59 protein-coding genes and 3 pseudogenes (1 of these 62 only partly in view) are annotated in these 54006 nt (G+C 71.4%); 27 read left to right on the forward strand and 35 right to left on the reverse strand.

The window, feature by feature from the left end; genetic code table 11:
- Positions 1-144, forward strand: a pseudogene (locus D0D28_RS08190) (IS630 family transposase); the annotation flags it as partial.
- A 167-nt stretch (positions 145-311) separates the two neighbouring features.
- Here the strand turns inward: D0D28_RS08190 and D0D28_RS08195 are convergent.
- On the reverse strand, positions 312-1145 hold the full coding sequence (locus tag D0D28_RS08195; protein WP_094003150.1) for an SAM-dependent methyltransferase: 834 nt from the start codon (positions 1143-1145) through the stop codon (positions 312-314).
- Positions 1146-1298: 153 nt separating this feature from the next.
- On the opposite strand from D0D28_RS08195, the gene D0D28_RS08200 reads away from it, so the two are divergent.
- The 6 genes from D0D28_RS08200 to arfB all read left to right on the forward strand — a co-directional run bounded on the left by D0D28_RS08200 (position 1299) and on the right by arfB (position 6171).
- The gene (locus D0D28_RS08200; protein WP_094003151.1) at positions 1299-2177 is read left to right on the forward strand and encodes a helix-turn-helix domain-containing protein; all 879 of its coding nucleotides are present in this window, start codon (positions 1299-1301) and stop codon (positions 2175-2177) included.
- A gap of 226 nt (positions 2178-2403) precedes the next feature.
- Positions 2404-2643: a DUF397 domain-containing protein gene (locus D0D28_RS08205; protein WP_094003152.1), complete on the forward strand. Its 240-nt coding sequence runs from the start codon at positions 2404-2406 to the stop codon at positions 2641-2643.
- A complete protein-coding gene (locus D0D28_RS08210; protein WP_116110245.1) occupies positions 2630-3007 on the forward strand; it encodes a hypothetical protein in 378 nt (125 codons plus the stop codon). Before D0D28_RS08205 ends, D0D28_RS08210 begins: the two co-directional genes overlap by 14 nt.
- A 131-nt stretch (positions 3008-3138) precedes the next feature.
- Positions 3139-4653 (forward strand): amidophosphoribosyltransferase, encoded by a 1515-nt coding sequence (purF, locus tag D0D28_RS08215; RefSeq protein WP_094003154.1) that lies wholly within the window; start codon positions 3139-3141, stop codon positions 4651-4653.
- Between the two features lie 29 nt (positions 4654-4682).
- Positions 4683-5753, forward strand: coding sequence for a phosphoribosylformylglycinamidine cyclo-ligase (purM, locus tag D0D28_RS08220; protein ID WP_116110246.1), 1071 nt, complete (start codon positions 4683-4685; stop codon positions 5751-5753).
- Positions 5734-6171: an alternative ribosome rescue aminoacyl-tRNA hydrolase ArfB gene (arfB, locus tag D0D28_RS08225; RefSeq protein WP_116110247.1), complete on the forward strand. Its 438-nt coding sequence runs from the start codon at positions 5734-5736 to the stop codon at positions 6169-6171. The genes purM and arfB overlap by 20 nt, the downstream gene beginning before the upstream one ends.
- Positions 6172-6193: 22 nt before the next feature.
- On the opposite strand, the gene D0D28_RS08230 is transcribed toward arfB, so the two are convergent.
- Together D0D28_RS08230 and D0D28_RS08235 are read right to left on the reverse strand one after the other, a co-directional pair.
- Positions 6194-6631, reverse strand: a complete 438-nt coding sequence (locus tag D0D28_RS08230; RefSeq protein ID WP_116110248.1) for a VOC family protein — start codon at positions 6629-6631, stop codon at positions 6194-6196.
- 1 nt (position 6632) lies between these two features.
- Positions 6633-7202: a DinB family protein gene (locus tag D0D28_RS08235; RefSeq protein WP_094003158.1), complete on the reverse strand. Its 570-nt coding sequence runs from the start codon at positions 7200-7202 to the stop codon at positions 6633-6635.
- Positions 7203-7264: 62 nt separating this feature from the next.
- Here D0D28_RS08235 and D0D28_RS08240 point away from each other — a divergent pair.
- Positions 7265-8241: pseudogene (locus tag D0D28_RS08240) on the forward strand (helix-turn-helix transcriptional regulator).
- On the opposite strand, the gene D0D28_RS08245 reads toward D0D28_RS08240, so the two are convergent.
- From D0D28_RS08245 to D0D28_RS08255, 3 genes are all read right to left on the reverse strand, one after another.
- Complete coding sequence (locus tag D0D28_RS08245) at positions 8227-9117, reverse strand: Gfo/Idh/MocA family protein (protein ID WP_094003160.1); 891 nt, start codon at positions 9115-9117, stop codon at positions 8227-8229. The pseudogene D0D28_RS08240 and the gene D0D28_RS08245 sit on opposite strands and share 15 nt — an antisense overlap.
- 2 nt (positions 9118-9119) lie before the next feature.
- A complete protein-coding gene (locus tag D0D28_RS08250; protein ID WP_094003161.1) occupies positions 9120-9980 on the reverse strand; it encodes a 3-hydroxybutyryl-CoA dehydrogenase in 861 nt (286 codons plus the stop codon).
- A gap of 97 nt (positions 9981-10077) precedes the next feature.
- Positions 10078-10275 carry a DUF3073 domain-containing protein gene (locus tag D0D28_RS08255; protein WP_017985773.1) on the reverse strand — a complete coding sequence of 66 codons (198 nt, stop codon included), beginning with the start codon at positions 10273-10275 and terminating at the stop codon, positions 10078-10080.
- A gap of 198 nt (positions 10276-10473) precedes the next feature.
- Between D0D28_RS08255 and D0D28_RS08260 the strand changes: the two genes are divergently transcribed.
- Positions 10474-11373: a hypothetical protein gene (locus D0D28_RS08260; RefSeq protein WP_116110249.1), complete on the forward strand. Its 900-nt coding sequence runs from the start codon at positions 10474-10476 to the stop codon at positions 11371-11373.
- Here D0D28_RS08260 and D0D28_RS08265 read toward each other — a convergent pair whose 3' ends face one another.
- From D0D28_RS08265 to D0D28_RS08275, 3 genes are read right to left on the reverse strand one after another with little or no spacing between them, the layout of a single operon-like run.
- Positions 11374-12108, reverse strand: coding sequence for an SDR family NAD(P)-dependent oxidoreductase (locus D0D28_RS08265; protein WP_116110250.1), 735 nt, complete (start codon positions 12106-12108; stop codon positions 11374-11376).
- The gene (locus D0D28_RS08270; RefSeq protein ID WP_094003164.1) at positions 12098-12661 is read right to left on the reverse strand and encodes an aerial mycelium formation protein; all 564 of its coding nucleotides are present in this window, start codon (positions 12659-12661) and stop codon (positions 12098-12100) included. The genes D0D28_RS08265 and D0D28_RS08270 overlap by 11 nt, the downstream gene beginning before the upstream one ends.
- A gap of 48 nt (positions 12662-12709) precedes the next feature.
- Positions 12710-13837, reverse strand: coding sequence for a YgfZ/GcvT domain-containing protein (locus D0D28_RS08275; RefSeq protein ID WP_116110251.1), 1128 nt, complete (start codon positions 13835-13837; stop codon positions 12710-12712).
- 30 nt (positions 13838-13867) lie between these two features.
- On the opposite strand from D0D28_RS08275, the gene D0D28_RS08280 reads away from it, so the two are divergent.
- On the forward strand, positions 13868-14713 hold the full coding sequence (locus D0D28_RS08280) for an aminodeoxychorismate lyase (RefSeq protein ID WP_094003166.1): 846 nt from the start codon (positions 13868-13870) through the stop codon (positions 14711-14713).
- Here the strand turns inward: D0D28_RS08280 and D0D28_RS08285 are convergent.
- From D0D28_RS08285 to D0D28_RS08320, 8 genes are all read right to left on the reverse strand, one after another.
- Positions 14704-15567, reverse strand: coding sequence for a biotin-dependent carboxyltransferase family protein (locus D0D28_RS08285; protein WP_116110252.1), 864 nt, complete (start codon positions 15565-15567; stop codon positions 14704-14706). The genes D0D28_RS08280 and D0D28_RS08285 overlap by 10 nt on opposite strands.
- The gene (gene pxpB, locus D0D28_RS08290) at positions 15564-16175 is read right to left on the reverse strand and encodes a 5-oxoprolinase subunit PxpB (protein ID WP_094003168.1); all 612 of its coding nucleotides are present in this window, start codon (positions 16173-16175) and stop codon (positions 15564-15566) included. Before pxpB ends, D0D28_RS08285 begins: the two co-directional genes overlap by 4 nt.
- Before the next feature lie 5 nt (positions 16176-16180).
- Positions 16181-16795, reverse strand: coding sequence for an FABP family protein (locus tag D0D28_RS08295; RefSeq protein WP_094003169.1), 615 nt, complete (start codon positions 16793-16795; stop codon positions 16181-16183).
- Positions 16796-17390: 595 nt separating this feature from the next.
- Complete coding sequence (locus D0D28_RS08300; protein ID WP_094003170.1) at positions 17391-17699, reverse strand: DUF1416 domain-containing protein; 309 nt, start codon at positions 17697-17699, stop codon at positions 17391-17393.
- 2 nt (positions 17700-17701) lie between these two features.
- On the reverse strand, positions 17702-18541 hold the full coding sequence (locus D0D28_RS08305) for a sulfurtransferase (RefSeq protein WP_094003171.1): 840 nt from the start codon (positions 18539-18541) through the stop codon (positions 17702-17704).
- Positions 18542-18581: 40 nt separating this feature from the next.
- On the reverse strand, positions 18582-19013 hold the full coding sequence (locus D0D28_RS08310; RefSeq protein ID WP_094003172.1) for a DUF4395 domain-containing protein: 432 nt from the start codon (positions 19011-19013) through the stop codon (positions 18582-18584).
- Between the two features lie 359 nt (positions 19014-19372).
- Positions 19373-19807 carry a TlpA family protein disulfide reductase gene (locus D0D28_RS08315; RefSeq protein WP_094003173.1) on the reverse strand — a complete coding sequence of 145 codons (435 nt, stop codon included), beginning with the start codon at positions 19805-19807 and terminating at the stop codon, positions 19373-19375.
- Between the two features lie 7 nt (positions 19808-19814).
- Complete coding sequence (locus tag D0D28_RS08320; protein ID WP_162830662.1) at positions 19815-20693, reverse strand: LmeA family phospholipid-binding protein; 879 nt, start codon at positions 20691-20693, stop codon at positions 19815-19817.
- 210 nt (positions 20694-20903) lie between these two features.
- On the opposite strand from D0D28_RS08320, the gene D0D28_RS08325 reads away from it, so the two are divergent.
- The 6 genes from D0D28_RS08325 to pstB all read left to right on the forward strand — a co-directional run bounded on the left by D0D28_RS08325 (position 20904) and on the right by pstB (position 26754).
- Positions 20904-21656 carry a winged helix-turn-helix transcriptional regulator gene (locus D0D28_RS08325; RefSeq protein WP_116110253.1) on the forward strand — a complete coding sequence of 251 codons (753 nt, stop codon included), beginning with the start codon at positions 20904-20906 and terminating at the stop codon, positions 21654-21656.
- A gap of 19 nt (positions 21657-21675) precedes the next feature.
- Entirely contained in the window at positions 21676-22581 is a 906-nt protein-coding gene (mshD, locus tag D0D28_RS08330) for a mycothiol synthase (RefSeq protein WP_094003176.1), read from the forward strand.
- A 215-nt stretch (positions 22582-22796) separates the two neighbouring features.
- On the forward strand, positions 22797-23924 hold the full coding sequence (pstS, locus tag D0D28_RS08335; RefSeq protein ID WP_094003177.1) for a phosphate ABC transporter substrate-binding protein PstS: 1128 nt from the start codon (positions 22797-22799) through the stop codon (positions 23922-23924).
- A gap of 193 nt (positions 23925-24117) precedes the next feature.
- The gene (pstC, locus tag D0D28_RS08340) at positions 24118-25041 is read left to right on the forward strand and encodes a phosphate ABC transporter permease subunit PstC (protein ID WP_094003178.1); all 924 of its coding nucleotides are present in this window, start codon (positions 24118-24120) and stop codon (positions 25039-25041) included.
- Complete coding sequence (gene pstA, locus D0D28_RS08345) at positions 25041-25967, forward strand: phosphate ABC transporter permease PstA (protein WP_094003179.1); 927 nt, start codon at positions 25041-25043, stop codon at positions 25965-25967. Before pstC ends, pstA begins: the two co-directional genes overlap by 1 nt.
- Before the next feature lie 10 nt (positions 25968-25977).
- Positions 25978-26754, forward strand: a complete 777-nt coding sequence (pstB, locus tag D0D28_RS08350) for a phosphate ABC transporter ATP-binding protein PstB (RefSeq protein ID WP_094003180.1) — start codon at positions 25978-25980, stop codon at positions 26752-26754.
- A 51-nt stretch (positions 26755-26805) separates the two neighbouring features.
- Here pstB and D0D28_RS08355 read toward each other — a convergent pair whose 3' ends face one another.
- Complete coding sequence (locus D0D28_RS08355) at positions 26806-27672, reverse strand: helix-turn-helix domain-containing protein (RefSeq protein WP_094003181.1); 867 nt, start codon at positions 27670-27672, stop codon at positions 26806-26808.
- A gap of 149 nt (positions 27673-27821) precedes the next feature.
- Here D0D28_RS08355 and D0D28_RS08360 point away from each other — a divergent pair, with 149 nt between their 5' ends.
- The 3 genes from D0D28_RS08360 (at position 27822) to D0D28_RS08370 (ending at position 30200) form a co-directional block, all read left to right on the forward strand.
- The gene (locus D0D28_RS08360) at positions 27822-28127 is read left to right on the forward strand and encodes a putative quinol monooxygenase (protein WP_116110254.1); all 306 of its coding nucleotides are present in this window, start codon (positions 27822-27824) and stop codon (positions 28125-28127) included.
- 500 nt (positions 28128-28627) lie between these two features.
- Positions 28628-29536, forward strand: coding sequence for an EamA family transporter (locus D0D28_RS08365; RefSeq protein ID WP_430732357.1), 909 nt, complete (start codon positions 28628-28630; stop codon positions 29534-29536).
- Positions 29537-29558: 22 nt separating this feature from the next.
- Positions 29559-30200, forward strand: a complete 642-nt coding sequence (locus D0D28_RS08370) for a GTP pyrophosphokinase (protein WP_094003183.1) — start codon at positions 29559-29561, stop codon at positions 30198-30200.
- Positions 30201-30205: 5 nt separating this feature from the next.
- Here the strand turns inward: D0D28_RS08370 and phoU are convergent, their stop codons facing one another.
- The 3 genes from phoU to D0D28_RS08390 all read right to left on the reverse strand — a co-directional run bounded on the left by phoU (position 30206) and on the right by D0D28_RS08390 (position 34973).
- On the reverse strand, positions 30206-30871 hold the full coding sequence (gene phoU / locus D0D28_RS08375) for a phosphate signaling complex protein PhoU (protein WP_116110256.1): 666 nt from the start codon (positions 30869-30871) through the stop codon (positions 30206-30208).
- Positions 30872-30948: 77 nt separating this feature from the next.
- Entirely contained in the window at positions 30949-32700 is a 1752-nt protein-coding gene (locus D0D28_RS08380; RefSeq protein WP_275895890.1) for an LCP family protein, read from the reverse strand.
- A gap of 1532 nt (positions 32701-34232) precedes the next feature.
- Positions 34233-34973 (reverse strand): GGDEF domain-containing protein, encoded by a 741-nt coding sequence (locus D0D28_RS08390; RefSeq protein ID WP_094003186.1) that lies wholly within the window; start codon positions 34971-34973, stop codon positions 34233-34235.
- A gap of 176 nt (positions 34974-35149) precedes the next feature.
- Between D0D28_RS08390 and D0D28_RS08395 the strand changes: the two genes are divergently transcribed.
- Positions 35150-35827, forward strand: coding sequence for a flavin reductase family protein (locus D0D28_RS08395; protein WP_240323133.1), 678 nt, complete (start codon positions 35150-35152; stop codon positions 35825-35827).
- A 40-nt stretch (positions 35828-35867) separates the two neighbouring features.
- On the opposite strand, the gene D0D28_RS08400 is transcribed toward D0D28_RS08395, so the two are convergent.
- From D0D28_RS08400 to D0D28_RS08425, 5 genes are all read right to left on the reverse strand, one after another.
- Positions 35868-37568, reverse strand: coding sequence for a bifunctional metallophosphatase/5'-nucleotidase (locus D0D28_RS08400; RefSeq protein WP_116110258.1), 1701 nt, complete (start codon positions 37566-37568; stop codon positions 35868-35870).
- Between the two features lie 330 nt (positions 37569-37898).
- On the reverse strand, positions 37899-38081 hold the full coding sequence (locus tag D0D28_RS08410; RefSeq protein ID WP_020422222.1) for a hypothetical protein: 183 nt from the start codon (positions 38079-38081) through the stop codon (positions 37899-37901).
- A gap of 34 nt (positions 38082-38115) precedes the next feature.
- Complete coding sequence (locus D0D28_RS08415; RefSeq protein ID WP_116110259.1) at positions 38116-38787, reverse strand: class I SAM-dependent methyltransferase; 672 nt, start codon at positions 38785-38787, stop codon at positions 38116-38118.
- 18 nt (positions 38788-38805) lie between these two features.
- Entirely contained in the window at positions 38806-39795 is a 990-nt protein-coding gene (locus D0D28_RS08420; protein WP_116110260.1) for a methyltransferase, read from the reverse strand.
- A 135-nt stretch (positions 39796-39930) separates the two neighbouring features.
- Positions 39931-40299, reverse strand: a complete 369-nt coding sequence (locus D0D28_RS08425; protein ID WP_116110261.1) for a VOC family protein — start codon at positions 40297-40299, stop codon at positions 39931-39933.
- On the opposite strand from D0D28_RS08425, the gene mug reads away from it, so the two are divergent.
- From mug to D0D28_RS08440, 3 genes are all read left to right on the forward strand, one after another.
- Positions 40298-40852, forward strand: coding sequence for a G/U mismatch-specific DNA glycosylase (mug, locus tag D0D28_RS08430; RefSeq protein WP_094003192.1), 555 nt, complete (start codon positions 40298-40300; stop codon positions 40850-40852). The two genes, D0D28_RS08425 and mug, sit on opposite strands and share 2 nt — an antisense overlap.
- A gap of 198 nt (positions 40853-41050) precedes the next feature.
- Entirely contained in the window at positions 41051-41824 is a 774-nt protein-coding gene (locus D0D28_RS08435) for a response regulator transcription factor (protein WP_094003193.1), read from the forward strand.
- 130 nt (positions 41825-41954) lie between these two features.
- On the forward strand, positions 41955-43796 hold the full coding sequence (locus tag D0D28_RS08440; RefSeq protein WP_094003194.1) for an acyl-CoA dehydrogenase: 1842 nt from the start codon (positions 41955-41957) through the stop codon (positions 43794-43796).
- A 405-nt stretch (positions 43797-44201) separates the two neighbouring features.
- Here the strand turns inward: D0D28_RS08440 and D0D28_RS37595 are convergent.
- Positions 44202-44357 (reverse strand): annotated as a pseudogene (locus D0D28_RS37595) (ArsR family transcriptional regulator); the annotation flags it as partial.
- Between the two features lie 104 nt (positions 44358-44461).
- On the opposite strand from D0D28_RS37595, the gene D0D28_RS08450 reads away from it, so the two are divergent.
- On the forward strand, positions 44462-44737 hold the full coding sequence (locus tag D0D28_RS08450) for a GlsB/YeaQ/YmgE family stress response membrane protein (RefSeq protein ID WP_094003195.1): 276 nt from the start codon (positions 44462-44464) through the stop codon (positions 44735-44737).
- Positions 44738-44790: 53 nt separating this feature from the next.
- Here the strand turns inward: D0D28_RS08450 and D0D28_RS08455 are convergent, their stop codons facing one another.
- Positions 44791-45156 (reverse strand): hypothetical protein, encoded by a 366-nt coding sequence (locus D0D28_RS08455; RefSeq protein WP_094003196.1) that lies wholly within the window; start codon positions 45154-45156, stop codon positions 44791-44793.
- Between the two features lie 79 nt (positions 45157-45235).
- On the opposite strand from D0D28_RS08455, the gene D0D28_RS08460 reads away from it, so the two are divergent.
- Entirely contained in the window at positions 45236-45925 is a 690-nt protein-coding gene (locus tag D0D28_RS08460; RefSeq protein WP_116110262.1) for a leucine-rich repeat domain-containing protein, read from the forward strand.
- 1 nt (position 45926) lies between these two features.
- On the opposite strand, the gene D0D28_RS08465 is transcribed toward D0D28_RS08460, so the two are convergent.
- The 4 genes from D0D28_RS08465 to D0D28_RS08480 all read right to left on the reverse strand — a co-directional run bounded on the left by D0D28_RS08465 (position 45927) and on the right by D0D28_RS08480 (position 50432).
- Positions 45927-46745: a maleylpyruvate isomerase family mycothiol-dependent enzyme gene (locus D0D28_RS08465; protein WP_116110263.1), complete on the reverse strand. Its 819-nt coding sequence runs from the start codon at positions 46743-46745 to the stop codon at positions 45927-45929.
- A gap of 35 nt (positions 46746-46780) precedes the next feature.
- Positions 46781-48703, reverse strand: coding sequence for a VanW family protein (locus D0D28_RS08470; RefSeq protein ID WP_116110264.1), 1923 nt, complete (start codon positions 48701-48703; stop codon positions 46781-46783).
- A gap of 17 nt (positions 48704-48720) precedes the next feature.
- Entirely contained in the window at positions 48721-49014 is a 294-nt protein-coding gene (locus D0D28_RS08475; RefSeq protein WP_094003291.1) for a GroES family chaperonin, read from the reverse strand.
- A 71-nt stretch (positions 49015-49085) separates the two neighbouring features.
- A complete protein-coding gene (locus tag D0D28_RS08480; RefSeq protein WP_116110265.1) occupies positions 49086-50432 on the reverse strand; it encodes a carboxypeptidase regulatory-like domain-containing protein in 1347 nt (448 codons plus the stop codon).
- A gap of 55 nt (positions 50433-50487) precedes the next feature.
- On the opposite strand from D0D28_RS08480, the gene D0D28_RS08485 reads away from it, so the two are divergent.
- Positions 50488-51111 carry a TetR/AcrR family transcriptional regulator gene (locus tag D0D28_RS08485; RefSeq protein ID WP_094003201.1) on the forward strand — a complete coding sequence of 208 codons (624 nt, stop codon included), beginning with the start codon at positions 50488-50490 and terminating at the stop codon, positions 51109-51111.
- On the opposite strand, the gene D0D28_RS08490 is transcribed toward D0D28_RS08485, so the two are convergent.
- From D0D28_RS08490 to D0D28_RS08500, 3 genes are all read right to left on the reverse strand, one after another.
- Entirely contained in the window at positions 51062-52855 is a 1794-nt protein-coding gene (locus D0D28_RS08490) for an NHL domain-containing thioredoxin family protein (protein ID WP_116110266.1), read from the reverse strand. The genes D0D28_RS08485 and D0D28_RS08490 overlap by 50 nt on opposite strands.
- 85 nt (positions 52856-52940) lie before the next feature.
- A complete protein-coding gene (locus D0D28_RS08495) occupies positions 52941-53231 on the reverse strand; it encodes a YiaA/YiaB family inner membrane protein (protein WP_094003203.1) in 291 nt (96 codons plus the stop codon).
- A 43-nt stretch (positions 53232-53274) separates the two neighbouring features.
- On the reverse strand, positions 53275-53919 hold the full coding sequence (locus D0D28_RS08500; RefSeq protein ID WP_116110267.1) for an alpha/beta hydrolase: 645 nt from the start codon (positions 53917-53919) through the stop codon (positions 53275-53277).
- 66 nt (positions 53920-53985) lie between these two features.
- Here D0D28_RS08500 and D0D28_RS08505 point away from each other — a divergent pair, with 66 nt between their 5' ends.
- On the forward strand, positions 53986-54006 hold the beginning of the coding sequence (locus D0D28_RS08505; RefSeq protein ID WP_116110268.1) for an SAM-dependent methyltransferase. The gene runs 813 nt beyond the window's last position; only the first 21 of its 834 coding nucleotides appear in the window; its start codon is at positions 53986-53988; its stop codon lies beyond the right edge, outside the window.

Here is a 54006-nt window from a genome sequence, read left to right on the forward strand (position 1 = left end):
GTCCACGCGCTCAATCGCGACATCCGCGCATGGATCGAGACCTGGAACAACGAACCACGGCCCTACGTCTGGACCAAGACCGCCGACCAGATCCTTGACTCCATCGCACGCTACTGCACGCGAATTAATAACTCAGGACACTAGAACCCCGCACGCAGCTCGCACCGCCGCGGGTTCTCAGCCGTCTCCTCGCGAGGACAGCGCCGACGTGGTGAATTGGCATTCATGAGGAGGCGATCCCACAGCGAGGGGGCGGCTGAGGTTCCGCCACCCGCACCGCCAAGCAAGCCGCAGTCGTAGTTTTACGGGTTTTACGGTTTGCGGCCCACGCCGCCGGCGATGCACTGGCGGACGAGGTTGAGCGGCTGGAGCCGCGGACCGTCCGGCCACCAGTCGTCGCACAGGACCAGGCCCGGCTCGACCATCTCCAGGCCCGGGAACAGCGCCTGGATCTCCTCCCTGGAGCGGAACCGGCCGCTGCCCATCGGGCTGTGGATGAACTTCTCCTCCATCTTGACGGCCAGCTCCGCGTGCTCCGGCGTGCCCGGGTTGTAGAAGTGCGCGATGGACACGTACGAGCCGGACGCGAGGGCGTCGATGTAGGTGGCCATCTTCTCGCCGCCGTCGTCGCCCAGGTAGTGGTGCCACGTGCCGACGTGCAGCAGCGCGATGGGCCGCTCGAAGTCGAGGAAGTCGCGGATCTCCGGGTGCTCGATGATCTGCTCGGGCTGGAAGATGTCCGCCGCGACGAAGTGGGTGTTCTCGTTCTCCTCGAGCAGCGCCCGGCCGTGCGCGAGCACCACCGGGTCGTTGTCGACGTAGAGCACCTTGGCCTCGGGGTTGACCCGCTGCACCACCTGGTGGGTGTTCTCCGCCGTGGGCAGCCCGGAGCCGAGGTCGAGGAACTGGTCGATGCGGGCCTGCATGGCCAGGAAGCGGCAGGAGCGGATCAGGAAGTCGCGGTTGGCCCAGGCGAGGTCGTTCACCTGGGGCGCCACGGTGCGGACCTGCGCCAGCACCTGGCGGTCGATCTCGTAGTTGTCCTTGCCGTTGAGCGCGGCGTCGTACACGCGCGCGATGCTCGCCCTGGTCGGGTCCACACCTACGGGGACTGCACTCGGATAGGGAGCGGTGGCACCGGACATCGCGGTCTCCCGGGCATATCGAATACGAATGAAATTTTCGGACCCCCGTAGGGTAAGGGGCGTACCGCGGCCCGTAAATGCACACCGCACTTGACTGCGGCACACCGCGCTGTAAGTTGGATGGCTGGTGATTTCTGCGAGGAAGGGTCCTTGATGGCTCCCATCGACCTCCCCGGCTCCGAACAGCCCACCGGCCCGACGGCCCGCCGGATGATCCTCGGTACCCAGCTCCGCCGCCTGCGCGAGAAGTCGGGCATCACCCGCGCCAAGGCGGCGTGGGAGATCCGCGCGTCCGAGTCGAAGATCAGCCGCATGGAGCTGGGCCGCGTCGGCTTCAAGGAACGCGACGTCACCGACCTGCTGACCATGTACGGCGTGCACGACCCGGCCGAGCGGGAGTGGGCCGTCAAGATGGTCAAGGAGTCCAACCAGCCCGGCTGGTGGCACCCCTACAACGACCTCGTCCCCAGCTGGTTCGACAACTACATCGGTCTGGAGGAGGCGGCTTCCCGGATCCGCACGTACGAGCTGATGTTCGTGCCCGGGCTGCTGCAGACCGAGCGCTACGCGCGTGCGGTGATCAGCCACGGCGACCCGGACAGCCGGGACGAGGGCGTCGAGCGCAAGGTGGGCCTGCGGATGCGCCGCCAGAAGCTGCTCAACGGGCCGAAACCGCCGCGGCTGTGGGCCGTCCTCGACGAGGCCGTGCTGGAACGCCCGTTCGGCGGCGCCGGCGTGCTCCGGCAGCAGATCGACCACCTGCTGGAGCTGATCGAGATGCCCCACATCACGATCCAGGTGATCCCGTACGACATGAGCGGGTTCGCCGCGGAAAGCGCCTTCTCGCTGCTGCAGTTCGCCGAGCCGGACCTGCCGAACATCGCCTACGTCGAGCACCTCAACGGCGCGCAGTACCTGGAGAAGCCGGAGGACCTGGAGGTCTACGGCCGCGCGTTCGATCGCCTGGCCGTGGACGCGGAAACACCCGATCGGACGCGTCAGATGCTGGTGAAGAAGCGGGAAGAGCTCTAGGCGAAATGGGTGACGACGAGTAGCCGGAACAAGGCCAACCAGGACAGGTTTCATCACCCGATCGAATTACTCTACCCGCGCCGTTACTCACGCTCCGATTTGGGATTAGCCTCGGCCATGCACGTGCATTTACGCGTGCAGTCACCAGTGGTAGCTTGATCGCCACAAGGCCAGTGCACGTGCATTTGCACCACGCAGATGCACTGACCCGGAAGGTTGGGGAAGTATGGCTGAGCACATCGTGAACGGCATGCCCGCCGACGCCCTCACCGGCGCTTCCTGGCGCAAGAGCGCCCGCAGCGGCGCCAACGGCAACTGCGTCGAGTTCGCCCAGCTGCCCACGGGCCAGATCGCCGTCAGAAACTCCCGCTTCCCCGAAGGACCCGCGCTCATCTACACCCGCGCCGAACTGGCTGCGTTCGTCGCGGGGGCGAAGGACGGCGAGTTCGACGATGTCCTCAACTGACGCCAAGACCGTCGACGACCGGCTCCAGGACCTCATCTCCCGCGGCTACCAGTTCGTGCACCCGCGCGACGCGAAGGGCGCCGTGATCGCGGTGGTCGGCGTCCGCGCCCACGACTCCGTGATCGACGTCGTCCGGCTCAACGCCGAGGACGACGTGGTCGCCACGCGGATGCCCGGCGACGAGGAGGACATCCTCGCGCCCAAGACCGTGCTGTGGCGCACCGCCGGTGACGCCACGCCGGTGCTGGACCAGCTGCTCGCGCTGCCGGACGCCACCGCGGCCCCGGAGCACGGGACGCCCGCCCGCGGCGGCTGCTGGGTGCCCACCGGCACCGGCCGCGCCACCTGGCTCGCGTCGAGCTGACCGAGCCGCTCCCATGAGGGGGAGTCGACGCCCGGTGGTCAGTGGCCAGCGCCACTGACCACGGGGCGTCACTTCGATCGGCCACGACCTACACTTGAGTAGGCCTGCCCTCGTCTCCAGGGAGCACTTTCGTGGTTTCCCACCACACCGACGACCAGCCCGAACGCGAGCCGCGAGAAGAGTGCGGTGTCTTCGGCGTCTGGGCCCCCGGTGAAGAAGTCGCCAAGATGGCCTACTACGGCCTGTACGCGCTCCAGCACCGTGGGCAAGAAGCCGCCGGCATCTCGGTCTCGGACGGCAAGCAGATCGTGGTCTTCAAGGACCTCGGACTGGTCAGCCAGGTGTTCGACGAGCAGGTGCTCTCCTCGCTGCAGGGGCACATCGCGGTCGGGCACTGCCGGTACTCCACCACCGGGTCCTCGACCTGGGAGAACGCCCAGCCGATGTTCCGCCACACGGCGACCGGCAGCGGCATCTCCTTCGCCCACAACGGCAACCTGGTCAACACCGCCGAGCTGCGGGACCGCACCCTCGACGCGGGACTCAAGCCGCACCGCGAGCTGACCGGCTCCTCCAGCGACTCCGACCTGGTCGTCGGGCTGCTGGCGGACGCCTCCGCGGACCGGGGCACCGAGGCGGCCGCCCTGGAGCTGCTGCCCACCCTGCGCGGCGCGTTCTGCCTGGTCTTCGCCGACGAGTCCACCCTCTACGCGGCCCGCGACCCGCACGGCGTGCGCCCGCTGGTGCTCGGCAGGCTGGAGCGCGGCTGGGTGGTCGCGAGCGAGACCGCGGCGCTGGACATCGTCGGCGCGTCGTTCGTCCGCGAGGTCGAGCCCGGTGAGCTGATCGCGATCGACGCCGAGGGCCTGCGGTCCTCGCGCTTCGCCAGCCCGGAGCCCAAGGGCTGCATCTTCGAGTACGTCTACCTGGCCCGGCCGGACACCTCCATCGCCGGCCGCAGCGTGCACGCCACCCGCGTGGAGATCGGCAAGCGGCTCGCCGCCGAGCACCCGGCCGAGGCGGACCTGGTGATCCCGGTGCCGGAGTCCGGCACCCCCGCCGCGATCGGCTACGCCCAGGCCTCCGGCATCCCGTACGGGCAGGGCCTGGTCAAGAACGGCTACGTCGGCCGCACCTTCATCCAGCCCTCGCAGACCATCCGGCAGCTGGGCATCCGCCTCAAGCTGAACCCGCTGCGCGACGTGATCCGCGGGAAGCGGCTGGTCGTGGTGGACGACTCGATCGTCCGCGGCAACACGCAGCGCGCCCTGGTGCGGATGCTGCGCGAGGCCGGCGCGGTCGAGGTGCACGTCCGGATCGCGTCGCCGCCGGTGCGCTGGCCGTGCTTCTACGGCATCGACTTCGCCTCGCGCGCCGAGCTGGTGGCCAACGGGGCCGACCTGGAGGGCATCCGGCGGCTGATCGGCGCCGACTCGCTCGGTTACGTGTCGCTGGACAGCCTGGTCGCCGCGTCCGAGCAGCCGAAGACGCGGCTGTGCACGGCCTGCTTCGACGGCCGGTACCCGATCGAGCTGCCCGACGACGCCCTCATCGGCAAGTACGTGCTGGAGGGGCTGGACCCGGCGGATGCCCGGACCGTCACCCAGGCCGGGTACGGTGCTGAGGATGCCGTCCGGCGTCCGTGAGTTCAGTCGAGTCCAGGAGTCCGCTTGCCGTGAGCGAGTCCACGAGCGCCACCTATGCCGCAGCCGGCGTCGACATCGAAGCCGGTGACCAGGCAGTCGAGCTGCTGAAGCCGCACGCCGAGCGCGCGAGCAGGCCCGAGGTGCTGGGCGGGGTCGGCGGGTTCGCCGGGTTGTTCTCGCTCAAGCTCGACCGGTGGAAGGAGCCGGTGCTCGCTTCTTCGACCGACGGGGTGGGCACGAAGATCGCGGTCGCGCAGGCGCTCGACAAGCACGACACGGTCGGCATCGATCTCGTCGCGATGGTCGTGGACGACCTGGTGGTCACCGGCGCCGAGCCGCTGTTCCTGCAGGACTACATCGCCGTCGGCCGGGTCGTGCCGGAGAAGATCGCCGCGCTGGTCGCGGGCATCGCCGAGGGCTGTGTGCAGGCGGGTTGCGCGCTGCTGGGCGGGGAGACCGCCGAGCACCCGGGCCTGATGGGCGAGCACGACTACGACATCTCGGCCACCGGGGTGGGCGTGGTCGAGGCGTCCGAGGTGCTCGGGCCGGAGCGGGTCCGCCCGGGTGACGTGGTCATCGGCATGGGCGCGTCCGGGCTGCACTCCAACGGCTACTCGCTGGCCCGGCACGTGCTGCTGGAGATCGCGCGGATGCCGCTGGAGGGGCACGTCGAGGAGTTCGGCCGCACCCTCGGCGAGGAGATGCTCGAGCCGACCCGGATCTACGCCAAGGACTGCCTGGCGCTGGCCGCCGAAGCCGACGTGCGCACGTTCGCGCACATCACCGGCGGCGGGCTGGAGGCGAACCTGGCGCGGGTGATCCCGGCCGGGCTGCGTGCCGAGCTGGAGCGCAGCACGTGGACGCCGGCGCCGGTGTTCGCGCTGATCCAGCAGCGCGGCAAGGTCGAGCGGGCCGAGATGGAGAAGACGTTCAACATGGGCGTCGGCATGGTCGCGGTGGTGGGGTCCGAGGACGTCGACCGGGCCCTGGCCGTGCTGACCGCGCGGCACGTGCCGGCGTGGGTGCTGGGCGAGGTCCGCACGACCGAGGACGCCGACGCCCCGGGCGCGGTGCTGGCCGGTGACCACCCCCGGTTCTGACCTGCAGGTTTCCCGCCGGCTGGTGATCCCGGCCGCCGAGCTGCGGGAACGCTTCTCGCGCTCGTCCGGGCCCGGTGGCCAGGGCGTGAACACCACGGACTCGCGGGTCGAGCTGTCCTTCGACGTGGCCCGCTCCCCGTCCGTCCCGGACGACCTGCGACCACGGCTGCTGGAGCGGCTGCGGTCGCGCCTGGTCGACGGGGTGCTCACGATCACGGCCGGCGAGCACCGCGCGCAGCTGGCCAACCGCGAGGCCGCGCGCGGGCGGCTGGTCGCGGTCCTGCGGGCGGCGGCCGCACCACCGCCCCCGCCCCGGCGCCCGACGAAACCGTCCCGCGGCGCGAAGGAGCGGCGGCTGGCGGAGAAGAAGCGCCGGGGCGACGTCAAGCGCGGCCGCCGCGGCCGGTTCGAGGACTAGCTCCGCCGAGCCGCGGCCGAGCTCAGTCCAGGCAGAACTCGTTGCCCTCCGGATCGGCCATCACGATGTGCCCGAACCCCAACGGCGGGCTCGGCTCATGACGTGCCAACCGCCTCCCGCCGTGGCCGGTCAGCCGTTCGGCTTCCGCTTCCAGCGCTGCCATCCGCGCGGCGCCCTGGAGGCCCGGCGCGGCGCGCACGTCGAGGTGCACGCGGTTCTTCGCCGTCTTGCCCTCCGGCACCTTCTGGAAGAACAGCCGCGGCCCGTTGCCGTCCGGATCGAGCACGGCCGAGGCGTCGTTGCGCCGCTCCGGTGGCACGCCCATCGCCTCCAGCGCCTGCTCCCACGACTCGAAACCGGCGGGCGGGGCCTGCAGCTGGTAGCCGAGGGCCTCCGCCCAGAACGCCGACAGCGCTGCCGGGTCGGCGCAGTCGAAGGTGATCTGGATTTCGCGGGCCACGTCAGCTCGCCTCCTGTCGGATCCGGGTGTGCAGGTGGAGGTCGCGCAGCAGGCACACCTCCGAGAGGTGGTGGATCAGCTCGCGGTTGATGTGCAGGACCAGCGCGGCCATCGGCCACTCGGCGTACGGGCCCTCGGCCTCGCCGCACGGGCGCGCCAGGCCCTCCTCGCCGAGGGACTCGACACCGGCCATCCACATCGCGTACTCCGCGTCGAGCTGGGCCAGCGCTTCGCCCGCGGTCGGCGCGTAGTCGAACGACTGGTAGTCGGTCGGCGTGCGGCCGAAGTGGGCGGCGTTGCGCATGGCGAGCACGCCGACGATCACGTGCCCGAGCCGCCAGGCGATGGTGGTGACCGGGGCCGGGTCGGGTTCCGGGAACGCGAAGTCGATGGTCATCGCCCCGGAGCCGCCCTGCACCGGCGCGGTGCTCGTGCCGCGCGGGCGCACGTTCCAGCTGCCGGGCGCCGGTTCCCAGAAGTACTCGTCGTCGGTGAGCCCGGCGAGGCGGTCACGCAGCTGGTGGGTCCAGTGCCAGTCGATCTGGTCTCGAAGCAGTCGGTTGAGGTCCATGGCGACAGCATGCAACGGATAGCGGACAGATACGTTCCGCAATCTGTGGAACCATTTCACCCATGAGCGTGGAAGTCACCGTCGAGCGCGTGCTGCGGCTACTGGCGCTGCTGCAGCGGCGGCCGTCCTGGACCGCGGCCGAACTCGCCGCGGAGCTCGGCGTGACCGACCGGTCGGTGCGTCGCGACGTGGAGCGGCTGCGCGCGGTCGGCTACCCGGTGCAGGCCACCGCGGGCGTCGGCGGCGGCTACCAGCTCGGCGCGGGCACGCGACTCCCGCCGCTGCTGCTCGACGACGAGGAGGCCATCGCGACGGCGGTGTCCCTGCGGCTCGCCTCCGGTGGCACGGTCGCCGGGGCCGGGGAAGCGGCGCTGCGGGCGCTCGCGAAGCTCGACCAGGTCATGCCGCCGCGGCTGCGCGCCGAGGTGCGGGCGGTGCACGGCGCCACCGAAACGCTCGTCGCCGGGATCGAGATCGACGCGGAAGTGCTGGTGACGCTCGCCCGGGCGTGCCGGGACGCGGTGCGGGTGCGGTTCCGGTACGCCGGCCGGAGCAGCGAGGACCACGAACGCACGGTCGAGCCGGTGCGCATGGTCGCCACCAACCGCCGCTGGTACCTGATGGCGTGGGACCTCGACCGCGACGACTGGCGCACGTTCCGGCTGGACCGGATGCGTGAGGTGACGGCGACGACCTGGCGCTTCCGGCCGCGAGAACACCCCGACCCGGTCGCGTACGTGCAGCGATCGGTCTCCGCGGCGCCCTACCGCTACCTCGCCAAGGTGCGGCTGCGGGCCAGCGCCGCGGAGGTGCGGGACCTGGTGCCGCCGCAGATCCGGGCGTCGAAGAAGACCGCGACGGGTGGTGCCTGCTCGTCGCCGGGGGCGACGACCTGGACTGGCTGGCCGTGCACGTCGCCCGGCTCGGCTTCGAGGCGGAGCTGCTGGAGCCGCCCGAGCTGCGGGAGGCCGCGGCCCGCCTCGCGCGACGGGTCGCCGCGATGGCCGGAGAAGGTGATCCCGGGTCAGCGGGCCATTGACAGCGCGCTGTCCAGCAGCCGCTGGATGTGCAGGCCGCGGTGGACGTCGCACGGGTGGGACGTGGTGCCGGTGTCGATCAGCGCGGCGAAGTCGTCCAGCATCGCGGTGTAGGACTGGCCGGCGCCGCCCTCCTTGCGGCCCAGCGTGCGGTACCCGTGCTCGCCGTACACGGCGAACTCGACCACCGTCGGCCGCAGCGGCAGCCGCAGCGACAACGTCGCCGAACTGAGCGCGCCGCCCTCGTGCTGGAACACGATGTGCCACAGGTCGTGGGGCCCGCGGTGCGCCGAGCGCACCCGCTCGATCGGGCCGAGCGCGGCGTCGAGCAGGTCGACGGCGTGCGGCCCGACGTCGGCCAGGGTGCCGCCGTCCTCCTGCCGCCACGGCGAGGCCGAGTACGGGCCGCCGAGCAGACCGCCCGACAGCCACCGCACGCCACCGCCGCTCCAGCTCCCGGCGGCGGCGAGGCCGGCCAGCCAGTCCCGCGTCGCGGTCGCGTAGCGCAGGGTCAGCATCACCAGGCTCACCACCCCCGCGCCGGACACGGCGTCGGCCAGCCGCTCGGCGCCCGCGACATCGGCGGCGATCGGCTTCTCCAGGATCACGTGCTTGCCCGCCTTGACCGCCTCGACCGCCAGTTCGGCCTGCGTGGCGGGCGGCACCGCGAAGGCGACGGCGTCTACCTGGCCGAGCAGCTCGTCCAGGCTGGTGCAGACCTCGGCGTCGTAGGGCTCGGCCAGCTCACGGCCGGCCTCCACGCGGCGCGTGAACACCGCGCTCAACCGCGTCGCGGGGTGGTCGGCCAGGCCGGGCGCGTGGACGGTGCGGGCCCACGGACCCGCGCCGACCAGCCCGACGCGCAGTGGCTCGTCCACGATCAGCCGTAGGAGTAGAAGCCGCGGCCGCTCTTCTTGCCGAGCAGCCCGGCGTCGACCATGCGCAGCAGCAGCGGCGGCGGCGAGTAGAGGGGCTCCTTGAACTCCTCGTACATCGACTCCGCGATCGCCTTGATGGTGTCCAGGCCGATCAGGTCGGACAGGCGCAGCGGACCCATCGGGTGCGCGGTGCCCAGCTCCATGCCGCGGTCGATGTCCTCGGCCGAGGCGAAGCCCGACTCGATCATCCGGATCGCCGACAGCAGGTACGGCACGAGCAGCGCGTTCACGATGAACCCGGCCCGGTCCTGCGACCGGATCACGGTCTTGCCCAGCGAGCCGGTGGCGTGCTCGTCCGCGCGCTTGACCGTGTCCTCACCGGTCAGCAGCGACGGCACCAGCTCGACCAGCGGCAGCACCGGGACCGGGTTGAAGAAGTGGATGCCGATCACCTGCTGCGGACGGCTCGTCGCCATGCCCAGCTTCATGATCGGGATGGAGGAGGTGTTGGAGGCGAAGATCGCGTCCGGCCGCTCGACGATCTTGTCCAGCGAGCGGAACACCTCGACCTTGGCCTGCTCCTGCTCGATCACGGCCTCGATCACGAGGTCGCGGTCGGCGAAGGAGGCGATGTCGGTGGTGAACGTGAGCCGCCCGAGAGCCGCGTCGGCGTCGTCGGTGGACAGCTTGCCCGCCTTCACCGCACGCTGCAGCGACTTCTCGATGCGGGCACGCCCGGCGTCCAGCGCCGGCTGGCTCACCTCGGTGACCGCCACGTCCGCACCGGCACGGGCGTGCACCTCCGCGATCCCGGAGCCCATCAACCCGGCTCCGACCACGCCTACTCGCTGGATGTCCGCCATCGCACCTCTCCAGTTCCGGCGCCCGACGACGCATGACACAGCACACGAGGGCGGGTTCCGGTCACGACCGGACCCACCCTCGTGTGCTGGTCAGACGTCAACGACGGTAGTCGTCGTACTCGTCGGCGTACGGGTCGTACGGGTCCTCGTACTTCTCGTCCTCTTCCCGAGGATGAGAATTGGAGGACTGTCCTGACAGCTCGCGCTGAAGCGCAGCGAAATCTGTGTCGGGAGTGCTGTACTTGAGCTCTCGCGCCACCTTCGTCTGCTTGGCCTTGGCCCGGCCGCGCCCCATGGCTCGACCCCCTCGCACAGGGAACGGGGCGGCCGGGGGAATCGGCGGCCCCGCATCGTCTCGACAATTGGTTCCTGGTGACACCGTACCCTGTCCGAGGGGTCCAATGCGACGTGGCTTCGTGTGCTTGTCACGACAGTGTCGGCTGTTGCGCCGGTCGGTGGTCGCGAGCGGGCGGCGACGTGCCACGATTCAACGGTGCTCCGACCGTTCGTGGCCTACCTCCGGGTGTATGAGCCCCTGTCCGCGTTCGGCGACCCTCCCCCCGCGGGGCTGCGCAAAGCCGTCGAGCAGGCCCAGCTGAGCCGCGCGGCGGCCGCCGAGCGGGAACAGCTCATGTGGTTGAAGTCACAGACCACCAGCCCGGTCCGGCTGCTGCCGGGCGAGTTGCCCGGCGGGCGGGCGCTGCCGAACCTGGACGTGCTGGTGCTCGACCCGGCCGACGTCCCGACCGCCACCGGCGCGAAGGTCGGGCCCGGCCCGCTCGTGTGCCCGCTGGAGGTACGGGCCCGCTCGGCCGCCGCGCTGGTGAGCTTCCTCGGTGACGCGCACCCGTCGCTGCACGCCGCGGTGCTCGACTCGACCGGGGTGAGCGAGGAGAAGCTGAAGGCCAGGGCCAGCTCCGCGCTCGGTGATCTGCCGCAGGCCGCCGTGCACGTCCTGTCCACCACCTGGACCGTGCCGCTGCCGTGGTTCGCGCTGGTCGACCCGAAGCACCGCAGGCTCAACCTGGGCTCCGGCCCGGACGACCCCGAGCGCGAGGTCTCCTGGCGCGTCGCGATGGGCGACGCGACCCAGCGGGTGGCCGAGGCGCGGGAACTGGTGGAGGAAACCCTCGGCGACTCCGGCCCGGCGCGCATCCTGGCCGAGACCGCCCGGTGGCTGACGAACTTCGACCCGGCCTCGGCGGTGGAGCTGGACTACGGCGGGCTGGTGCAGCTGATCGCCGACCCGGTCCTGGAGTCCGACACCAGCGCCGAGGAGGTGCACAGCATCATGGACGCCCTGCGTTCCGGCGACGTCGAGCAGATCGCCGAGCTGTTCACCGACCTGCGCGACTACTGGAGCGAGCTGGCGGCGCGGGAGCACTTCAACTGATCAGTCCGTGACCGCGCCACCGCTGACGGACAGCCGCACGCCGGTGACGAACCGGGCGTCGTCGGAGGCCAGGTAGCGCACGGCGGCGGCCACGTCGTCGGGCTCGCCGAGCCGCCCCAGCGGCACCCCGGCCAGGTAGGCGGTGCGGTCCACCCCGGCGTGCCGCTCGACCGGCACCCAGCCCGGCGCCACGGTGTTCACGGTGATCCGCCACGCGGCCAGCTCCTTCGCCGCGGCCCGGGCGAGCCCGAGCTGCGCCGACTTCGCCGTCACGTAGGCCGCGGCCCCGGCCGGCGCCGTCCGTTCCGACTCGGCTCCGATGTGGATGATCCGGCCGCCACCGCGGGCTTTCATCCCGGGCAGCACGCGGCGCTGCAGCAGGACCGGGCTCTTGACGAAGAACTCCAGGTGCGCGAGGTAGTCCGGCCAGTCCAGGTCGGACACCGCGGTGTCCGGCTGCGGCCCGGTGGCGTTGCAGACCAGCACCGCGACCGGGCCCAGCCCGTGTTCGACGGCGCTGATCAGCCGGTCGACCTCGGCGGGGTCGGTCACGTCGGCGGCGAAGGCGGCGGCGCGGCCACCGGTCTCGGCGATCTCGGCGACCACCTCACCCGCGCCGTCGTGATCGCTGCGGTAGTTCACCGCGACGGCGAACCCGTCGCGCGCCAGCCGCCGGGCCACGGCCGCGCCGAGACCGCGGGACGCGCCGGTGACCAGGGCGACGTCAGCCGGCATCGTCCGCGCGTTCGGCGGCCAGCAGGTCGTCCACGGAGGCCGAGCCCTTCGCGTAGCGGGCGGCGATCTCGGCGTTCAGCTGGTCGACCACGGCCTGCACCTCGCGCCGCCGCTGGGACACCGAGGACTCCTCGCCGTTGTAGTCCGCGAGGGTCTCGGCGAGCTTGTCGTCGGAGAGGGCGCCCACGTCGGTCAGGTCGGCGTTGCCCACCAGCGCCTCGGCCTGGCGCCGGTACTCACCGGCACGCGAGGGCTCCAGCTGCTGGTACCGCCCCGACCCGCGGGCCGGGCGCAGCGCGTTGTCGGACAGGATCGTGGCCAGCTGGTCGACGATGCTGCCCCCGCCGGAGCGCCGCCGCTCCTGCTCGGCCCGCACGATGTCGATCCGCGCGTGCAACAGCCGCCGCAGGTAGGAGAGATCGGTCTCCTCCTGGGCAGCCTCGTCCCGGCGCTCGCGCAGCTGCTCGAGCGACAGGCCGGCGAGGCCGTGCACGTAGCCGGGGTCCAGGACACGGTCGATGCGACGGCGTCCGCCCGGCCGGACTTCGATCACCGGGACATAGTGCTCCATGCCGGGCCCCGGCGCCAGGCCGGGGCGGTATCACCCGCGCAGGCGAGCCGCGGCCTCCCGGCCCGGCGCGGCGCCCTCGGCTGGCACCGAATCGGGATCGACCGCCGCCTGCACCACCCGGTCCTCGTCCCCGGCGAGCAGCTCGGCGTCGACCGGGGTGGACCGCTTGACCAGGGCCAGCGCGATCGGCCCCAGCTCGTGGTGCTGCGCGACGCTGCCGACCCGCCCGACGACCCGGTCGCCGAGTTTCACCGGATCCCCGGTCTCCGGGTAGATCTCCGGCGAGCCGTCCAGGTGCAGCAGCACCATCCGGCGCGGCGGGCGGCCGACGTTGAACACCTTCGCCACCGTCTCCTGCCCGCGGTAGCAGCCCTTCGCGACGTGCGCGGCGCTGCCGATCCAGTTCACCTCGTGCGGGATCGTCTTCGCGTCGGTGTCCACGCCCAGCCGCGGGCGCAGCGACTCGACCCGCAGCGCGTCGAACGCCCACGTGCCGGCCGGGCGGGCGCCCGCGTCGGTGATGCGGCGCCACCAGCCGGCCAGCTCGTCGCGCGGCACCGCCAGGTCGACGCTGGACCGGCCGGGCCACGGCATGCGCCGGGCGAAGCCGCCGCCCACCGGCACGACGGAGTACGGCTCGGCGCCGAGTTCGATGTCCAAAGCGGACAGCACCCGCTCGGCCTCCGGGCCCAGCACGGTGAGGATCGCCAGTTCGCCGCTGACGTCGGTGATCTCCACCTGCGACCAGAACTTCATCGCTTCGAGGTACTCGCGCAGGGTCTGCTTGCCGCCCTTGGGCAGCGCGCTGGTGGCCTCCGGCCCCGGATCGGTGTCCAGGTACACGGCCTCCCCGGCGTGCGCGAGGACCATGTGCGTGTCGACGTGCCCCTGGCTGTCCAGCACCAGCGCCTCGGTGCCGCTGCCCCCGGCCAGCTCCGTGACGTGCTGGGAGATCACCAGGTGCAGCCACGACAGGCGCTCGGGGCCGGTCACCTTCAGCACCTCGCGGTGCGAGCGGTCGACCACGGCCACGCCGCGCGCGGCGGTGCGTTGCTCGGCGAACGGGTCGCCCCAGTGCCAGGGCACGCCCTGCTCGGGGTGGTCGTCCGGCGGCGCGACGGCGCCCGGCGCGGTGAGGAGCGGAGAAACGAGCGGCATACCCCGATGTTAGGTGAGTACGGTTGGCCCATGCGCGTACTCGCTTTCCTGGACGGGACCCTGGCCGACCCCGACACCCCGCACATCCGGGTCGAAGACCTCGGCCTGATGCGCGGCGACGGCGTCTTCGAGACGATCCTGGTCGCCGATGGCAAGGCGCGCGAGCTGCGCCCGCACCTGGACCGGATGGCCAGGTCGGCGTCCATGCTGGACCTGCCCGAACCGGACGACGCGGCCTGGCAGCGCGCCGCGCGGACGGTGATCGACAACTGGTCCGGCAGCCGCGAGTTCGCGCTGAAGCTCGTCTACACGCGCGGCGTCGACCCGGAGGGTGAGCCGACGGCCTTCGCGCTCGGGATCGAAATCGACCCGAAGGTGTTGCGCGCCCGCGAAGACGGGGTCGCGGTGGTGACCCTGGAACGCGGCATCGACCCGGGGCTGGCCGAGCGCGCGCCGTGGCTGCTGCTGGGCGCCAAGTCCCTGTCCTACGCGGTCAACATGGCCGCCGGGCGGGAGGCGGCCCGCCGCGGCGCGGACGACGTCATCTTCACCGCCAGCGACCTCCACTCGGTGCTGGAGGGCCCGACCTCGAACGTGATCGTGGCGCGCGGCGGCACGCTCTATACGCCGCCGCCCGGGATCGGCATCCTGCCCGGCACCACGCAGGCCGCGGTGTTCCGGGCGGCCGAGCGGGCCGGGTGGTCGACCAAGATCGAGATGATCCGGACGCCGGACCTGTTCAGCGCGGACGGGGTGTTCCTCGCCTCCTCGGTGCGGAAGCTGACCCGCGTGCACACCCTGGACCACCAGCCGCTGCGCGACTCCTCGGCGATCCACGCCGAGCTGGCCCAGGCCTACGAAGACCTCTACGCGTAGGGGCGGAAGCGGATCGTCGTGCCCGGCCGGGCCTGCGCCAGCGCGGGCAGCGCACGGGGCACGACGACGGCGATCACCGGGTAGCCGCCGGTGGTCGGGTGGTCGGCGAGGAACACGACCGGCAGGCCGTTGGGCGGCACCTGGATCGCGCCCGTGATGACGCCCTCGCTGGGCAGCTCCGCGCCCTCGCGCGCGTCGGTGCGGCGCAACGCGGGGCCGTCCAGGCGCAGACCGACGCGGTTGGACTCGCTGGTGACCGTCCACGGCGCGGACAGCTGGTGGGCGGCGTCGCCGAACCAGTCGTCGCGCGGGCCCAGGACGACCGGGACGAGCAGGTCGGGCGGGTTGCACGGGGCGGTGACGGTGTCGGCGCCGTCCGGGATCCCGCTCGGCTCGCCCAGCGGCAGCACGGCGCCCGGCTCCAGCGGCGGCGGGCCGATCTCGGCCAGCACGTCGCGGGACCGGCTGCCCAGCTCGGGTTCGACGTCGATGCCGCCGGAGACCGCGAGGTAGCAGCGCAGACCGGTGTCCGGCCGTCCGATGGTCAGGGTCTGCCCGGCGGTGAGGTGGACCGGCACGTGTGAGCCGGCCGGGCGGCCGTCCACGGTGACCGCGACGGGCGGGCCGGTGACAGCGACCGTGCAGGACGCGCGGGCGGTCACGGCGAGCCCGCCGAGCAGCGCCTCGATCCCGGCCGCGTCCTCCGGGTTGCCCGCCAGCCGGTTCGCCAGCCGCAGTGCCGGGACGTCGAGGGCGCCGGACGGCGGCACGCCGAGGTGGGCGTGCCCGGGGCGGCCGAGGTCCTGCACGAGCGCGAGCGGACCGGTCGCGACGACCTCCAGCGCGCGGCTCACCGGATCCTCCGGAACCGGACCCGGTCGCCGGGCGCGAGCAGCGCGGGCCGCGACGCGCGGCTGTCGAACAGGACGGCGTCGGTGTGCCCGAGCAGGCGCCACCCGCCGGGCGACGAGCGCGGGTAGACGCCGGTGAACTCGCCGGCGATCGCGACCGACCCGGCCGGGACCCGCGTGCGTGGAGTGTCCAAACGCGACTGCCGGAGCGGTTCGGGCAGGCCGGTGAGGTAGCCGAAGCCGGGGGCGAAGCCGGTGAACGCGACGGTGTAGGTGGCGCCGGTGTGCAGCTCGACCACCTCGTCGACGGTGATCCCGGCGGTGCGGGCGACCAGGTCGAGGTCCTCGCCGTCGTAACGCACGTCGATGGTGATCTCCCGCGACTCGCCGCCGTCGGCGGATTCGAGGCCGGCCGACTCGACGAGCTTGCGCGCCTGGGCGAGCCCCGTGGAGCCGGGCCGCGCGGCGATGAGGACGGTGCGCGCGCCGGGCACGACCTCGACGAGATCGGGCAGGCCCGCGGCGACCACGACGGCACGGACCGCACTCATCTCGTCCAGCGACTCGCACTCGACGAGCGCGGCGTCCGGGCCGTAGCGCAGCCAGCGCACCGGCGCTAGCCCACGACGCGCTTGAGGTAGAGGGAGATGTGCGGCTGCATGGACTGGCCGACCATGGCGCGCTCCTCGACGTAGCCGAGGTCGCCGTTGTTCACCAGGCCGTAGAGCCGCTGCGCGCCGGTGACCTCCTTGGCCGTGGAGGTGCGCACGACCGCGTCGGTGCCCAGCTCCCAGGACGTCTGGGTGCGCGGCTTGCCGTAGAAGACCTCGATGATGCCGGTGTTGTGGGCCAGCAGCAGTTCGAGCGTGTCGTCGGCCTGCGGGCGCCACCAGCCGACCTCGCGGGCGGCGGCGCGGACCACGTTGCCGTCGTCGTCGAGCAGCCAGGAGCGGGCCTCGTGGTAGAGGAACGGGCGGCCGTCGTGCGCGATGGTGAGCTGCTGGGCGATCCGGCGGGGACCCTCGATGGTCGGGTAGTTGACCTCGCCCTCGCCGCGCCACACGCCGACGAGCGGCAGCAGCGCCAGGCAGGCGTCGTTCAGGTTCGCGCCCTCGCGCAGGTTCGCGGTGTCCACCGGGATCGGCAGGTCGTCGAACTGCGGCAGGTTGCGCCCGCGCGTCGACTCGGCCCGCTCGGCGGCGGCCGCGACGGCGTCATCGCCGGAGGTCATCGGTCAGCGCTGGTCGGCGTACAGCCGGTAGACGACGTACACGGTGAACCAGAGGATCGCGATGGCGGCGAGCACCAGCAGCGTCGTAAACAGGATCTCCACGCCCAGCAGGATAGCCGCTGCCAGGGCGTTCATTCGCCCCGCACCCGCGTGGCGAGCACCACGCCCGCGGCGAGCGTGACCATGCCGGCGACGGCGAGCAGCACCAAGACGACCAAGACCGGGGTCGAGCCGGCGAACCCGGCCGCTGACCGCGCGCCGCGGAGGCCGCGGGCGGCAGGAATCAGACACCTCCCGCACGATGGCCCACTCGCGGCCGCGCGAAAGGGCCCAGCCGCGGCCACACCAGAGGGCCGGGCGCGCCCGCACGAGTTAGCCGCTCGTATCCGCACGAGAGGGCCAGTCGCGGCCGCTCTGCACGAACGGGCCACTCGCGGCCCCACGAAAGGGCCCAGCCGCGGCCGCCTGCCGCGGGGCCCTGCAGGTACTGCGAGGGCCGTGTTCTTGAACCACTTCCTGACGTCCCCGCCGAGCTGCTGAAGCTGACCGAAGGCCCACCCGTGGAACGCGGGTGGGCCTTCGGAAAAGGCGGGTGTCAGCCGACCGAGATGGCGACCTGGTGCAGGCCGGGGCCTTCGGCGGTCACCGAGGCCTCGCCGTTGCCCGAGCGGTGCAGGGCGCGCACCGTCCAGGCTCCGGGCGCGGCGTAGAACCGGAAGTCGCCCTCGGGGGAGGCCTGGACCTCGCCCGCGAAGTCGCCGTCACCGTTCAGCAGGCGCACGTAGGCACCGCCGATCGGGCCGTCGCTGCCGGTGACCTTGCCGGCCACCACGACCTGCCCGTTCGTGTCGATGTCCGCGGGCGTCGCCGTCTGCACCGGCGCGCCGCAACCGTCAGCACTCATCGTCACTTCCCCGTTCCGGTTTCGATCGGCACGCCGACCAGCGAGCCGTACTCGGTCCACGATCCGTCGTAGTTCTTCACGTCCTCGAGCCCGATCAGCTCGTGCAGCGCGAACCAGGTGTGGCTGGACCGCTCACCGATGCGGCAGTAGGCGATGGTCGCCTTCGAGGTGTCCAGGCCGGCCTCCGCGTACAGCTCCTTGAGCTCCTCGGCGGTCTTGAAGGTGCCGTCCTCGTTCGCGGTCTTGGCCCACGGCACGTTCAGCGCCGTCGGGATGTGACCGCCGCGCTGCGCCGACTCCTGCGGCAGGTGTGCCGGCGCCAGCAGCTTGCCGGAGAACTCGTCGGGCGAGCGGACGTCGACCAGGTTCTTGGTGCCGATCGCGTCGACGACCTCGTCGCGGAAGGCGCGGATCGAGGTGTCCGGCTCCTTGGCGACGTAGTTGGTGCGCTCGCGCTTGACCTCCTCGGAGGTCAGCTCGCGGCCGTCCAGCTCCCACTTCTTGCGGCCGCCGTCGAGCAGCTTGACCTTGTCGTGGCCGTACAGCTTGAAGTACCAGTAGGCGTACGCGGCGAACCAGTTGTTGTTGCCGCCGTACAGGACGACCAGGTCGTCGTTGGAGATGCCCTTCTCCGACAGCAGGGCCTCGAACCCGGCCCGGTCGACGAAGTCGCGGCGGACCGGGTCCTGCAGCTCGGTCTTCCAGTCGATCTTGACCGCACCGCGGATGTGGCCGCCGTCGTAGGCGGTGGTGTCCTCGTCCACCTCGGCGAAGACCACGCCGGGGGTGTTCAGGTTCTCCTCGGCCCACTGCGTGGTGACCAGGACGTCTTCACGGCTCATGAGAGCACTACTCGCTTTCTTCTTCTCGTGGGTGGACTTGTCAGGAAGCCTGGCTCGGCGCCACGCGCCGGATCAGGAGGTACATCTCGCAGCCGAGGCAGAAGTTGAAGGCCGCGTTGAGGAAGGCCGCGAACAGCGCGAACGCCGTCGCGACGATGCCGAGCGCGGTGACCCCGGTGGCGTAGCCGATGGTGCCGACCAGGGCGAACACGAACCCGACCCCCTGGGCGAACCGCAGCGGCGCCGCGTCCTCCCGCTCGGACGTCGGCGCGAGCCGCGGCGCCACGAGGTAGCGGTAGATCAGCGAGTACGGGGCCGGTTTCAGCCCGACGAACGCACCGATCGCGAACACGACCGTCTGAACGGCCAGCAGCGGCCACCATCCGGTGATGAGGACCACCGCGAGCACGATGGTGGTGATGACGGCCGCGAAACGCGGTCCACGGGGATCGACGGCTGGGCCTGCTGACATGTCACCTCCCTGGCGGGGCGCGCGTGAGCGCGCGTCGGAACGGGATTTTTCCGGCGGGGGGAGTGCGGGTACGGCCGAGGCGGACCCGCTAGAGCAGACACAGGCTGCTGCGCACGCGGCAGAAGTCGACCGCGCGACGTTGCGTCAGCAGAGTGAGTGGCAGCCTGCACACGAGCGTCAGGCTACCCGGACGTCCCTGAAAGTGGGAGGGGTGTCCACCCAGTGAGAGCATTCCCACCATCCAGGAAAATAATTTCGCGCAGCTCAGCGGACGTGACGCCATCGGGGCGGGCACCGCGGTCGACTGGAACAGGTTCTAGTTCTGTTGATCCGGCCCCGCCCACTGGCGGCCGCGCCGCCTACTCCGCGACGCGCGAGGGCAGGTGCGGCCGCAGCGCCTCGAGCAGCGCGGGAGCCTTCGGCACGCCGCCGACGCGCAACAGCTCGGTGCCGTCGGCGCGGTAGGCGATCGTGGTGGGCGTGCGCAGCACACCCAGCGCCTGCGCGACCTCCGGCTGGTTCGTCACGTCCAGGTCGACGTGGTTCAGGCCGTCGGTGCGCTCGGCCAGCGGGCCGAGCAGGGCGCGGGTGTGCCGGCACGGGGTGCAGAACGTGGTGGAGATCTGCACCAGGGTGACCTCGGCGCCGGTGTCCAGCGCCGCCGCGACGGGCGCGGGCAGGCCGGCCGCCGGCGCGCGACGAGCCGACCGGACGCGCCCGTTGCGCGCCTTGAGCAGCCCGCCGGCGACGGCCGCGACCACCAGCGTGCCGAGCACGACCCACACGCCCGTCATCAGCGCCTCACCCTCCGGTTGAGCTGGTCGCCCCGCTGAACGTCACGTTCTTGGCCTCGCCCTTGATGGTGACCGAACCGCTGTTCACCTGTACCGCCGTCGGGGTGACCTCGAACGGGAGGTTGCCGGTGTCGATCGTGGCCTTGAAGTTCGGCAGCAGGGCCTGCTGCACTGCTTCGGGAACAACGGTCGTCTCCTTGTCATTCCCGTACTGCAGCCGCTTGGGGACGATGTCGATCGCGGTGCCGTGCAGCTCGATCATGGCGAAGCAGAAGATCTCGATGCGCTGGCCGGCGATCTGCACGTACCCGGAGATCCGAATGCCGGCCTTCGACTGGTCCTGCTCCTCCTCGGTCGTGCCGTCCTGGCCCTGCTGGTCGCCGGCGCCGCTGTCGGTGCCGCTCTCGGCGTCCTGGCCGGTCTCCACGTACTCGATGCTCGACGGCTCGATCCGCAGGTCCTCGATCTTGGTCAGCGGGTCCACCTTGTTGATGTCGCTGGCCTTGATCGTCACCTGGGCCTCCAGGCGGCCGATCCGGATCGCGTCGGTGTTGCCGTTCACCAGGTCCGACAGCGGCGCGGTGACGTCGTAGAGGTCGGCCGTCACACCCACGTCCCGCAGGTCCTTGATCGGCACCCCGGACGCGGACAGCGCGATGTGGCCGTAGTCGCCGCCGATCGCCTGGGTGGTGAACGGGAAGCCGTGGATCGTCACGGACGGGTCGTCGGTCAGCTTCAGCTGTTCACGGGCCTTCTGCGACACCGTGTGCTCGGCGAACGCGGCGAGCCCGAAGTCGGCCCCGACCAGCAGCGCGAGCAACACGACGAGACTGATGACGATGCGCCGGGCGCGGCGTCCACGGCGGCTCGGTCCCGCTGGTGGCACGGCTCGATCCTGGGTCGCAGGTCTGCTCACTCTTGGTGTCCGATCTGTCTCGTATCCGGGTCCTGGACAGCCCGAGGCTATGGGTCACCAGTGTGACGTCACTGTGACGGAGGCTGCAGAGCAGGTGGTTTCTCCCTGTTCACCCGCTAGTCTTGTCCGCTAAGACCAGGGGCGCTCAAGGCTACGGACTAGCAAGAAGGCGGTGTGGCGATGAGCCTGGACCTGCTCGTACTCACTTCCGAGGCGGAAGCCACCGCAGTCCTTCCAGCCCTGGACCTGCTTCCGCACACGGTACGCGTCCGCGCACCGGAGGTGACCGCGCTCCTCGACGCGGGCCACCGGGACGTCATCCTGCTCGACGCGCGCACCGACCTCGCGTCCGCCAAGAGCCTCTGCCGCCTGCTCAAGGGCACCGGCGACGACGAGGGCAGCACCCCGATCATCGCGGTCATCGGCGAGGGCGGCCTGGTCGCGGTCAGCGCCGAGTGGCGCACCGACGACATCCTGCTGCCCACCGCGGGCCCGGCCGAGGTCGACGCCCGGCTGCGGCTGGCGACCACCCGCGACGGCGGCGCCACCCAGGTGGACACCGAGCTGCGGGTCGGCGACCTGGTGATCGACGAGGCCACCTACACCGCGCGCCTGCGCCGCCGCACCCTCGAACTCACCTACAAGGAGTTCGAGCTGCTCAAGTACCTCGCCCAGCACGCCGGCCGGGTCTTCACCCGCGCCCAGCTGCTGCAGGAGGTCTGGGGCTACGACTTCTTCGGCGGCACCCGCACGGTGGACGTGCACGTGCGGCGGCTGCGCGCCAAGCTCGGCCCCGAGCACGAGCAGATGATCGGCACCGTGCGCAACGTCGGCTACAAGTTCGAGCGCCCGGCCAAGGCCGGCGCCAAGCCCGGCGTGACCTCGCTCAACTTCGACGCGAGCGAGCTGTCCACCGAATTCTCCACCCCCTGATCCGGGAGACCGTGCATCCGTGCTGACCGTGGTGTGGGTCGACGAGCTGGACGAGCGGACCACCCGCGAGGTCCGCGAGCTGCTGCTGGCCGCCCGTGAGGTGGACGGACGACCGGACGTGTCCCCCGGCGAGCCGTTGCCCGGGGAGTTCGCGTCCGGGCCGCACCTGCTCGCCCGTGCCGACGGCGTGCTGGCCGGGTACGCCCACCTGGACGTCTCCGGTGACGCGTTCGGCCGCCAGGTGGCCGAGCTGATCGTGCGGCCGGACTCTCGGCGCCGGGGCGTGGGCACCGAGATGCTGTCCGCGCTCGCCGACCGAGCCGGCGACGCGCCCTTGCGGATCTGGGCGCACGGCGACCACCCGGGCGCCGCGGCCCTGGCCGAACGAGCGGGCTTCTCGCGTGCCCGCGAACTGCTGGTCATGCACACCCCGGTCGACCCGGACTGGCCCGAACCCCGGCTGCCCGAGGGCGTCTCGCTGCGCACCTTCGTGCCCGGCCGGGACGAGCAGGCCGTCATCGAGGTCAACGCCCGCGCCTTCGACTGGCACCCGGAGCAGGGCCGGCTCACCGTCGACGACCTGCGGGCCGAGGAGGCCGCGGACTGGTTCGACGCGGACGGGTTCTTCCTCGCCGAAGACGGCGCGGGCAAGCTGCTCGGTTTCCACTGGACGAAGGTCCACCCGGCCAACCCGCGCCGCTTCGGTGGCCGGGAGACCGGCGAGGTCTACGTCGTCGGCGTCGACCCGGGCGCGCAGGGCGGCGGGCTGGGCAAGGCGCTGACCCTGGCCGGCCTGCGTTACCTCCGGGACCGCGGCCTGCCGCAGGTGATCTTGTACGTGGAGGGGGACAACGCGCCCGCGATCGCCGTCTACTCGCGGCTCGGCTTCGCCCGGCACGAGGTCGACGTCCAGTACGAACGGTGATCGCCGTTCCGTTACGTTAACCCTGCGCCAACCTTCCATCACGGATCGCGTACCCGCAGGTCACGGCCCGGACACGACGCCCGTTCGAGTGACGTTGTCCCGCTCACATTGGCGCCCTTGTTCACTTTGCGTTCATCTGTACAGAGGGGCACGTCCACCCGTGCTGCCTAATGTCCGGTTGCGACGAATGGCTTTCAATAGCTGGAGGACATGAAGTGAAGATCATGCGGCCGATGGGTGCTCTCGGCATCGCAGCGAGCGCTGCCCTCGTGCTCGCGGCCTGTGGCACGGACCCGGCCTCGACCGGCAACACCCAGACCTCGGGTGCGGCGACCGCGCCGACCGCGACCGCCAACGTCGAGTGCGGCGGCAAGTCGCCGCTGACCGGCGAGGGTTCGACGGCCCAGAAGACCGCGGTGGACATCTTCGCCCAGCAGTACACCAAGGCCTGCGCCGGCCAGATCGTGAACTACAACGCGACCGGCTCCGGCTCCGGCGTCAAGCAGTTCACCGCCAAGCAGGTCGACTTCGGCGGCTCCGACTCGCCGCTGAAGACCGGTGACGAGCAGACCAAGGCCAACGAGCGCTGCGCCGGTGGCGAGGCGTGGAACCTGCCGCTGGTCGTCGGCCCGGTGGCCATCGCCTACAAGCTGGACGGCGTCTCCTCGCTCACCCTGAACGGCGAGGTCGCGGCCAAGATCTTCAACGGCCAGATCACCAAGTGGAACGACCCGGCCATCGCCGCCCTCAACTCGGGCGTCAACCTGCCGGACAAGCCGATCCAGGTGTTCTCGCGGTCGGACGAGTCGGGCACCACCGACAACTTCCAGACCTACCTCGAGGCCGCCTCGAAGGGTGCCTGGACGCAGGGCACCGGCAAGGCCTTCAAGGGCGGCGTCGGCAACGGCGCCCAGGGCTCCAACGGTGTCGCCTCGGGCATCCGGGCCGCCGACGGCGCCATCGGCTACATCGAGTCGTCCTACGTCAAGGACGGCCTGAGCGCCGCCAAGCTGGACAGCGGCTCCGGCGCCGTCGAGCTGACCCCGGAGAACGTGGCCAAGGCGCTGGACGCCGCCACCTTCCGCACCCCGGGCAGCAACGACCTGGCCATGGACCTCAAGGCCATCTACGCCAGCAACACCCCGGGTGCCTACCCGCTGCTGCTGACCACGTACGAGATCGTCTGCTCGAAGGGCTACGACGCCGACACCGCCAAGGCGATGAAGGCGTTCCTGACCGTGGCGGCCACCACCGCCCAGCAGCCGATCGCCGAGAAGGGGTTCGTGCCGCTCCCGCAGTCCCTGCAGGAGAAGGTGCTGACCTCGATCAAGGCGATCTCCTGAACGATCACCGCAACCCCTGATCGGTTTGCACTGAGTAACTGATGAGCGAGTCACTCGCAAAGGCGGACGCCCACCGGCGACACCGGTGGGCGTCCGCTTGCGTCTAGACCACTCCCGGAGGCCCCCGATTACGGCGCAACCACCGGCCACTGAGCGAACCCCCTCACTGGCCACACCGAACAAGACCGCGAAGGTGCGGCCGGGTGACCGCATCTTCAAGAACCTGAGCACCGGCGCGGGCATCTTCGTCGTCGCGCTCATCGCGCTGATCGGGATCTTCCTGCTGGTGCAGGCGATTCCCGCGCTGGGCGCGAACAACGCCAACTTCTTCACCTCCCGCATCTGGCACACCGGCGATCCGGCGAACCTCGAGTTCGGCATCCTGGACCTGCTGCTGGTCACCATCTACACGTCGCTGTTCGCGCTGGTGCTCGCGATGCCGATCTCACTGGGCATCGCACTGTTCCTCACCCAGTACGCGCCGAAGCGGCTGGCGCGGCCGTTCGCCTACGTCGTCGACCTGCTGGCCGCGGTGCCGTCGATCATCTTCGGCCTGTGGGGAATCCTGGTGCTGGCTCCGCAGCTGGCGCCGATCGCCCAGTGGCTGAACGAGACGCTCGGGTTCATCCCGATCTTCGGCACCGGCAACGTGTTCCCGAACTTCCAGGGCACCATCTTCACCGCGGGCGTGGTGCTCGCGGTGATGCTGCTGCCCATCATCACCTCGCTGTCCCGGGAGGTGTTCGAGCGCACGCCGACCGCCCAGGTCGAGGGCGCGCTGGCGCTCGGCGCCACCCGCTGGGAGGTCATCCGGACGACGGTGCTGCCGTTCGGCAAGTCCGGTTACATCGGCGCGTCGATGCTCGGCCTCGGCCGGGCTCTGGGCGAGACGATCGCGCTGGCCGTCATCCTCTACATCCCGGCGGGCAAGCCCTTCGACTGGAGCCTGTTCGACGGGGGCGCGACGTTCGCGTCGCAGATCGCGGCGAACTACGCCGAGTTCAACAACCCGAAGTCCGCCGGTGCCTACATCGCGTCCGGTCTGGTGCTGTTCGTCCTGACCTTCGCGGTGAACTTCGCGGCCCGGTCGATCATCGGCCAGCGGAAGGCGGACTGATGACCACGACACTGTCCGAGACCGAGCAGCTGGCCTCACCGCCGGCGTTCCAGCACGTCAGCACGGGCCGCAAGGCGAAGAACGCGCTGGCCACGGTGCTCGTGTGGCTGTCGTTCCTGATCGCCGTCGCGCCGCTGGTGTGGGTGCTCTACACGGTGATCGCGAACGGCATCAAGCGCATCCCGTACAGCAACTGGTGGGGCCAGGACTTCGGGTCGGTGCTGTCCGACGAGGTCGGCGGTGGTGTCCTGCACGCCATCATCGGCACGCTCGAACAGGGCCTGATGTGCGCGATCATCTCGGTGCCGCTGGGCCTGCTGGTCGCCATCTACCTGGTCGAGTACGGGCGGAACACGCGGCTGGCCAAGATCACCACGTTCATGGTGGACATCCTCTCCGGTGTCCCCTCGATCGTGGCCGCGCTGTTCATCTACGCGCTGTGGATCACCACGCTCGGCCTGCCGCGCAGCGGTTTCGCCGTGTCGCTGGCCCTGGTCCTGCTGATGATCCCGGTCGTGGTGCGGTCCTCGGAGGAGATGCTGCGGATCGTGCCGGACGACCTGCGCGAGGCCTCCTACGCGCTGGGCGTGCCGAAGTGGAAGACGATCATGAAGATCGTGCTGCCGACGGCGCTGTCCGGCATCATCAGCGGGGTCATGATGGCGCTGGCCCGCGTCATGGGCGAGACCGCGCCGCTGCTGGTGCTCGTCGGTTACTCCGCGTACGTCAACTGGGACCTGTTCGGTGACAACCAGGCCTCGTTGCCGCTGCTGATGAACACCGAACGGGCCACGAACTCGATGGAACCGGGTAGCGTCGGTTTCGACCGCATCTGGGGCGCCGCGCTGACCCTCGTCCTCATCATCGCCCTCATCAACCTGATCGCCACGGTGGTCTCCCGCCTGGTCGCCCCGAAGAAGAAGTGAGCGTTCCGCTATGGCCAAGCGAATCGACGTCAAGGACCTCGACATCTACTACGGCAAGTTCCACGCCGTCGACAGCGTCACGCTGTCCGTGCCGCCGCGGAACGTCACGGCCTTCATCGGCCCGTCGGGCTGCGGCAAGTCCACCGTGCTGCGCACGCTGAACCGGATGCACGAGGTCATCCCGGGTGCGCGGGTGGACGGGCAGGTGCTGCTCGACGGTGAGGACATCTACGCGTCCTCGGTCGACCCGGTGCAGGTCCGCCGCACCATCGGCATGGTCTTCCAGCGGCCCAACCCGTTCCCGACGATGTCCATCCGGGACAACGTGGTGGCCGGGCTGAGGCTCGCCGGCACGAAGAACAAGAAGAAGCTCGACGAGATCGCCGAGCGGGCCCTGCGCGGCGCGAACCTGTGGAACGAGGTCAAGGACCGGCTCAACAAGCCGGGCGGCAGCCTCTCCGGTGGTCAGCAGCAGCGCCTGTGCATCGCGCGGGCCATCGCCGTGCGCCCGGACGTCCTGCTGATGGACGAGCCGTGCTCGGCGCTGGACCCGATCTCCACGCTCGCGATCGAGGACCTGATCGCCGAGCTGAAGAAGGACTACACCATCGTGATCGTCACGCACAACATGCAGCAGGCGGCGCGCGTGTCGGACCAGACGGCGTTCTTCAACCTGGCCGGCGTCGGCCAGCCGGGGCGGCTCGTGGAGATCAACGACACGGAGAAGATCTTCTCGAACCCGAACGAGAAGGCCACCGAGGACTACATCTCGGGCCGGTTCGGCTGATCTCTTTCGACGAGACCCCCTCGGCTGCCTCGCCGAGGGGGTCTCGTCGTGTCAGGGGGTTCCCGCCACCGGCAGCGCGACCGGGTCCGCCGGGGCGGTGAGGGTGGCCAGGAGCTGGAGCGCGGTCGCGGCGTCGGAGCCCGCGGGCGCGCTGTAGATCATCATGGTGAGGTCGGGATCGTCCGGGGCGCTCATCGCCACGTAGTCGAGCGCCAGCTCGCCGGCCCGGGGATGGGCGAACCGTTTGCGGCCGCGGGTCTTGCCGCGCACCCCGTGCCCGGCCCACAGGCGGCGGAAGTCGGCGCTGTGCAGGGAAAGTTCGCCCACCAGCTCGGCCAGCAGGGGATCGTCCGGGTGGCGTCCGGCATCGAAGCGGAGGTTCGCGACGGTGTCGCGCGCCTTGCTCTCCCAGTCGGGGTAGAGATCACGGGCCGCGTCGTCGAGGAAGACCAGCCGGGCCATGTTCCGCTCGGCCGCGGGCAGGGCGGGGAAGTCGGCGACCAGGACGCGGGCCAGATCGTTCCAGGCCAGCACGTCCAGGCGGCGTCCGATGAGGTAGGCGGGAACCGTGGTCAGGGCGTCCAGCGCCTGGCGCATCTCGGGACCGACCTGCTGGCGGCGGGCGGGCCGTTTCCGGGCCGTGGGCTGGGCGAGGTTGTGCAGGTGGGCGGTTTCGTCCGCGTCGAGGTGGAGCGCGCGGGCGACGGCGTCCAGGATGTCGGCGGACACGTTGCGGGCGCGGCCCTGTTCCAGGCGGGTGTAGTAGTCGACGCTCACGCCGGCGAGCAGCGCCAGCTCCTCCCGGCGCAGGCCCGGGACGCGGCGCCGCCCGCCGAAGGTGGTGGCACCGGCCTCCTCCGGGCTCAGGCGGGCGCGCCGGGTCTGGAGGAACTCGGTGAGCTGCTGTGCGCGGTCCATGGTTCCCAGTATCCGCGGGAACGGCGCCGCCGAGCCTGGTTCCGGCAGACCCAGGCTCGGCGAACCGCGGCTGGACGAAGCCCTGGGTCCGGGCGGGCGGGCGCCGCAGGATGGATCACGTTCACCCCGAGAGATCAGGAGTTTCCGCCATGTCGAACACCCTCACCATCATCGCCGGCTTCACCGCCAAGCCCGGGCAGGAGCAGCGCCTGCGCGACGAGCTGACCGCGATGATCGAGCCGTCCCTGGGCGAGGAGGGCTGCCTGGGCTACCAGCCCTACGCGCACCCGGAGGACCCCAGCCGGATGATCATCGTCGAGGAGTGGGCCGACAGCGCCGCGCTCGACCACCACTTCTCGCTGCCGCACTTCGAGCACGTCGCAGGGGTTCTGGAGGAGATCCTCGCCGAGCCGTTCACCCTGCGCCGGTTGACCGGCGTTCCCGCCGTGGACTGACTGGGGACTCCGGGCACGTGAGGCAATTCGATGGGCGCTGTCGGTGGGTGCCGACAGCGCCGCCCGGGTCCTGGAGGACCTCCCGCGGACCGACCCGGGCAGCCCCGCCACGTGCGACGGAACCAGCGGGCACTGTCGGCGGGTGCCGCCTCCTCGCCCGGGCCCTGGAAGACCAGCCTCCCCGCCGCGGACCGACCCGGGTGGCTCCCCACCACGTGAGGCGAAACCGGCGGGCACTGGCGGTGGGTGCCGACAGCGCCGCACTCGACCACCACTTCTCGCTGCCGCACGTCGCGCGGGGTCCTGGAGGACCTCCCGCAGACCGACCCGGGCAGCCCCGCCACGTGCGACGGAACCAGCGGGCACTGTCGGCGGGTGCCGCCTCCTCGCCCGGGCCCCTGGAAGACCAGCCTCCCCGCCGCGGACCGACCCGGGTGGGTCCCCACCACGTGAGGGAAATCCGGTGGGAACTGTCGGTGGGTGCCGCTAGCGTCGAGGTCGTGGTTCAGGTTTTCGTGGACGGTGTCGGCGGGCGGTTGCCCAAGCCCCGGGTGCTCGCGGCCGCCGGGCGGGCCCTGGGGGCCATCCCGCCGCCGCTGCAGGTGCTGATCGGGATCGTCAGCGTGCAGGTGGGCGCCTCGCTCGCCAAGCAGCTGTTCGCGGTCGCGCGGCCGGCCGGCACGGTCACGCTGCGGTTGTTCTTCGCCGCGGTCGTGCTGCTGCTGGTGTGGCGTCCGGTGCTGCGGATGGGCCGCCGCGCGCTGCCGGTGGTCCTCGCCTACGGCGTCGTGCTCGGCGTCATGAACCTGACCTTCTACCAGGCGCTCGCGCGGATCCCGCAGGGCATCGCGGTCACCATCGAGTTCCTCGGGCCACTGGCGGTCGCGCTGGCCGGCTCGCGGCGCTGGATGGACGTGCTGTGGGCGATGGTGGCCGCGGGCGGTGTCGTGCTGCTCGCCGAGACGCGGGGCGACCTGTCGATGCTCGGCATCGTGTTCGCGTTGATCGCGGGCGCCTGCTGGGGGCTCTACATCCTGCTCAGCGCGTCCCTGGGCAAGCGCACCGAGGAGGGCAAGGGCCTCGCGCTGGGCATGGCGGTCGCGGCGGTCGCGGCGATGCCGGCTGGCGTGGTCGACAGCGGCACGAGCCTGCTGTCGCCGTGGGTGCTGCTGATCGGGCTCGCGCTGGCGCTGCTGTCGTCGGTCATCCCGTACTCGCTCGAGCTGGAGGCGCTGCGCAAGATCCCGCCGCGGGTGTTCGGCATCCTGATGAGCCTGGAACCGGCCGTCGCGGCGCTGTCCGGGCTGCTGGTGCTGGGGGAGGCGCTGCACCCGCTGCAGTGGCTCGCGATCTGCTGCGTGGTCGTGGCTTCGATCGGGGCGACCCGCTCGATCCGCGATGCGCCCTGATCAACCTCGGTAGGCTGGCCGCATGACCGTGCTCGACGAAGTCGGCCACTCAGCTGCGCTGCTTCGGACGCTCCAGCGCGAACTCATGGTCTACAAGTTCGGCATCGACGAGCTGATGACCAAGCTGCGCATCCTGTCCGAGGAGTTCGACTTCGCCAACCAGCACGACCCGATCGAGCACCTGGCGAGCCGCGTCAAGTCGCCCGAGGCGATCCTCGACAAGCTCGCCCGCAAGGGCATCGCGCCGAGCATCGAGGCGATCCGCGAGCACATCGAGGACGTCGCCGGCATCCGCGTGGTGTGCCCGTTCGTGCCGGACGTCTACCTGGTCGCCGAGATGCTCGGCCGCCAGGACGACGTCGAGATCGTCCGGACCAAGGACTACATCGCCGCGCCCAAGCCGAACGGCTACCGCAGCCTGCACCTGATCGTGCGGATCCCGGTGTTCCTGTCCGACCGGGTCGAGCGGGTCAAGGTGGAGATCCAGATGCGCACGGTCGGGATGGACTTCTGGGCGGCGGTCGAGCACAAGCTGTTCTACAAGTACGCCGGCACCGCCCCGGCCGACTTCGCCGACGAGCTACGCGCCGCCGCGGAGACCGCTGCCGACCTGGACGCGCGGATGACCGCCCTGCACCAGCGTCTGCAGGGCGGTCAGTCCTAGTCGCGTCAGAGGTCCTCGTCGTGGGCGTAGCCGGGCATCTTGCCGGTCGCCACGAACACCATCCGCTTGCCGACGGACACCGCGTGGTCGGCGAACCGCTCGTAGAACCGGCCGAGCAGGGTGATGTCGACGGCGGCCGCGACCCCGTGCTCCCAGTCCTTGTCCATGATCACCGTGAACAGGTGGCGGTGGATCTCGTCGACCCGGTCGTCCTCTTCCTCGAGCGCACGGGCGGCCTCGACGTCGCGGCTCTTGATGACGTCGGCGACCTTCTCCGCCAGGCGGACGTCCAGCTCGCCCATCTCGGCGAAGTACATCCGCACCGGCTCGGGCAGCGTGGCCTGCGGGTGACGGCGCCGCGCCGCCTTGGCGACGTGCAGGGCCAGGTCACCCATCCGCTCCAGGCTCTCCGCGGCGTGGATCACGGCCAGCACGGTCCGCAGGTCGGTCGCGACCGGCGCCTGCAGCGCCAGGAGGGCGTAGGCCTTCTCCTCGTTCTCGGCACGGGCGTCGTCGATCTTCTGGTCGTCGCCGATCACCTGCTCGGCCAGCGACAGATCCGCTTCGAGCAGTGCCTGCGTCGCCTTCTTCATGGCGGCCGCGGCCTGGAGCGACATGTCCGCCAGGTTCGCGGCCAGGTCTTCGAGTTCGACGTGGTAAGCCTCGCGCATGACCTCACTCTACGACCCGTTCGGGGCAATCGCCGCATCGCGAAGTGAACCGGGCATGAACCGGGGCTAACGAGTTGTCACGAGTCCGACGAGGACGAACCGGACGACTTCGACGAGCTCGGCGGCGGGGTCTGGGTCGCGCTCGCGGCCGCCTGCGCGGCCTCGTACTCGGGGGTGCCGGGCAGCGGCTTGTTGTCGATCATGGCCTGGAACAGCTCCTTGGACTTGGTCTCCAGGAGCACCTCGTTGCCGCGGGTGTTCGACTCGCCCGTGGTCGGCACGGTGAGGAACTTGAGCTTGCTGGTGTCCATGCCCTTCATCGACTGGGCCAGCGTGAGCATCTGGTCGACGCCGATGTTGTCGCCGAAGGTGGCGCGCGCGAAGGCGGTCACGAAGTTGGTGAGCTGGGTGGGGTCGGTGATGACGCCCTGTGACATGGCCTTCTGCAGCAGCGCGGTGAGGAACTCCTGCTGCCGCTTGATGCGGCCGTAGTCGGAGGTCAGGTCGCCCTGGACGTGGCGGGCGCGGACGTAGCTGAGGGCCTGGTCGCCGGAGATCGTGACGTCGCCGGTCTGGGAGATCACCATGCCGAGCACGGAGTCCTTGATCGGTTTGTCGACGTGCACGGTGACGCCGTGCACCGCGTCGACCATGTCCTTGAACCCGCCGAAGTCGATGCCCACGAAGTGGTTCACGCGCAGGCCGGTGAGCTGCTGCACCCACTTGGTGAGGCACTTCGGGCCGCCGACCGCGTAGGCGGTGTTGAGCTTGACCTTGGTGGCGGCGCCGACGACCTCGCTGGAGTAGGTGCCGGTCTTGGCGTCGTAGCGCTCGCACGCGGGCCGGGAGATCTCCAGGTCGCGCGGGAAGGAGACGACGACGGCGCGTTTCCGGTCGGCCGGCACGTGCGCGAGCATCACGGTGTCGGAGCGGGCGCCGCCGACCGCGTCCGCGTCGCCCACGTTCTCCTCGGCGGCGCGGCCGGCGCGGGTGTCGGAGCCGACGATGAGGAAGTTCTCGTCACCGGTCTGGCCGGCGGCGTTCTGGATGTCGGAGGAGTTCTCGTCGAGGGCGGCGATCTCGGTGAACTTGCTGTTGAACCAGGTCTTGGTGCCCCACAGGGCGCCGGTGGCGAGGAAGATCAGGCCGGCGAGCACGGCGCAGGTGATGCGGGTGATGCGGATGGAGCGGTCGCTGCGGCGCTGTTTCTTCTCCTGCAGGCGGGTCTGGGGCGCGGCCTTCTCGCCGTCGTCGTCGGACTTCACCGGCGCGACGACGCGCTGCAGGCGGGTGCGGGTTTGCTCGATGAGGGCGACCGGGCGGGCGATGAACCGCTCGCGGCGCTCCTGGCGCTTGGCCTCCTCGGCGGCGAGTTCCTCGTGGGCGGCCGCGAAGCGGGCGAGGGTGTTGTCGATCTTGCGGCGGACCTTGGTGTGGTCGCCGACGGGCTCCAGCTCGTCGGTCATGGTCAGCCGGTCGGCCGGAGTGACCGGCCGAGCCCGCGGCGGTCGGCGGGGGCCACCGGGGCGTTCGACGGGTTCGCGGAGCTGGGTGGCACTCGCGTCGGCGGCCTCGGGATGCCCGGTGGAGCGGGTGGTGTCGGGGTGCCCGGCGGCGCGGCTGCCCTCGGGGTGCCCGGCGGCGCGGCTGCCCTCGGGGTGCCCGGCGGCGCGGTTGGCAGGCGGCGGCGTCCCGCGACGGTTGGCGGGCGGGGGCGTGGCGGGGCCGGGCCGGGGAGGCACCTCGGCAGCGTTCGGCTGCGGCGCCTCGGCGAAGCCGCTGGGGTGGCGGGGCGCGTCGGCGCGGCCCGAGAGCTGCGGCGCCTCCACGAAACCGCTGGGGTGGCGCGGCGCATCGGCGCGGCCGGAAGGCTGGGAGGTCTCCAACGGATTGCCGCCGCGACGGGCGGGCGCGTCGGCGCCGTTCAGCGGCGGAAGCTCGGCGAAGCCGCTGGGGTGGCGAGGGGCCTCGGCGCGGCCGGAAGGCTGCGGCGTCTCGGCGCGGCCCGAAGGCTGCGGCGCCTCCGCGAAACCGCTGGGGTGGCGGGGCGCCTCGGCGCGGCCCGAAGGCTGCGCTGATGCGAAGCCACTCGGGTGGGCCGGCGCTTCGGTGCGGCTGGATGGCTGCGGCGCGCCGGGGCGGCGGGCAGGAGCTTCGGCGCCGTTCGGCGCCGCGGTGAAACCAGTGGGGTGCCGCGGGGCCTCGGCCCGAGACGAGGGCTGCGGTGCCTCCGTGAAACCGCTCGGGTGCCGCGGGGCTTCGGCGCGGGCGGAGGGCTGCGGCGCTTCCGCGAAGCTGCTCGGTTGGCGGGCCTCGGTGCGGGTTGGTGGTTGTGGGGTGCCACCGGGGCGAGCGGGGGCCCCGGTGCCGTTGACGTGGGGGGCGGCATCGGGGTGGCGGCTCGGCGCGGTTGTTCCGTTGGCGGGTTGCGCTTCCGCGAAACCGGTCGCGTGGCGCCCCGGTGCAGCGGCTCGGCTGGAGGTCTCCGGGGCCGCGAAGCCACTCGCGTGGCGCGACTCGCCGCGGCTGCCGCTGGGGTGCGCGGCACCGTTCGACACCTCCGGGGCCGCCGCGAAGCCACTCGCGTGGCGCGACTCGCCGCGGCTGCCGTTCGGGTGCGCGGCACCGTTCGACACCTCCGGGGCCGCCGCGAAGCCACTCGCGTGGCGCGACTCGCCGCGGTTGCCGTTCGGGTGCGCGGCACCGTTCGACGGCTCCGGGGTCTCTCCGAAACCACCCGCGGGGCGGGGCTCCGGGCGTGGCGGGCTCGCGAAGCCGTTCGGAGGCTCCGGTGCCGCGGCGCGTCGTGAGGGGGCGGCTCGGCGGGGTTGCTGCGTCGGCGGGACCGGCGCCGCGGGCGTGCGTCCGGTGGCCGGGGAGCGGCGTTGTGGCGGCGGCTCGGGCGCGCGGGGCTCCGGACGCGCCGGGGGTGCCGTGCGCCGCGATACCGGCGGGACCTGCTCCGGCGGGGCCGTGTGCGCGTTCGACCGGCCACCATCGAACCGGGGGCGGTACCCGGTGTGCTGCGCGACCAGGTCCGAAACGTTGATGCCGCCGTGCGTGTCCAGTGAGCGTCGGCGTCGCCGGCCGTTCGAGGTTGAGCCGTCGTCGGCTCTGTGACCGGGGCCTGCGGCGTGGTCGTCTGGCACCCGGTCTCCTCTCTCGGTCACGCCGGCCCGCCGGGAGGGGACCGTCTCAGTGATGATCGCCGGGACGGCGAGCATCGTTATCGTAGAGATACTCGCCGGTCCTGACGACACCCTCCTGCTGATTTTTTTACATAGCGTGCGCCAAAGCGGGCCGAGTGCGACAAACGGGGTGACGCCGCACACCGGCAAAACGGGGAATCGCCCCCTCGCAATTACTGACAGTGCTCAAGCACGCGGACACCATCGCGTTCCCGGTACGCGACCCGGTTGCGTCCGGCGTGCTTCGCGGCGTAAAGGAGGTCGTCGGCCATCCGCAGCTGCTCCGGCCCGCTCACCGGCTCGTGCGACAGCCCGACGCTGATCGTCACGCCCAGCCCCGGGCAGATCTCTGACCAGGCGTGTTCGGCCACCCGCCGCCGGGCGTGCTCGGCGATCCGCAGCGCCGTCCCCGGCTGGACCTCCGGCAACACGAGCATGAACTCCTCACCGCCGTACCGCGCGCAGAAACCCGGCGCCGGCACGCCCTCGCGCAACAACTCGGCCACCCGCCGCAGCACCTGGTCGCCGATGAGGTGACCGAACGTGTCGTTGACGCGTTTGAACAGATCGATGTCGATCAACGCCACCGCCAGCGGCGTACGCGCGTCGCCGAGCAGGTCGGCGAGCCTGCTGTCCAGGTAACGGCGGTTGTAGACCGCGGTCAGCGCGTCGCGCAGGCTCTCCTCGCGGGCCTGGGCGCGTTCGCGGCGGAGCCGGTCGAATTCGCGGCGCAACTGCTCCGGGATCGGCGGACGGGCGGTGCGCGCGATGCCCAGCGCGGTCCTCAGGTGCTCGTAGGCCGTGCGGAAGTCGCCCTGCGAGGCGTGCAGTTCCGCGATAGCCTCGTGCAGGCTCAGCAGGTCGGTCTCGTCCGGCCGCGCCCGCTCCGAGGTCACCCGTTCCACCTCCGTCATTCAAGTCTTGTCGTCCGGTAAGACGCGCGCCTTGAGCAATCGATACGGGCCAACACGAATATCGCTCAATGGGACGACCGGGGATCGCTCTCCGTGGCGGACGCGTCGTCCGGGCGGCCGAACGACGCGTCCGTTTTCCGCCAGCGGCACCGTCGGCTGATCGTGAAGCTGAACGTGTGACACACGTGGAAATCGAGCCGAACATCCTGTACTTCGGCACTCCGGTGGTGCTCGTCAGCACAACCGGCGACACCGTGAACCTCGCCCCGATCTCGTCGGCCTTCTGGCTCGGCTGGCGCGCGATCATCGGCGTCGGCGCCCGCTCGCAGACCGCGCGGAACCTGCGCCGCACCGGGGAATGCGTGCTGAACCTGCCGTCCGTCCACGAGGTCGACGCGGTGGACCGGCTCGCCCGCACCACCGGGACCGCCGAGGTGCCGGAATCCAAGCTGCGGCGCGGATACCGCTACGAGCCGGACAAGTTCGGCGTCTCCGGGCTGACCCCGGCGCCGTCGGCGACGGTGGCGCCCCCGCGCGTCGCGGAGTGCCCGGTCGCCATGGAGGCCGTGGTGGAGGCGATCCACCCGGTCGCGGCCGACGACGAACAGCAGTGCGGCAACATCCTGTGCTTCGAGCTGCGGGTGCAGAAAGTCCACGTGCACGACGAAATCCGCATGCCCGGCACCACCGACCGCATCGACCCGGACCGGTGGCGGCCGCTGATCATGAGCTTCCAGGAGTTCTACGGCCTCGGCGGGAAACTGCGCCGCTCGGAACTGGCTCAGATCCCGGAAAACTTCTACCGCAGCCCGGACATCGACCGCGCCCGGCTGGAATCCGTCCGCGGCGCGTGACGGTGTGCGGCCCGGGAAAACCGGGCCGCACACCGGAGAACTACGCGACGACGGTGATCCGGTCGGCCGCGGGCGGCGCGACCGGCGAGTGCGCGCCGAAGTACGCGATCAGCGCGTCCAGGTCCACCGGGCCGCCGGCCAGGTCGGTGCCCTTGGTGAACTCGGTGAAGCCGTCCCCGCCGCCGGCGAGGAAGTTGTTCACCGACACCCGGTAGCTCGCCGCCGGGTCGAGCGGGACGCCGCCGACCGTGATGTTCTGCACCTTCGACCCGATCGGCGCGGACGCCGAGTACGTGTAGCGCAGCGTCGAGGAGATCTGCAGGATCCGCGTGCCGCCGGCGGTCCACTGCTGCTCGAGCACGTTCTTCAGGTTCGCGCCGGTCAACGTGATCGTCTGCATGATGTTGCCGAACGGCTGCACGGCGAACGCCTCGCCGTAGGTGACCACACCGTCGCCCTCCCCGGCTGGCGAGGACGCGTAGTTGAGGTCGGCGCGGATGCCGCCCGGGTTGGTGATGGCGATCTGCGCGCCGTTGGCGGCGGTCGCCTCGAGCTGGGCGTCGGCGATGACGTCGCCCAGGGTGGACTCACCGGACGGGGCGCCGGCCGCCTTCAGGTCGCCGGTGATGGTGCCGATCCGCTCGTTGGCGATCGGCGCGGCCTTGGTCACGGCCTCGTCGACCAGCTTGGCCACGGCGGGGTCGGGCGTGACGTCGCGGGTGACGATCTCGTTGTGCGCGACGGTGGCGCTGCGGACCACGTCCCGCGTCCGCTTGTCGATCTTGAGGTCCACGACCGACAGCAGACGGCCGAACGACAGGCCCTGGATCACCGGGCGCGGGTTGCCCGCCGGGTCCGCGATCGAGCAGTTGTACTGCTGGTGGCTGTGGCCGGTGAAGATGGCGTCGACGCTCGCCGACACGCCCTTCGCGATCTGGCTGGCCGGGCCGGGGTTGACCGTGCACGAGTCCGGGCCGCCGCCCCGCGTGTTGTCGCCCTGGTGCAGGAGCACGACCTGGGCCTTGATGCCGAGGCGGTCGAGCCAGCCGGCGGTGCGGTTGATGGCCTCGACCTCGTCGCCGAACTCCAGCCCCTTGATCGCCTCGGCCGGGACGACCGTGGGCAGGTCCTCCAGGGTGGCGCCGATGACGCCGATCGGCTGGCCGCCGGAGAACTCCACGGTGAACGGCAGCAGCGCGGGCGCGCCGTTGTCGAAGTACACGTTGGCGCCGAGGAACGGGAAGTCCGCGCCCCGGAACTCGTCCCGGAACTGGCAGCCGTCGGTGGGGTGGCAGCCGCCGAACTGCATGCGCTGCAGCTCCTGGTAGCCCTCGTCGAACTCGTGGTTGCCGACGACGGAGGCCCGCACGCCCATCTCGTTGAGGAACTCGATGGTCGGCTCGTCGTGGAACAGCGCCGAGGCCACCGGCGAAGCGCCGACGTTGTCACCCGCGGACAGCAGGACCGAGTTCTTGACCTCGCTCTCCAGCTGCTTGACGTGCGTGGCCAGGTAGGCGGCGCCGCCGGCGTTCACCGTCGAGCCGTCGGGCAGGGTGACGCGCCCCGACGAGCCGGACGGCGGTTCGAGGTTGCCGTGGAAGTCGTTGAAGGTGATCAGCCGGACGTCGGTGGTGCCGGGCGGCTGGGCGGCGGACGCGGGCGCGGCCGTGACCGTGACGGCGGCCAGCGTCGCGGCGGTGACCGCTACGCAGCGTCGCAGCACGCGAGATGAAGGGGACATCGTTCCTCCGGTAAGGGGCATACCGGCGCGATCTAACCTTCGCTGAGCAACGATCACCAGGCCCGAAAGGTGGAAGCCCGGTGAAAAGTCGGGCACGCGGTCGGCCATTCGACCGGGACGGTGAGCGCGGGCGGGCTTCTCGCCCGATTCGGCGGACCCGGTGGTTCCTCCCCAGCTACCGCACGCCCGGTTCGGGCGGATCCGGGCGATGTTCGGGCCGGCCGTGACGTTCGTGCCGCTGGGGTTGTTCGCGCGGCTGCTGTGGAAGCGCGGGTTCACCGGCGCGGTGCGCTCGGCTGGATCGCCGCGACGCTGTTCCTCGTGCTGCGGTCAGCCGTCCAGCCGGTCCGCGAGCCGGCGCGGCGCGAGCGGGTCCACCTCACCGAGGCGCGCCAGAGCCGCGGCCCGCTGGTGGGCCTTGCGCCTGGCCGCCCTGCGGTCCTCCCAGGTGACGACCACGCCGGCGGCCAGGAAGACCAGGACTACGAGCCCGAGGACGATCGCGAACTCCACGCCGCCTCCTTTGGCGTCGTGCTTGTGTGGCAGATCACATACCGTACCCGGGTTGTGGTGAATGCGCCACCTTCGCCCGATTGGCCGCGAACCAGCGGTGGTCCGGGGTGCACCAGCGGGAGAAGCGCAGGCCCGCCTCGGCGAGGCGGGCGCGCAGCTCCGGTTCGCTCAGCCGGCGGGTGGTGAACGGCTGCTCCCACGACCGGCCGCGCGCCTGGTAGCGGACGGTGGCGCTGAGCAGCGGCCCGTCGCGGACCACGCCGGTCAGGCTGACCAGCACCTCGCCGAGGTGACCGCCGCCCTCGGCGACCGTGTCGAACCAGGACGGCGGGTGCCACTCGATGACCGCGACACCGTCGTCAGCGAGGTGCCGCGCCACGGTCGCCAGCAGGGCGTGGCTGTCCGGCTGGTTGACCAGGTGGCTGGCCAGCAGCACGACCGGGAAGCGCCGCCGGAGGCCGAGATCCTCGATGCGGGCGCGGACCCTCTCGGCGCCACGCACGTGCGCCAGCATCTCGGCGGAATCGTCGACCGCGGTGACGGGGTGGCCCAGCTCGATCAGCCGGTGGGCGATGCGGCCGGTGCCGCTGCCCAGGTCGAGCACCGCGGCGCCGGCCGGGGCCACCCGGTGCACGATCTCCGCCTCCCCCGCCGGAGGCAGCAGGCGGTAGACCTCGACCGGGCAGCCGTCGGCAGTGGTGTCCATGCGACGAGTGTTCGCCGGTCAGGGGTGCAGGCGCCAGAGGGACACCACCTCCTGGGATCGCGCCTTCGCGAGCGGGTCCGCCCCTGGATGCCGCCGGCGGGGTGCGTCCAGGCGGTCCGCCACGGTCAGCCCGGCCGCCTCGAAGCGGGTCAGCAGCTCCGCGCGGGTACGCAGGCCGACCAGCTCCGCCAGGTCCGACAGGACCAGCCACGCCTCGCCGCTGGGAGTCAGGTGCGCGGCCGCTCCGGCGAGGAAACCCGCCAGCATCCGCGAGCCCGGGTCGAACACGGCGGCGTCCAACGCCGACCGCGCCGCGCCGGGGAGCCACGGTGGGTTGCACACCACCAGGTCCGCGCGGCCCGGCGGGAACAGGTCCGCCGCCACCACCCTGACCTGCGGCAAACCGAGGTGCCGCACGTTCTCCCTGGCACACGCGACCGCGGCCGGGACGATGTCCGTCGCCACCACCTCCGGCACCCCGCGGCGCGCCAGGACCGCGGCCAGGACCCCGGTGCCCGTCCCGATGTCGAAGGCCGTCCGGACGCCGGACAGCGGCGCGCGGGCCACCAGCGACACGTAGTCCTGCCGGGTCGGGGAGAACACGCCGTAGTGCGGGTGGATCCGCGCGCCCAGCGCCGCCACCGGCACGCCCTTCACCCGCCACTCGTACGCGCTGAGCATCCCGAGCAGCTCGGTCAGCGGCACCAGGCCCGGCTCACCACCGGCGGCGCGGACGGCGGCCCGCACGTCCGGCGCGCGGGGCAGGTCGACGCGCAGGTCCGGGCCGACCTCGACCAGCAGCAGGCCCAGCACGCGCGCCCGGTTCCGGCGCGACTGGCGGTAGCGGTAGAAATCCGGCGAGCGCGCGGGCAACCGCTTGCCCATCGCGGCGAGCAGGCGGCGGGCGGCCACGAAATCGTCGCGCCACAACAGGCGGACGCCTTGCGAGGCGAGCCGGACGGCAACTTCAGGGCGCAGATCGGCGCCGGCTTCGATCGGGGGTTCCACGAGAGGCTCCAGTGCTGGGAGCCGTCTTCGGACGCACGGCCGTCCGAAGACGGCTCGAAGTGGGGGTCACGACGGCCGTCACTCGGACGACGCCCACCAGTCCAGGGCCACGCATACGCAGAACACGCCCGCAGCCTAGCCCGCCTCCCGCGGCGGGAGCACGCAGAATTCGTTGCCCTCGGGGTCGGCCAGCACCACCCACGGCAGGTCCGGATCGTCCGACAGCACGCGTGCGCCCAGCTCCGTCAGCCGCGCCACCTCGTCGGCCTGGGTGCCCGCCACCGGCGCCAGGTCCAGGTGCAGCCGGTTCTTCACGACCTTGTCCTCGCCGACCGGCTGGAACACCAGCATGCACTGGTCGTCGGTCCCGATGTTGACGTATTCCACGCCCTTGTCGTCCTGCCAGCGCCGGATCTCGTCGTAGCCCAGCGCGCGGGACCAGAACCGCGCGAGCGATTCGGCGTCGTGGCAGTCCACGGCGACGGCTAGTATCCGGCTTCGCATGGTTTCCTCCCGGCCCACCAGAGAACAGCTCGCCGCAGCAGCGGGGACGACGATCCCGGACGTGCTCGCACCCGGCCTCGACGTGCTGTTCTGCGGGATCAACCCCGGCCTCTACTCCGGCGCCACCGGGTACCACTTCGCCCGTCCCGGAAACCGCTTCTGGCCGGCGCTGCACGCGTCCGGCTTCACGCCACGCCGCTTCGACCCGAGCGAGCAGGACGAACTGCTCGCACTGGGCCTCGGCATCACCAACGTCGTCAACCGGGCCACCGCGCGCGCCGACGAGCTGACCGCCGACGAACTCCGCGCCGGCGGCGTGCGGCTCGCCGAGAAGGCCGCGGAGTACCGGCCGCGCTGGCTCGCGGTCGTCGGGATCACCGCCTACCGGACGGCGTTCGGCCGCCCGGCGGCGACGGTGGGGCGCCAGTCGCATTCGCTGGGTGAAACACGCGTGTGGGTGCTGCCCAATCCGAGTGGTCTCAACGCACACTGGACGCCGACGACACTCGCAGAAGCCTTCGCCCACCTGCGCCACGCGGTTTACTCAGAGTAGTTCACGACACAAGCGGGTGAACCCGCGTCACGCGGACGGCCCTGGCGGGTCACACAATTGACGGGTGTCGGTCGTGGCCGGTTCCAGCAGGGAGGATCGGGTCGAGGCGCCACAGTAGCCCGGGCGGACGTCGAGGGGGGCGGGCCGCCCGGGCTGTGCGTGCTCCCACGACCGGCCTTGCCGAGACGGAGTTTTGTGATGACGCGCAGTAACGACCCCACGCGGGTGCCGCAGGGACCATCGGCCGGCCGCAGTGTGGGTGTCGCGGCGGTCGACCCGGTGCCCATCTACCGCGAGGGTCTCTCGGGGCTCGTGCAGCGCACGCCGGGGATGCATTGGGCCGGACAGGCCATCAACCCGCACGGGGCGCTGCAGCTGGCCGAGCAGATCCACCCCGACGTCATCCTCGTCGACTCCGGGCTCGACCCGCACGGTCACCTCAGCAAGCTGCTCATCGCCGGTGATCCGGCGCTCATCGTCATCGCGCTGGTGCGCGAGGCCAACCGCACGCCCGCCTTCCTGCACGACGCCATCGCGGCCGGCGTGCACGCCGCGATCCCGCGCTCGGCCGAGTCGCGGCGCCTCGTCGAGGGCATCCGCCGCGCCTACCTGGACCGCCGCTACGTCGACCCGTCGCTGGCGACGCTGGTCTCCGCGGCCCGCCAGTCCGCCAGCGCCGCCGCGGTGCGCCGCGCGCAGATGCCGCTGTCCCGCCGCGAGTACCAGGTGCTGCAGCTCGTGGCGGAAGGGCTGGAGAACGCGGGGATCGCGAAGGTCCTCTACCTGTCCGTGGAGACCGTGCGCACGCACGTGAAGAGCATCCTGCGCAAGCTGTCCGCTCGCGACCGGACACACGCCGTGACGATCGCCTTCCGCGCCGGGATCCTCGTGGCTCAGCCCGACGACGGCCCCGAGCAGCGGCTCACGCCCGGTTCGTCGGCTCCCGGGGTGGTCGAGTACCGCTCCCGGTAGCGCGATCCGTGCGTCACAACCGGCTGGATTCGCTTGCCGCGGTTACCCACAGGTAATATCCTGATGTTACCGGCCAGTAGGGGACCAGCATGCGCCCAGCCGGAAACCCGATCGACAACGGAGCGACGACATGGGCCACTACAAGTCCAACGTGCGAGACCTCGAGTTCAACCTGTTCGAGGTGCTGAACGTGCAGGAGCGCCTCGGCAAGGGGGTCCTCGCGGACTCCGACGAGGAGACCGCGCGCGGCGCGCTGCAGGAACTCAACAACCTGGCGGTCGGCCCGCTGGCCGAGTCCTTCGCCGACGCCGACCGCAACCCGCCGGTGTACGACCCCAAGACGTTCTCGGCCAAGCTGCCGGAGTCGTTCAAGAAGAGCTACCAGCAGCTCTGGGACGGCGAGTGGTGGCGGCTGGGCCTCACCAACGACCTGGGCGGCCTCGGCCTGCCCCCGACCGTGCAGTGGGCGGCCGCCGAGCTGATCCTCGGCGCCAACCCGGCCCTGTTCATGTACATGGCGGGCCCGAACTTCGCGATGATCCTCGACCGCAACGGCACCGAGGAGCAGAAGCGCTGGGCGCGGATCATGATCGACCGCGCGTGGGGCGCCACGATGGTCCTCACCGAGCCGGACGCCGGTTCGGACGTCGGCGCCGGCCGCACCAAGGCCGTGCTGCAGGAGGACGGCAGCTGGCACCTGGACGGCGTGAAGCGGTTCATCACCTCCGCCGACCAGGACATGACCGAGAACATCATGCACCTGGTGCTGGCCCGCCCCGAGGGCCCGGGCATCGAGGCCAAGCCGGGCACCAAGGGCCTGTCGCTGTTCCTGGTGCCGAAGTTCCACTTCGACACCGAGACCGGTGAGCTCGGTGAGCGCAACGGCGTGTTCGTCACCAACGTCGAGCACAAGATGGGCCTCAAGGTCTCCACCACCTGCGAGCTGACCTTCGGCCAGCACGGCACCCCGGCCAAGGGCTGGCTGCTGGGCGAGGTGCACGACGGCATCGCGCAGATGTTCCAGGTCATCGAGTACGCCCGGATGATGGTCGGCACCAAGGCGATCGCCACGCTGTCCACCGGCTACCTGAACGCGCTGGAGTACGCCAAGGAGCGCGTGCAGGGCGCGGACCTGACCCAGATGACCGACAAGACCGCGCCGCGGGTCACCATCACGCACCACCCGGACGTGCGCCGGTCGCTGATGCTGCAGAAGGCCTACGCCGAGGGCCTGCGCGCCGTGTACCTCTACACCGCGTCCTTCCAGGACCAGGTGTGGACCAATGAGGGCGATGAGAACTCGCTGAAGCTGGCCGAGCGGGTCAACGACCTGCTGCTGCCGATCGTCAAGGGCGTCGGCTCCGAGCGCGCCACCGAGCAGCTCGTGCAGTCGCTGCAGACCCTGGGCGGGTCCGGCTTCCTGCAGGACTACCCGATCGAGCAGTACATCCGCGACGCGAAGATCGATTCGCTGTACGAGGGCACCACGGCGATCCAGTCGCAGGACTTCTTCTTCCGGAAGATCGTCCGCGACAAGGGCCAGGCGCTGGGCTACATCGCGAACGAGATCACCAAGTTCATCGAGTCGGAGGCGGGCAACGGCCGGCTGAAGAACGAGCGTGAGCTGCTCAAGCGCGCCCTGGAGGACGTGCAGGGCATGCTCGGCGCGATGATCGGTTACCTGACCTCGTCGCAGGAGGACGTCAAGAACCTGTACAAGGTCGGCCAGCACACCGTCCGCTTCCTGATGTCGGCCGGTGACCTGCTGGTGGGCTGGCAGCTGCTGCGCCAGGCCGAGGTCGCGCTGACCAAGCTGGACGGCGCCTCGGCCCGGGACCAGGCGTTCTACCAGGGCAAGATCGCGGTGGCGTCGTTCTTCGCCAAGCAGGTGCTGCCCGAGCTGACCGCGCGCCGCGCGGTCGTCGAGGCCGCCGACAACGACCTCATGGAGGTCCCGGAGGCGGCGTTCTGATCTCCCCGTAATCCCCTGCGAAAGGCCCTCTCGCTCCGAGCGAGGGGGCCTTTCGCGTGTTCGCGCCAAGGTTTTCGGCGGGTGGTGCCGAAATCGGCGAGGAGACCACGATGGGGAAGTACCTGCGGGCTTTCGCGGACCGGCTGGAGGGGAACGGCGAGTTCGTCGATGGTCAGGCGCCGGCCCCCGGAGGGGGTGGGTGCCGTACGACAGGGAGCGGCGCCCGCCGGGGACGGTCCGGAAGCCGATCCACGAGCGGCTCGAGGTGCGCCCCTTCCTGGCCGCGCCCGCAGCTGGCGCGTCCGGTGGCGGCGGTGGAGGCCGAGCCACTTGTCGATCTCGGGGCAGGCCCTCCGGGCGCAGCGCGTAGATCCGGCGTTGCCCGTCCGGGCGAACTTCGACCAGGCCGGACTCCCGCAGGATGCGCAGGTGGCGGGACACCGCGGGCTGGGTCAGGCCGGGCAGCGCCGCGACCAGAGCGCCCGCGGCCGGCTCACCCTCGGCCAGCAGGTCCAGCAGCGTACGCCGGCTGGGCTCGGCCACCGCGGCGAAGACGTCCACCTGCGGGGTATCACACCAAGCGTATATAAGCGTCCGCAAATATGCGGGTTTGAAAGCGGCGCGGGAAGGTACTCCGTGAGCACACCGAAGCTGAAGGAGTTGCGATGACAATCGGTGGAATCATCAGCGCGATCGTCGTGGGTCTGATCATCGGCGCGCTGGGTCGGCTGATTGCACCCGGCAAGCAGGGCATCCCGATCTGGCTCACGATCATCGTCGGTATCGTCGCCGCGTTCATCGGCACCGCGATCGCGCGGGGCATCGGCTATGCCGACACCAAGGGCTTCGACTGGCTCGAGCTGATCACCCAGGTGGTCATCGCGGCGATCGGGGTCTCGCTGGTCAGCGGCTTGTACGGCCGGCGGAAACTGAGTAGGTAACCGCACACGAACGTGCCCCGGGAAGGTCCGCCCTCCCGGGGCACGTTCGTGTGTCAGGACCGGAACGCGGCGCAGCCCACGGCCACGAACGACTGCTGCGGTGAGCGCCACAGCACCTCGGCCCACCGGTTGTCGGTCAGCTGCTTGCCGTCGGACCCGACGCAGGTGTACGTGCCGCCCTTGACCACCTGCCCGCACGGCAGGTCCCGCTCCGGCGAGTGCACGCACGTCGTGTAGTTCGTGCAGGTCAGCGTGTGCAGCAGCGCCGAGCCGACGTCCGCGCCCGCCCGGATGTTCAGCTTGCAGCTGTTCTGCGTCGAGGCGTGCACCAGCGCCGGCTCGCCCTCCGCGGCCGCGACCGTCCCGGGCAGCACCACCACCGCCGTGGCCGCCACCAACACGGCCAGGGACTTCTTCATCAAGATCCTCCCTCTCTCGCAAACGGTGACGGAGCGTATCGGAACGTACGCGCAGTGATCGCGCCGGTATGTTCCCCCGATGGACCTCGACCACCAGGGCCTCACCCGGCTGCCGGAACTGCCCGCGGGCCTGGAGTACCTGAGCGCCTACGACAACGAGCTCAGCGAACTGCCGGACGAGCTGTGGGACCTGGACCGGCTGGCCGTGCTGAACCTCGCCGCGAACCGGCTGACCACGATCCCGGCCGCCATCGCGCGGCTGACCGCGTTGCACACGCTCGACCTCGGCCACAACCAGCTCACCGAGCTGCCCACCGAGCTGGGCGACCTGCCGAACCTGACCGAGTACCTGTACCTCTCGGACAACCGCCTGACCAGACTGCCGGACGAGCTGACCCGCCTCGGCCGCCTGCGATACCTGAGCGCGACGGACAACGGGCTGGAGTCGCTGCCCTCGGACCTCTCCGGCCTGCGCGAGCTGCGGGAGCTGCGGCTGTACCGCAACGACCTGCGCGAGTTGCCGGACAGCATCGGCGAGCTGAACGCGCTGCGGGAGCTGCACCTGCGCGGCAACCACCTCACCGAGCTGCCCGCCTCGATCGGGAAGCTGCGCGACCTGCGGTACCTGGACCTGCGGGAGAACGAGCTGCGCACCCTGCCGGACGGACTCGCCGAGCTGCCGCTGGTCAAGCTCGACCTGCGCTGGAACCGGTGGCTGGAGACCCCGCCCTGGCTCGACGACCTCGACGACTGCCTCGTGCTGCGCTAGGTCAGGCGATCACGGCCAGGAGGGTGGTCACGGCCCCGGCGAGGTCGGGGTCGCCAGCGGTGTCCGCTCGCCGGCGGGCCTCCTCGACGGAGATGCCGCGCGTGGCCAGGCGCCAGAAGTCGCCAGGGCGCATGGTGACCGTGGCCGCGGGGTCGCCCCCGTCGGCCATCCGCCACCGCTGTCCGTCCGACCGGGCGTGCCAGGTCCCGCCATCGTCGAGGACCACCCGCACCACCGTGCCCTCCGGTCGCACCACGTCCCGCAGCGTGTGGGGCAGCGCGCGCATGAACGCATCGAGCACGGGACCGACCAGCTCCGGCTGATCGGCGCCGGGGCGTCCCACCGCGTCCCGGATCTGCTGCTGGTGCACCCAGAACTCGGTGTACTCGCGCGCGATGTCCAGCCACGCCGGGCTCGGGCCGTCCCCGGCCCACGACACGTCCAGGGCCGCGGAAGCGGTCAGGTCGTAGGTCTCCCACAGCCGGTCCAGGTCCGGGCCGAGGGCGGTGAGCAGCTGGACGATCAGCTGGGGGCTGCACTGCCGCATCGCCCGGACGAACTCGTCGTTGACCCGGGCGAGGTAGGCGGGCAGGGTCTCGTCGTTGGCGAACTCGGCCCCCGGGAAGTGGTCCCGGCCGCCGGACAGCCGCCGCATGTAGTCGTTGAGGATGTGCCCGGCGACGTCGTGCACGGTCCAGCCGGGACACACCGTGGGCGCCGACCACTCCTCGGCGCTCAGCGAACCCAGCAACGTCAGCAACTCGTGACGCTCGCGGCCGAACAGCGGCCGCACGTCCAGCACCGGACCGAAGATCTCCATGCCGCCGGATGGTGTCATCGCACCCGGCGTCACCGCTACCGAGTTGTCGCGTCCCCCGGCTCGGAACTCACCCCGAACCCGCACACCACGGCCGGTTTCGGCGCGTAGGTGACCGTCCGGGTGTCGCGGCGGACCTCGGCCCCCGTGGTCACGTCGTAGAGCACCCGGGTGTCGCTCGTGGTGAAGCCGGGACGGCCGCTGGACGGGCTGCAGTCCGGGCCGCCGGGCTGCAGCGGCGGCGGCCGGAAGTCCGAGTACGCGCCGGTCGAGGACTCCACGCGGTACTGCTTGGTGCCCCAGATCTTCACCGTCACGCTGCCGCCGGACACCGACGCCTGGATCGCCACCCCGCTGCGCAGGGAGTCGGTGAACTTCAGGTCCACCGCGGACCCGTCGGCGGTGATCGCGATCGCGTCCCGTCCGGCGGGGTAGCGGTCCAGGTAGTAGGTGTGCTCGGTGTGCCCGGCGTCGGTCAGGCCGGCGAGGTACGCCGCGTTGTACAGGGTAGTGGTGAACTGCGACGAGCCGCCGCCGATCACCTCCGGGCCGAACCCGTCCTCGTTCACCGGCGCCGGCACGTACCCCTGCGACTGGCTGCGGGCGCCCACCCGGGCGTTGAGGCTGAACGTCTCGCCGGGCCGGAGGATCGTGCCGTGCACCTTCTCCGCCATGACCCGCGCGTTCGTCGCGGCCGGGCCGGACAGGCCGCCGGTGCTGAACTCGCCGATGACCTCCTTGATGCCCAGCGCGTTCGCGTCCTCGGTCGTCGTCCGCGGGCGGGTCGTCTGGTAGCGCACCGCCAGGTCCCGGCCGTCCGGTTTGGCGAGGACGTCCATCAGCGGGTGGAACGTCCGGTTCCAGTCGATCTTGCGCGTGTCCTCGGACGGCTGGACCACGGGCGCGCCACCGGCGAACACGATCTGCGCGTCCTTGCCGCGCTTCTCCGTGGTCGCCAGCGGATCGCGCACCGCCTGCTGCAGCTTCACCGGATCGGCCTCGACCCGGAGGGCGCCGCCGTCGGCCGGGCTGAACTTCAGGGCGGCGGCGATCGCGCTCGGCTTGAGCACCGCGTCGGCGCCCTCGCCGTGCAGCGTGACCGGCTTGGCGACCGCGGGCACGACCAGCCGTTCCAGCGCCGAGTGCACGCCGGCCGAGGTGACCTTGACCGGCGTGAGCACGACCGGCAGCCGGACGCCGCTCTTGTCCAGCCAGGTCGCGCGCAGGATGTCCCCGGCGCCCTTGACGTCGGCCAGGTCCTGCCCGTTGCGCGGCTCGATCGGGTACGGGTGCACGCCGCCGTCGGTGCCGGGGAGCGTGACGAACCCGATGCTGCCCTCGGTCGGCGGGTGGTTGATGCGCTCGGCGGCCAGGCGCGCGATCGCGGAGTGCAGCTCGTCCGGATCGGTCGCGGTGACCACCCCGACCTCGCGGGTGCGGAAGAACGAGGTGATCCGGTCCACCGGGTCGAGCGGCTGGCGCCCGGCCTGCGCGACGGTCGAGGACCAGTCGACGGACAGCCCGGACTGCGCCGGGTCGAGCGTGGTGCGCACGTCGCCGGCTTCGACCGGCACCGGCGCGTTCAGGCGCGGGCCCAGCTCGCGGCGCAGCTTCGTCTCGGCGTCGTCGCGGCTCAGCCCGCCGACCTCGACCCCGGCGACCGTGACCCCGCGCGGCACGTCACCGGCGCTGACGATCAGGTCCGCGGCGTAGAGGATGACCCCGACGCCCAGCAGGCAGCCCGCGACCATGAACGCGCGCGCCAGGAAGCGCTTGCCCGGCGACGGCGACGCGGCAGGCGCGTCACCGACCTCGAGCAGCTCCCCGACCAGGGCGTCCTCGGTCGCGTCGAGCGGTTCGTCCAGCAGGAACTCGGCGGGCGGACGCGGGCCGACCGCGGTTTCGGCGTCCCGGAGGGAATCGGGGTCCCGCTCCGGCCAGTACTGGTCCTCCCGCCCCACGCTTCCTCCCGGACGCGTTACAAGTACAGGCCCGTCCCGTGGTCCGTGCGCTCGGTGGCCACGGCGTGAATGTCGCGCTCCCGCATCACCAGGTACGCCTCGCCCTGGACCTCGACCTCGAGCTGGTCCTCGGGGTTGAACAGCACGCGGTCGCCGACCTTCACGTTACGCACATTACTGCCTACCCCCAGTACGTCGCCCCACGCGAGACGGCGCGCCACCTGGGCCGTCGCCGGAATCACGATGCCACCGCTGCTGCGGCGCTCACCCTCCTCCGCGGAGACCCGGACGAGGACGCGGTCGTGCAGCATCTGGATTTCCAGCTTCGCCGCGTCGTCCGGCAAGTTCTTGGCTTCCGACACGCCGGTAATGCTACGTGCCCTCAGCGGGCCGCGGAGATCAGCGGTTGCCGTCCACGCAGGGTGAAGTCCCGGTGCGCGGTCCCGCCCTCGCGCACGAGCACGCGGCTCGCGGTCGCCTCGAAACCGGGCGCGGACACCACCAGATCGACGAACTGCTCGGGCAGTCCGGCGACCGCGTAGCGGCCCTCGTCGTTGGCTGTCGTGCGGACGAGCTGGTGCCCGCGGCCGTCCATCACCGTCACCGCGGCGCCCGGCACCGGCCGCCCGTCGTCCGCGTGGACCGCGCCGGTCAGCGTGGGCACCGGCTCGCCGAAGTGCCGGTCGTGCACCGGGACCGCGGTCGGGCGGGGCATCTCCAGGGCCGGGTCCTCCACCGGTGGCTCCTCGACCACGCCGGCCCGGCGGCGCTGCAGGAGGCTGTGCCCGGCGATCAGGACGACGCCGAGCAGCACCCACGCGCACAGCACCAGGATGGGCCGCAACACACCCTTGCCGTCGAAGTAGAAGATGCCGCGCAGGGCCTCGATGAGGTTGCCCATCGGGAAGAACGGGTGCAGCGCGCGGAAGAACCCGGGCACCATCTGGATCGGCACCGCGCCACCGCTGGAGGGCATCGACAGCAGCACGAACAGGCCCATCGCCACCCCCGGGAACCACTGCTTGACCAGCGGCACCAGGCCGAACGAGGTGAGCGAGACCGCCTGCGTGAGCAGGAACGCCACCGGGATCGCGACCGGGTCGTTCGGGATGACGTCCATCGCGACGCCGCCGGCGTAGCCGATGAGGGTGAGCAGGGCGCCGAAGCCGACCAGCGTGGCGACCTTCGCGCGGCGGCTCAGCGTGACCGCCCGCAGCAGCATCATCACGACGATGTAGCTGGGGATGTTCCAGATCAGCACCAGGTAGAACATGCCGGTGCCCATCGTGTCGCCGGACTCGGTGGGCGCGAGGTCGGTGACCGTGAGCGCGTGCCCGGTCTGCGCGGCGATCGGGGCGAAGGCCTGGTTGAGGACCGATTCGAGCATGTAGCCGTCGGCCTTGGCGACGAACAGGGTCGGGTGGACCGGGTCGGCGGAGTAGGCGGCGGTGGCGTCGCGGTCGAGCACCGCCTGGCGGGCCTGCTCGGCGGTGGCGACCGGCTGGACGTCGAAGGCGCCCGGGCTCGCCTGGTTCAGCGCGGCCTCGATGCGCGCCGCGGCGGTCTGGTCGGCGACGGCGACCTCGATGTGGTGCGGGGACGGCGAGTGGAACGCGAGCAGGTAGCAGAAGACGAAGCCGAGGGCGAAGAAGACCGGGAACCACAGGCTTTCGGCCAGGGTGCGGAGCTTTCCGGGTTCTTGTTCCTGGGTGTCGACATGTTCCGCCATGCTGTCAGCTTATCACTTTTTGCAGGCGCTGCAAAAATGCAGTACTGTAAGAATCGTGAGCCCGCCCACCGGTCTGCGCGAGCGCAAGAAGGAAGCCACCCGCGAAGCGCTGCGCCACGCGGCCGTCACGCTGTACCGCCGGCACGGGCCGGACGGGGTGACGGTCGAGGACATCTGCGCGGCCGCCGGGGTGTCACCGCGGACGTTCTTCAACTACTTCGCGACCAAGGACGAAGCCGTGTTGTCGCTGGACATCGCGGCCACCACGCTGGGGCAACGCATCGTCGACCGGCCCGCGGACGAGCCGCCGCTGACGGCGTTGCGGGAGGTGTTCGCCGGGCGGTTCGCCGAGCTGGCCGCCACCGAGGTGTGGAGCGAGCGGACGCTGCTGCTGCGCGAGCACCCGGAGCTGATGCCCCGGGTGGCGCAGGCGAACCGGGCGCTCGAAGAAGCCGTGGCGCAGGCACTGGCCACCCGCACCGGGCTGGCGGCGGACGACCTCTACGTGCGGGCCACGGCCGCGGCCGTGATCGGCGCGAACCGGGCCGCCATCGGGTGCTGGCAGCCCGGTTCGGATCCGGACCTGGTCACGTTGTTCCACCAGGCCATGGACGTGCTGGCGGGCGCCTTCACGCCCCCGCGAGGATCAGCTGGAGGCGGTCCGGCCCGTCCGGCGTGATCCGGATCGGCACGCCCCAGTCCTGCCGGGTCACCCGGCACACCGGGTGCTCGGCCTCGGAGTCGCAGCTCGCGGCCTGCGCCACCACCTGCAGCACGCCCTCGGTGTGCCCCTCGGCGATCTTCAGCGTGCGGGTCAGCTCGGTGCCGGTGCCCTCGCCCTCGGCCAGCAGCTCGGGCGGCGCGGCGGTCACCTGCAGGCGGGTCGACGGGCCGAACCGGTCGTCGAGTTTCTCGCCCGGCGGCGGGGTGAAGACCACGGAGAACTCGACGGTGCCCGGGGCCAGCTCGGTCGGTGGGCGGCGCACGGCGAGCGCGTCACCGGCGACCCGCTGCCCGTCCGCGGCCGGCGGCAGCGCGGTCAGGCGGTGCGCGGCCGACTCGACCACCAGCAGCGCCTCGCCGGTGAGCAGCAGGCCGGACGGCTCGGCGAGGTTCTCCGCGAGAGTGGCGACCTCGCCGCTCGCCGGGTCGTAGTGGCGGACCGCGCCGTTGTAGGTGTCGGCGATCGCGATCGTGCCGTCGGCCAGGACCGCGACGCCCAGCGGGTGCTGCAGCAACGCGTCCGCGGCGTCGCCGTCGCGGTGGCCGAAGGAGAACAGGTCGGTGCCGATCGCGGTGTGCACTTCGCCGTCTTCGACGTAGCGCAGCGCGGAGGTCTCGGCGTCGGCGAGCCAGAGCCGGTCGCCCTGGACGGCCAGGCCGGAGGTCTGCGCGAAGAAGGCTTCGGCGAGCTTGCCGTCGCGCAGGCCCTCGACGGTGGTGCCGGCGAAGCGGGAGATGCGGCCGGTGCGCGGGTCGAACAGGCCGAGCGTGTGGTTGCCCGCCATCGCGACGACCGCGCCGCCCGCGGGCTCCCACCAGACCACGTCCCACGGGCTGGTGAGGTCGATGGACAGCGCGTCGCCGTCGGTGTCGCCGTCGCGCCACTGGGTGCCGGTGCCGGCGACGGTGGTGACCTCGCCGGTGACCAGGTCGACGCCCCGCAGCAGGTGGTTGGCCGTATCGGCGACGAGCAGGTGGTACCCGGCCTGGTCGGCGACCTCGGCGGGCAGCAGCGCGAGGCCGGACGGCTCGGCGAAGCTCGCGACGTCGAAGGCGCCGTCGGCGCGGCCGCGCTCGCCGCTGCCGAAGCGGCGGATCAGGGTCTCGCCGTCGGAGGCGAACTCGGCGATCGAGTGGTTGCCGGTGTCGGCGACCAGGATGCGGCCCTCGGCGGTGGCCACGGCCTTGCTCGGAAAGCGCAGGTCGGCGGGCTGTTCCTCGACCGGCACGTACGGGCTGCCGCCGCGGCGCAGCGTGCCCTGCGCGTCGTGGGTCTCGACCAGCTCGGCGATGACCCGGCGCAGCGCCTCGGCGTGCCCCTCACCGGCGGCGGTGTGCACGACGTAGCCCTGCGGGTCGACGATCACCAGCGTCGGCCAGGCCTTCACGGCGTACTGCGACCAGGTGGTCAGGTCGGGGTCGTTGAGCACCGGGTGGTGCACCTCGTAGCGGCGGACGGCCGCCTCGATGGCCGCGGCCTCGCCCTCGTGCAGGAACTTCGGCGAGTGCACGCCGATCGTGACCAGCACGTCGGCGAACTCCTCCTCCAGCGGGCGCAGCTCGTCGAGGACGTGCAGGCAGTTGATGCAGCCCGAGGTCCAGAAGTCGAGCAGCACGATCTTGCCGCGCAGCTGCGCCAGGGTGACGGTTTCGCCCCCGGTGTTCAGCCACACGTCCCCGGCGAGTTCGGGCGCGCGCACCCGCGCCCGGCGTTGCTCTGATGCCACGCAACGGTTCAACGACCTGCGGGAATCCGGTTGTTCCCCGGGCCGGAGATGTGGAATCTCACAGGGCCGGCTCGCGGTACGGGTCGTGCTCGGCGAGCAGCTTCTCCAGCCGAGCCTGGTCGACCCGGCTCATCAGGTAGCTGCTCTCCTGCCGGTCGCGCACGACCTTCGCCAGCGTGAACGCCGAGGTGATGGCGTAGAGCATCGCGATCGCGAGGAAGGCGCGGACCCAGCCGTCAACGGGCAGGTAGGCGACGCCCACCGCGACCGCGGCGAGCGAGATGCCGAACGAGATCGCCGACTGCGCGAAGAACGCGCCCGTGGTCGGCGAGGTGGTTTTCGTCGTCATTGATCCACGGTCGCGGTTGGCGATCCGGAAGTCTTGAGTGCTTCTACTCAAACCGTTCCAGTGCGGCCGCGATCTCGGCGGGGGCGGTCAGCGGGGCGAGGTGGTGGGCGTCCAGGCGCTGCACGGGCCAGCCGCGTGCGGCGGCTTCGCGGGCCTCCTCGTCGTAGGCGGCGCTGAGCTGGAGGTAGGCGCTGGGTGGGAGGGCGGCCTCGGGCGCGGGTTCGGTGAAGTAGGCCAGCGGGACGCGGGGCAGCTCGGCCAGGAACTCGTCGCGGGTTCGCTGGTCGGGCAGCAGGTCCTCGACCGTGCCCGGGGGGAACCACTCGTGCCAGGGCGGGAGCCGTCCGTCGGTCGCCAGTCCGCGCAGGCGCTCGGCCAGCTCGGGCGGTGCGGTGTCGAACCAGCCGCGGCCCGGGTGCGGCAGCAGGGCGTCGACGAAGATCGCGCGTGGGGCGTGCGTCCGCGCGGCGATGCCGGGCAGCAGCGCTCCGGCGCCGCTGTGCGCGACCAGGATGCCCGGTTCGGCGGCCGCGTCGAAGAGCTTCGGGTAGTACGGGCCCGGTCCGTCCAGCGCGCCGAGCAGGGACGGCGTGGTGACCCGGTGACCGCGCGACCGCAGTTCGGCCGCGACCCGCTGCCAGGTCGCGGGTCCGACGAGCGGGCTGTGCACGAGGACGAAATCACTCATCAGGGTCCAATCAGACAATTCGTTGCGAGCTGCTCCCACACTTCATTGATCACTACCATAAGAGGCATGGACGAGGCGTTGCGCGCG

The sequence above is a fragment of the Amycolatopsis ruanii genome (assembly GCF_003385175.1).
In the GTDB taxonomy this organism is placed as follows: domain Bacteria; phylum Actinomycetota; class Actinomycetes; order Mycobacteriales; family Pseudonocardiaceae; genus Amycolatopsis_E; species Amycolatopsis_E thermalba.

Excerpts from the sequence above, each read along its gene's own strand:
- D0D28_RS08450 (WP_094003195.1), top strand. The coding sequence starts at position 44,462 with ATGACAATCGGTGGAATCATCAGCGCGATCGTCGTGGGTCTGATCATC.
- D0D28_RS08325 (WP_116110253.1), top strand. The coding sequence starts at position 20,904 with ATGAGCCTGGACCTGCTCGTACTCACTTCCGAGGCGGAAGCCACCGCA.
- D0D28_RS08200 (WP_094003151.1), top strand. The coding sequence starts at position 1,299 with ATGGCTCCCATCGACCTCCCCGGCTCCGAACAGCCCACCGGCCCGACG.
- mug (WP_094003192.1), top strand. The coding sequence starts at position 40,298 with ATGGTTTCCTCCCGGCCCACCAGAGAACAGCTCGCCGCAGCAGCGGGG.
- D0D28_RS08280 (WP_094003166.1), top strand. The coding sequence starts at position 13,868 with ATGCGCGTACTCGCTTTCCTGGACGGGACCCTGGCCGACCCCGACACC.
- D0D28_RS08500 (WP_116110267.1), bottom strand. The coding sequence starts at position 53,919 with ATGAGTGATTTCGTCCTCGTGCACAGCCCGCTCGTCGGACCCGCGACC.
- phoU (WP_116110256.1), bottom strand. The coding sequence starts at position 30,871 with ATGCGCGAGGCTTACCACGTCGAACTCGAAGACCTGGCCGCGAACCTG.
- D0D28_RS08205 (WP_094003152.1), top strand. The coding sequence starts at position 2,404 with ATGGCTGAGCACATCGTGAACGGCATGCCCGCCGACGCCCTCACCGGC.
- D0D28_RS08195 (WP_094003150.1), bottom strand. The coding sequence starts at position 1,145 with ATGTCCGGTGCCACCGCTCCCTATCCGAGTGCAGTCCCCGTAGGTGTG.
- D0D28_RS08400 (WP_116110258.1), bottom strand. The coding sequence starts at position 37,568 with ATGTCCCCTTCATCTCGCGTGCTGCGACGCTGCGTAGCGGTCACCGCC.
- pstB (WP_094003180.1), top strand. The coding sequence starts at position 25,978 with ATGGCCAAGCGAATCGACGTCAAGGACCTCGACATCTACTACGGCAAG.
- D0D28_RS08210 (WP_116110245.1), top strand. The coding sequence starts at position 2,630 with ATGTCCTCAACTGACGCCAAGACCGTCGACGACCGGCTCCAGGACCTC.
- D0D28_RS08415 (WP_116110259.1), bottom strand. The coding sequence starts at position 38,787 with ATGGACACCACTGCCGACGGCTGCCCGGTCGAGGTCTACCGCCTGCTG.
- D0D28_RS08300 (WP_094003170.1), bottom strand. The coding sequence starts at position 17,699 with ATGAGTGCTGACGGTTGCGGCGCGCCGGTGCAGACGGCGACGCCCGCG.
- D0D28_RS08255 (WP_017985773.1), bottom strand. The coding sequence starts at position 10,275 with ATGGGGCGCGGCCGGGCCAAGGCCAAGCAGACGAAGGTGGCGCGAGAG.
- D0D28_RS08250 (WP_094003161.1), bottom strand. The coding sequence starts at position 9,980 with ATGGCGGACATCCAGCGAGTAGGCGTGGTCGGAGCCGGGTTGATGGGC.
- D0D28_RS08305 (WP_094003171.1), bottom strand. The coding sequence starts at position 18,541 with ATGAGCCGTGAAGACGTCCTGGTCACCACGCAGTGGGCCGAGGAGAAC.
- D0D28_RS08310 (WP_094003172.1), bottom strand. The coding sequence starts at position 19,013 with ATGTCAGCAGGCCCAGCCGTCGATCCCCGTGGACCGCGTTTCGCGGCC.
- pstA (WP_094003179.1), top strand. The coding sequence starts at position 25,041 with ATGACCACGACACTGTCCGAGACCGAGCAGCTGGCCTCACCGCCGGCG.
- D0D28_RS08440 (WP_094003194.1), top strand. The coding sequence starts at position 41,955 with ATGGGCCACTACAAGTCCAACGTGCGAGACCTCGAGTTCAACCTGTTC.
- D0D28_RS08390 (WP_094003186.1), bottom strand. The coding sequence starts at position 34,973 with ATGACGGAGGTGGAACGGGTGACCTCGGAGCGGGCGCGGCCGGACGAG.
- D0D28_RS08435 (WP_094003193.1), top strand. The coding sequence starts at position 41,051 with ATGACGCGCAGTAACGACCCCACGCGGGTGCCGCAGGGACCATCGGCC.
- D0D28_RS08315 (WP_094003173.1), bottom strand. The coding sequence starts at position 19,807 with ATGACGGGCGTGTGGGTCGTGCTCGGCACGCTGGTGGTCGCGGCCGTC.
- D0D28_RS08295 (WP_094003169.1), bottom strand. The coding sequence starts at position 16,795 with ATGACCTCCGGCGATGACGCCGTCGCGGCCGCCGCCGAGCGGGCCGAG.
- D0D28_RS08475 (WP_094003291.1), bottom strand. The coding sequence starts at position 49,014 with ATGCTGCACGACCGCGTCCTCGTCCGGGTCTCCGCGGAGGAGGGTGAG.
- D0D28_RS08465 (WP_116110263.1), bottom strand. The coding sequence starts at position 46,745 with ATGGAGATCTTCGGTCCGGTGCTGGACGTGCGGCCGCTGTTCGGCCGC.
- D0D28_RS08360 (WP_116110254.1), top strand. The coding sequence starts at position 27,822 with ATGTCGAACACCCTCACCATCATCGCCGGCTTCACCGCCAAGCCCGGG.
- D0D28_RS08455 (WP_094003196.1), bottom strand. The coding sequence starts at position 45,156 with ATGAAGAAGTCCCTGGCCGTGTTGGTGGCGGCCACGGCGGTGGTGGTG.
- D0D28_RS08495 (WP_094003203.1), bottom strand. The coding sequence starts at position 53,231 with ATGACGACGAAAACCACCTCGCCGACCACGGGCGCGTTCTTCGCGCAG.
- D0D28_RS08235 (WP_094003158.1), bottom strand. The coding sequence starts at position 7,202 with ATGGACCTCAACCGACTGCTTCGAGACCAGATCGACTGGCACTGGACC.
- D0D28_RS08265 (WP_116110250.1), bottom strand. The coding sequence starts at position 12,108 with ATGCCGGCTGACGTCGCCCTGGTCACCGGCGCGTCCCGCGGTCTCGGC.
- D0D28_RS08480 (WP_116110265.1), bottom strand. The coding sequence starts at position 50,432 with ATGGCGGAACATGTCGACACCCAGGAACAAGAACCCGGAAAGCTCCGC.
- D0D28_RS08355 (WP_094003181.1), bottom strand. The coding sequence starts at position 27,672 with ATGGACCGCGCACAGCAGCTCACCGAGTTCCTCCAGACCCGGCGCGCC.
- D0D28_RS08370 (WP_094003183.1), top strand. The coding sequence starts at position 29,559 with ATGACCGTGCTCGACGAAGTCGGCCACTCAGCTGCGCTGCTTCGGACG.
- D0D28_RS08425 (WP_116110261.1), bottom strand. The coding sequence starts at position 40,299 with ATGCGAAGCCGGATACTAGCCGTCGCCGTGGACTGCCACGACGCCGAA.
- D0D28_RS08275 (WP_116110251.1), bottom strand. The coding sequence starts at position 13,837 with ATGCCGCTCGTTTCTCCGCTCCTCACCGCGCCGGGCGCCGTCGCGCCG.
- D0D28_RS08460 (WP_116110262.1), top strand. The coding sequence starts at position 45,236 with ATGGACCTCGACCACCAGGGCCTCACCCGGCTGCCGGAACTGCCCGCG.